We start from the raw sequence: 53,775 nt of genomic DNA, 5'->3' as shown, positions 1-53,775 counted from the left end.
TCGAGTCTCGTCCGTTCCGCCATTTACACATAAGCCTTAGCAGAAATGCTAAGGCTTTTTTGTGCTTGTTTGTTAGAAATTGTGCTGTGAAAACATCGTCGCAGTGTTAGTGAAAGTGGAGCGGCAGTTCAGTTGGTTAGCTTATTTGTTTAGAGAAAGCGACCTGTCACGCCGGGAACCGCTGCATTTTGCAAGATAAGGAGTCTCGTCCGTTCCGCCACGTACTTTACAATAGAGCACATAAGCCTTAGCAGAAATGCTAAGGCTTTTTTGTGTTTGTTAGAGATTGTGCTTGAAGCGTTGTGGCTGTGTTAGTGAAAGTAGAGCGGAAGTTCAGTTGGTTAGCTTATTTGTTTAGAGAACGCGACCTGCCACGCCGGGAACCGCTGCATCTTGCAACATAGGAACTCTCGTCCGTTCCGCCACGTACTTTACAATAGAGCACATAAGCCTTAGCAGAAATGCTAAGGCTTTTTTGTGTTTGTTAGAGATTGTGCTGGAAGCGTAGTGACTGTGTGAGTAAGCTTGGAGCGGCAGTTCAGCTGGTTAGTGGTTATGTGGGAAGCGCAACTCTTTGTCAAATAGAGTATCTTTGCTTTTTTGTGCTATGACTTTCTCTTTGGAGAATAACAAATCTAATATCGCCTGAATACTTATCAAATTTCTCCTATCTAATATCACTAGACCGAAGGTAATGTGTTCATGAAAATCTTTCATCTTTATTATGTTTTTCTTTAATAGAGTGACTTGTATATTTCATGTTAAAATGCCTAGTATGTGTGCTTTTTTAGACGTCTAGATTTCTAGTGTTGTTTGTTAGAAGTATAAAGAAAATTAATAGAACGAGGCTGTAACGTGGTAAAGAATGTAAAAGATCAGCTTGAATCGCAACTAAAAGAACGAATCCTGCTTATCGATGGCGGGATGGGAACGATGATCCAAAATTATAAGCTTCAAGAAGAAGATTATCGTGGAGAACGTTTCGCTGATTGGCATTGTGATCTTAAAGGTAATAATGATCTTTTAGTATTAAGCCAACCGAAAATAATTCGAGATATTCATAAAGAATACTTAGATGCCGGTGCTGATATTCTGGAAACGAATACTTTTAACGCGACTACGATTGCAATGGCAGATTATGAGATGGAATCTCTTTCTGCAGAAATAAACCTGGAAGCTGCACGTATTGCTCGAAAAGTTGCAGATGAAAAAACAGCGGAAACACCAGATCGTCCACGTTTTGTTGCTGGTGTTTTAGGCCCAACTAATAGAACTTGTTCTATCTCTCCTGATGTAAATGATCCCGGTTTTCGTAATGTGAGCTTTGATGAATTAGTTGAAGCTTACACAGAATCTACATTAGCCCTAATCGAAGGTGGCAGTGATTTAATTCTCGTTGAAACGGTTTTTGATACACTCAATGCTAAAGCTGCTGTTTTTGCGATTAGTGGTGTGTTTGAGCAAATAGGATATAAATTACCTGTAATGGTGTCAGGTACCATCACGGATGCTTCAGGGCGTACGTTATCCGGACAAACCACAGAAGCTTTTTACAACTCGCTACGTCATATTGAACCAATTTCATTTGGTTTGAACTGTGCATTGGGTCCTGATGAGTTGCGTCAATACGTTGCAGAAATGTCGCGTATCTCTGAAACATATGTTTCTGCTCACCCTAATGCGGGTTTGCCTAATGCATTTGGTGAATACGATTTAGAAGCTGATGAAATGTCTGGCCATATTAAAGAGTGGGCTGAAAGCGGCTTTTTAAATTTGGTGGGTGGCTGTTGTGGTACTACGCCAGCACATATCAAAGCAATGTATGAAGCCGTTGAAGGTGTTAAGCCTCGTGTGTTACCAGAGATCGAAGTTGCCTGTCGTTTAAGTGGTTTAGAAGCACTAACAATTAGTAAAGACTCGCTATTTCAAAATGTGGGTGAGCGTACCAATGTAACCGGATCAGCACGTTTCAAGCGTTTAATTAAAGAAGAACTGTACGATGAAGCATTAGACGTTGCGTTACATCAAGTGGAAGCAGGCGCTGATATTATTGATATCAATATGGATGAAGCGATGCTTGATTCATTATTTGCTATGAAGCGCTTCCTAAACTTATGCGCCTCAGAACCTGATATCTGTAAAGTGCCCATTATGGTCGACTCTTCTAAATGGGAAATTTTAGAAGAAGGACTTAAATGTGTTCAGGGTAAGGGTATTGTCAACTCTATCAGTATGAAAGAGGGAGTTGATAACTTTATCAAGCAAGCAACGCTAATTCGTCGCTATGGTTTTGCTGTTATTGTGATGGCCTTCGATGAGGTTGGTCAGGCGGATACCCGAGAACGCAAATTTGAAATCTGTCAAAAATCCTACGATATCTTAGTAAATCGAGTGGGTTTCCCGCCAGAAGATATTATCTTTGACCCGAATATTTTTGCCGTTGCAACGGGTATTGAAGAACATAATAACTACGCGGTAGATTTCATTGAATCAGTAAAGGATATTAAAGATAACCTTCCTCATGCGATGATTTCGGGTGGTGTTTCCAATGTCTCTTTTTCTTTCCGTGGTAATAACCCTGTGCGTGAAGCGATTCACGCTGTGTTCCTTTACTATTGTTTTAAAAATGGTATGGATATGGGCATTGTTAATGCGGCGCAACTCGCGATTTATGATGACATTCCAAAAGAGTTAAAAGACGCCGTTGAAGATGTTGTTCTCAATAGAAACCCTAATGCAACCGACGCATTGCTTGATATCGCGGATAAGTATCGAGATGCAGGGCAAGAAAAGGTTGATGATGGATCTGCATTATTGTGGCGCGAACTGCCTGTCAATGAGCGAATTGCACATGCATTAGTAAAAGGCATTACAGAGTTCATTGAAGAGGATACAGAAGCGGCTCGCCTAAATGCAGATATGCCAATCGAGGTGATCGAAGGGCCTTTGATGGATGGTATGAATATTGTTGGTGATCTGTTTGGTGCCGGGAAAATGTTTTTACCACAGGTTGTTAAATCAGCACGAGTAATGAAGCAAGCCGTCGCGTATTTAAATCCTTTCATTGAAGCGACCAAGCAGGCAGGTGAAACCAATGGTAAAATCGTGATGGCAACCGTAAAGGGTGATGTACACGATATTGGCAAAAACATCGTCGGAGTTATTTTACAATGTAATAACTATGAGATTGTTGATCTTGGGGTTATGGTTCCAACGGAAACGATCATTAAAACAGCGATTGCTGAAAATGCTGATATGATTGGCCTCTCCGGACTTATTACTCCATCATTAGATGAAATGGTTTATGTTGCCAAAGAGATGCAACGTCAAGGCTTGAAGCTGCCATTATTAATTGGCGGCGCTACCACATCCAAAGCACATACCGCTGTAAAAATTGAACAAAACTACGATGAACCTGTGGTTTATGTTTCAAATGCTTCTCGTGCCGTTGGTGTTTGTCAGTTATTGCTAAATGAAAAAACAAAACCTGACTTTGTTGCTAAGTTAAATACCGACTATGAACGTGTACGCGAACAACATGCGAATAAGCGTCCTCGTAGTAAACCTATTTCATTAGAACGTGCACGCGATAACGCTGCGCAAATTGATTGGACATCTTATCAGCCACCTAAACCGAATAAACTAGGTGTGCAGGTAATTAAAAATATGTCGATCACAACTTTACGAGAATATATTGATTGGACACCATTCTTTATGACATGGGGGTTAGCAGGTAAATATCCTCGTATACTAACGGATGAGGTTGTTGGCGAAGAAGCGACTCGCTTGTTTAACGATGCATTAAAAATGTTGGACACAGTGGAAGCTGAAGGTGAAATCTCTGCATCGGGTATTGTAGGTATTTTCCCTGCAAATAGTGTGGGCGATGATATTGAAATATACCGCGATGAGTCTCGTTCAGAAGTATTACAAGTGAGTAATCAATTACGTCAGCAGTCCGAGAAAAAGCCACCTTTCATCAATCATTGTCTTGCGGATTATGTTGCGCCCAAATCGTCGGGTGTTGCTGATTATATAGCTGCTTTTGCTGTTACAGGTGGAATCGGTGAGCGTGAAGTGGCGGATCGTTATAAAGCGAATAATGATGACTATAATGCCATTCTTGTTCAAGCCGTATGCGATCGCTTAGCTGAAGCCTTTGCCGAGTATCTACATCAACAAACCCGTAAAGATTACTGGGGCTTTGCTGCGGATGAGAGCTTAGGCAACGACGATTTGATTCGAGAGAAATATCAAGGTATTCGCCCAGCGCCTGGCTACCCTGCTTGTCCTGAGCATACAGAAAAGCAAATTATTTGGGATCTGATGAATGTTGAGCAAGAAATTGGTATGCAGTTAACAACCAGTTATGCAATGTATCCAGGTGCCGCAGTTTCTGGTTGGATATTTTCTCATCCAGAGAGTCGTTATTTTGCCATTGCTCAAATTCAACAAGATCAGGTTGAAGATTATGCTCAACGTAAAGGCTGGGATATGCTTGAAGCTGAGAAATGGTTGGGTCCAAATATCGGATAACAGCTTGTATTATCGGTATTCGTGAATAAAAAAGAGGTTAGCATTAAGCTAACCTCTTTTTTTTGAAACTAAATTGAGAGTCATTACTCCGATTCGAATAGATCCAAATGAAGTTTCTGAATTACCCCTTTTGCTTCGTCGGCGTCAACGAGGAAACATAAGTTGTGGTCACTCGCGCCATAACAAATCATACGCAGGTTATAATCACCAAGAGTGCCAAATACCTCTTTAGCATATCCTTTTGTTTCCATATGATTGCCGATAAGCGCAATCAAACTCAAGTTACGTTCTACTTCTACATTTGCCAGCTCTTCTAATTCAGCACGAACTGCAGGTGGCAGTTCTGGGGCTCCGCCTGACGTATCGGTTTTATCTAACGTAAGTGAGACACTGATTTCTGAAGTGGTGATCAAGTCGACAGATACCTTGTGTTTTGCCAGAATTTCAAAAACCTTAGCTAAGAAACCATACGCATGGAACATTTTTGCACTTCGGATCGTCACCATTGTCTGGTTAGCTCGGAGTGCTAATGCTCGGTACAAAGGTGCACTTTCTACACGCTTACGAATCCACGTGCCGCCTTTTTCTGGGTTTTTTGAGGAGCCTACGAAAACAGGAATACCGTGGCGTAATGCGGGTAACAATGTTGATGGGTGAAGAATTTTAGCACCAAAATTGGCCATCTCTGACGCTTCACTAAAACTGATTTCTGGAATGGCTCGCGCCTCGGGAGCAATGCGAGGATCGGTTGTATAGATACCAGGTACGTCTGTCCAAATCTCTAGCCCTGCGGCTTGAACGCCTTCAGCTATTAATGCTGCAGAGTAATCACTTCCACCCCGACCTAGTGTGGTCGTGTTACCTTCTACATCTGAACCAATAAAACCTTGAGTTACAACAATGTGCTTCTGACAAAGTAGTTCTAGTTTTTCTTTGGCTAGAGTTGAAATCTCCTGAACTTGAGGCTCTGCACAACCAAAGTTGTCGTCGGTGCGCAATACTTCGCGAATATCAAAGCGGACTGCATCCATTCCTTTATCTCGCATGACTTGAGCAAAAAGAAATGTAGACATTAGCTCACCACACGCGACTAAATGATCCGTTAGTTTTGCACTTGATTGGAATGATGCGGCTTCTGCTAAACTCGATATAGTATCTAATATTGCTTGAATCTCAGCTTTAATTTCTACTTGTTGATCATTGAGTTTCTCAATTATCGAGAAGTGAATCTCCGCCAGTTGAGACAGTAACTCTTGGCGTCGCTCTGTATCTTTTGTTCCATTGGCGAGTTCTACTAATAAATTCGTTACTCCAGAACAAGCACTACTAACAACCAGTTTAGTACTTTCGTTTGCAGCAACCACGTCGGCACTGCGGCTCATCGCTTCATGGTTTGCGACACTAGTTCCGCCAAATTTGGCTACATTGAATGCACTCACGGCATTTCTCCCACGACTTATGAAATGAAAAAATATGTTGGGTCACAACGATTAATATTTGTGAAGAGAGAATTTCTAGAGCGAGTTTAGAGGTGAATTTAACCAATACCTCAGAAGCCCCTCATCAGCTGAGAACTGATGACAGTTGATGGGATTCAGCCCAATCACCCGATAAGTCATACCCACAAATAAGACCTACCTCGGCACTGCTCCCCATTAATGTTTTGTATCGGAGTTGAGGCTCCACAAAACATCTACCTAGGCAGTGCTCCTCTTCTGCTTTATAGCGAGTGTATTGAACGTTTTTGTGTGACTTTTGTCAACGGTAAATTTATTACGACTGGTGTGTTTCATCAAAAAACGTTAAAAAATGTAGATGCACTAGACTTGAGTCGAATTGTCCTAAGCTCAATTTTTCGTTAGGCTCGAGAACTATAATAAATAAAGGAGCATTGCTATGTTGTTCGAAAGTTTTCAGCCACCACGACGTATTTTAATGGGACCAGGTCCATCGGACATTTCTCCACAGGTATTGCAAGCACTTAGTCGTCCGACTGTCGGGCATCTTGACCCATTGTTTATTGGAATGATGGATGAATTGAAAGAGTTACTAAAATACGCATTTCAAACGGAAAATAGTTTTACCATTGCGGTTTCAGCACCCGGTAGCGCCGGAATGGAGGCGTGTTTCGTCAATCTAATTGAGCCTGGTGATAAGGTTATCGTTTGTCGGAATGGCGTGTTTGGTGAGCGAATGCGTGAAAACATTCTTCGTTGCGGTGGTGAAGCCATTGTCGTTGATGATGAATGGGGAACGGAAGTTAGTCTAGATAAAGTCCAAGCTGCAATAAATGCTAACCAAGATGCAAAAATCGTCGCCTTTGTTCATGCAGAAACGTCTACTGGCGCATTAAGTGATGCACAAGCGATCTCTCGCATGGCAAAAGAGAAGGGCATGCTTACGATTGTCGATGCGGTAACTTCACTAGGTGGTGTGCCTCTATTGGTCGACGAATGGCAATTAGACGCCGTTTATTCTGGTAGCCAAAAATGTTTATCGTGCGTACCTGGATTATCACCACTCACTTTTTCGAGTGCAGCGATTGAAAAGATTCAGTCACGAACATCTCCAGTACAGAGTTGGTTTTTAGATCAAAGTCTTGTGCTTGGATATTGGAGTGGGGAAGGAAAACGCAGCTATCATCATACTGCTCCAGTTAATGCTTTATACGCGTTACATGAGGCGTTATTAAAACTTCATAAAGAAGGACTTGAAACAGCTTGGGCTAGACATCGTCATATGCACAATCAATTACGTGATGGCCTTGAGGCTCTTGGGTTAACATTTGTGGTTGAAGAAAGCGTTCGTTTGCCACAGCTTAACTCGGTTTATATTCCAGATGGTGTTGATGATGCTAAGGTGAGAAGTTACCTTCTCGAGCACTTCAACTTGGAGATCGGAGCAGGCCTAGGGGCATTAGCAGGTAAAGCGTGGCGAATAGGGTTAATGGGCTACAGCGCAAGTGAAGAAAATATAGCACTATGTTTAAGTGCTCTAGAGCAAGCCTTAGAAAAAGCCCGCTGATATTTAACGGTAACTAATTAAGTCGCGCGGTATCACTGTATTTTGATATAAAAGACTCTGTCGGAAACAAATAACGTGCTTCTGTTTGAGTTAGTTTAGCTCGGTTTTCATCACCAAGTTGATGGTACATATCGATTAATAATTGATAGTAATATGGACGAGGGTGTAATTTTATTTTATTGAGTAACCACTGAACATCCGTTTCAGTATGTGCGCTTTTCTTCGAATGTTCTAATGCATACACTAAAGAAAACTCTTTTAGCTCATCTTGCCAAAATGAAGGTAAGATGAGCTGGTTTAGTGTGAGGTTATCTAGCGTTTGTCGGTATTGAGTTAAGCGCTGTTGGTCGTGTAATATTCCAACGATGGTAAAAATAGTAATCATCGGAATTAATACGGTGACCAATGTTATGATTTTGTTTTGCCATTTCACTATTGGTATTGATTTATAGCGAGCTACGCGTTGATCAACCCAGAAAAAGAGAATCATCAACGTAATCCAATGAATACTTGAAACGTAGAATAGTGATGAGAATTGAGCTTGTATCGATATAGGTAAAAGCAAAGCAAAGCTCGCTAAACGGGTGCCATTCTTCGCCGATATAATTCGACCTGTTCCCATTATTGCCGCTAAAATCATCGATAATAATGTTAATACTCCTCCTTCGACAGCCCAATAGATAGGTTCATTTTGTGGATGAATATGATCGGTCAGTGCTGGTGGAAATGTTGGGTTTAACTGATGTTGTCGTGCACTATATAAGACGTATTCTTCGTCAAAACGCCCATAACCATATCCTGTAAATGGTTTCTCTATAAGCATATTTGAAGCTTGCTTGATGCTTGTTATATAGCTATTCACATGTTGGCGCTCTATCGAGATAACTTCTTCGCTAGATTGATAGAACATTCCAAGGCTAATTGTGACACCAATAAATAACGATACCGTCCACCCCTTTAGTCTTTTGAGGCTGGCAAACTTATATAGGTAAGGCAATATCATCATACAACCAATAATGGTGGTTGATGTCGCGATAATTGGCGAATGCATAAAAATCAGTGGCAGCATCAGTGCAGGGGTAAGGTAAAGTAAGGCTACAATGCTAAACTGACTGTATTGCTTAATTATTCGTGATAATAAGTATCCAGAAGCAACGACCGCAGTGGCTAAAAAAGCGGCTATGGAGTTAGAGTCACTAAATGTGGTAACGATTTGATTATTGCTGAGCCAAACGGAAACTTGCGCCAGCTGCGGCAAGTTGAGCTGAAGAATATCAAATAATAGGTAACCTCGAATAGCTTCAATCCATCCTGCTAATACAATAAACCAAATAATCCGCTGTTTGTGTTGATTACTGAAATGAAATTGCTGCAGTAAAACAAACAAGAGAAAACCAGCCCAAAAACCTATAAGGCGTGGACTTGATTCATCTATTTGAGGGTTGCTGTAAAGCAAAGGCAGTGTCATCAAAATACTGCAACCAAAGAAGCCAATAGTGAGCTTTGAGTAGCGTAAATAACGATGACGTATTACTTGAACTAAGCCAAGGCTAATAAGTAGGCTTATCGACATCCAAGTAATAAGGTTCGTTGGCATTGCGCTATTGGTAGGGCGCTCAACCAATGAAAATACAGGCCAAGGTAGGTGGATAGCAAACAGGTAAATGACCCCTAAAGCAAAGATGAACCGTTTATTAAGCGGTGCTTTTGCTGGGCTGTCTTGAAGTTGCGTTCCTCTAACCAGTAATTGTGCCATTGCGTCCGTCAGAATAATTTACTTGTTTCTATCATCAAGCAAATAGAAGTTTAATTCTAGTTTAACATAGTCTTTAGGAATCGGGCGGTATGAGAACATTCAACTTTTGATACTTGTTCTGGCGTACCTTGAGCAATAATATCACCGCCACCTTGTCCACCTTCTGGTCCGAGATCAATTATCCAATCTGCGGTCTTAACGACATCTAAGTTATGCTCAATGACTACAACTGTATTCCCATGATCGCGTAAGCGATGGAGTACAGAAAGCAGTTGTTCAATATCGTGAAAATGAAGGCCAGTTGTAGGCTCATCTAGGATGTATAAAGTTTTTCCGGTGTCGCGTTTGGATAATTCTTTAGCAAGCTTAACTCGTTGGGCTTCACCACCTGATAACGTTGTTGCGGCTTGCCCTAATCGAATGTAAGAAAGTCCAACATCCATCAAGGTTTGCAATTTTCGAGCAATTACAGGCACAGGTTGGAAGAAGGTATGCGCATCCTCAACCGTCATTCCAAGTACTTCATCGATCGTCTTACCTTTGTAGTGCACTTCTAATGTTTCGCGGTTGTAGCGCTTTCCTTTACAGATATCACATGGAACATACACATCAGGTAAAAAGTGCATTTCAACTTTAATTACACCATCGCCTTGGCATGCTTCACAACGACCACCACGGACATTGAAACTGAAACGTCCCGGCTTGTACCCTCGAGAGCGAGCTTCTTGAGTGCCAGCAAACAATTCTCGAATCGGGGTGAAAATGCCAGTATAAGTCGCTGGGTTTGAGCGAGGAGTTCGACCGATAGGGCTTTGGTCAATATCAATGACCTTGTCAAAATGTTCTAGCCCTTTTACTTTTTTATACGGAGCGGGTGTGGATGTGGTTGCACCATTTAATGCGGTATGAGCAATTTTGAAAAATGTATCGTTGATCAATGTTGATTTGCCTGAGCCAGATACGCCGGTGACACACGTGAACAAGCCTACAGGGATAGATAAATTGACATTGTTCAAGTTATTGCCTGATGCACCACGAACCTCAACAACTTTTTTGCTATCACGCTTGATCCGTTTTTTAGGAATCTCAATGGAGCGCTTTCCACTTAAAAACTGCCCTGTTACTGAATGCTCACTTGAGAGGATATCGTTGATGTCGCCTTGTGCTACGACCTGGCCACCATGAACTCCCGCTCCGGGGCCTATATCAATAACATGGTCAGCGGTACGAATGGCATCTTCATCGTGTTCGACCACAATTACGGTATTGCCAAGATCTCGCAAATGATTCAAAGTCTTTAATAAGCGTTCGTTGTCACGTTGATGCAAGCCAATTGAAGGTTCATCCAACACGTACATCACGCCAACTAATCCTGCACCAATCTGACTGGCAAGTCGAATTCGTTGCGCTTCTCCTCCAGATAAAGTTTCCGCACTTCGGGATAGATTTAAATAATTCAGACCAACGTTGACGAGAAAATTCAGTCTATCGTTGATTTCTTTCATGACTTTCTCAGCAATTTTTGCCTTTTGTCCTTCAAGTTGAAGAGATGCAAAGAACTGCAAAGCATCAGAAATACTTAGTTCGACAATTTCAGGTAGTGATGTATCTTGAATAAAAACATGACGCGCTTCGGTTTTTAATCTTGTGCCGTCACACGTTGAACATGGTTTATTCGAGATGTATTTATTCAGTTCTTCACGCACAGAATTAGATTCTGTTTCGCGATAACGGCGCTCAAAGTTATGCAAAATTCCTTCAAATGGGTGACGCTTAACTCGAATGTCTCCTCGGTCATTAACATACTTAAACTCAATAGATTCACTACCTGAGCCATTTAACACCATATTTTGAATTTGGCTACTTAACTTATTAAATGGCATTTGAAGATCAAATTGATAGTGCTCAGCCAAAGATGTCAGCATCTGGAAATAGTAAAAATTACGCTGATCCCATCCTTTTATTGCTCCTTGAGCCAGGCTTAATGACGGATCTTGGATTACTCGCTCAGCGTCGAAATATTGTTGAACACCGAGTCCATCACAGGTAGGGCAGGCCCCCGCTGGATTGTTGAATGAAAACAACCTAGGCTCTAATTCTCTCATGCTATAACCACAATGAGGGCACGCGAAGTTTGATGAGAATACGATTTCTTCTCCTTGCCCATCCATTGAAGTGACCACGACGATACCACCAGAAAGCTCCAATGCGGTCTCAAATGACTCTGCCAAACGTTGATCGAGACCAGTACGTACTTTGAATCGGTCAACAACCACTTCTATCGTATGTTTTTTATGTAACTCTAACGTTGGTGGATCGGTAAGATCACAGGTTTCACCATCAATACGAGCTCTGATAAAACCTTGTGCGGCGAGATTCTCAAGTGTTTTAACATGTTCGCCTTTACGTTCTTTAATGATAGGGGCAAGAAGCATCATGCGATCCCCTTCAGGTAACTCTAGAACCTTATCAACCATTTGGCTTATCGTTTGTGCAGCAAGAGGAACATTATGGGTTGGGCAACGAGGTTCCCCGACGCGTGCATAAAGCAGACGAAGATAATCGTATACCTCAGTAATGGTGCCTACTGTAGAACGAGGGTTATGCGATGTTGATTTTTGCTCGATTGAAATAGCAGGAGATAGTCCTTCGATATGATCAACGTCGGGCTTTTCCATCAAAGATAGAAATTGGCGAGCGTAAGTAGACAGTGATTCGACATAGCGTCGTTGCCCTTCAGCATAAAGAGTATCAAAAGCGAGAGAGGATTTGCCGGAGCCAGATAGCCCGGTGATGACAATTAACTTGTCTCGGGGCAAAGTGAGACTAATGTTTTTTAGGTTATGAGTGCGAGCACCCCTTAGTTCAATTTTATCCATCAACTTTGCTCTTATGCTTTACGAAATGATAAGTTAATCAAGTATTACATAGTGTGAAGTATCTGCAAAGACATACTGGATAAAAAAACAGTACTAGTAAATATTACCAGTACTGTTTTTTGATTGTGACTTTTTGCTAATTATTTTTGAGCTTTTTCAGTTGAATGTTTACCTAGTTCAACTTTCTTTTCGTCTTTCTTATAAAGATTTTCGAAGCAGTAATTTGTTGCTTCGATGTAACCTTCAACACTACCACAGTCAAAGCGTTTGCCTTTAAATTTATAAGCAAGAACACAACCCGCTTGAGCTTGTTTTAGTAGCGCATCGGTGATTTGAATTTCACCACCTTTACCAGGTTCGGTTTGCTCAATTAGATCGAAGATATCTGGAGTAAGGATGTAACGACCAATGATGGCTAAGTTACTTGGTGCTGTACCCGGTTCTGGTTTCTCGACCATATCATCGACTCTAAATAAGTCATCTTTAATCATCTCACCTGCGATAACACCGTACTTATGAGTTTCGTCTTCAGGTACTTCTTGAACCGCAACGATAGTGCAACGGAACTGTTTGAATAGAGCGACCATTTGAGCTAAAACGCCTTGCTCTTCATTTACACAAAGGTCATCCGCTAGGACAACAGCAAACGGTTCATCACCAACTAATTCGCGCCCCGTTAGGATTGCATGACCTAGTCCTTTCATTTCGCGCTGGCGAATAAAGGTGAAGTTAGACTTACCGATGATTTCGCGAATATCACCTAAAAGTTCTTCTTTGTTAGTGCCTTTAATTTGGTGTTCAAGCTCGTAGTTAAGATCGAAGTGATCCATGATGGAGTGTTTACCACGTCCAGTAACTATGCACATGCCATCCATTCCGGCAAGGATAGCCTCTTCCACGCCGTATTCGATTAGAGGTTTATTGACGACTGGCATCATTTCTTTTGGCATTGATTTTGTTGCAGGAAGGAAGCGAGTACCGTAGCCAGCAGCTGGGAAAAGACATTTTTTAATCATTGATAAAACCTTTGATCCGTTTTTTATAATAAATCTAGAGCGAAACTTAGTCATTTAACTCTAGCATGTTCTTGGGGGATTTCTAACTATCTTTATTTATATCTATATCTATTTTAAAACGAAAAAGCTAGCAGGCTCATTTATGAGACTAAGTTATTGTTTGCCCAACTGATTGCCTGTGTTCTGTTTTTAACGGCGAGTTTTTTGAATATTTGATATAGGTGCGATTTCACTGTGAATTCACTAATAAAGAGGGTTTCTGCCATCTGCATATTGCTTGCGCCTGTTTGAAGAGAACGTAAGATTTGAATTTCTCTGGAGGTTAAATCAATAGCGGCTTTTAGTGCTTGATTTCGAAATAGATGGCGATAGTAGTGAATTAATTGGCTCGTGACATGTCGCGGGAGCCAGTTTTGTCCCTTCTGTATTTCGGACAGTCCAAGCCGTATTTGTTCTGTGGAATCTTGACGATAGAAAACGCCTTTTAAGTTCCCGAGCTCCAGCAGTTTTTCGGTGTGTATGCGGTGAGGAACATTAATTACGATTGTTTCTACAGCCATATTAAATTGGTGAGATTGAGACATATAGGGAATAAGATGTTGCCGATCTTGATAGTCAAACATGACAATTTTATGTTTATCGTCAGATTTATGTTGGAAAAGTTGTTCTATATGGCAAGTCGTAATGTTGAGGTCAAAGTCTTGAGTGATATTAACCATATTATGTTGGCTTATTAAGTTGTCACAATAGGTAGCGTATAGTGTGCGAACGTAGTTAGACTTTTTCATGATCATCTCCTTTTGTGTGAATTGACGATCACGCTGCCTAATTTTTGACCTAAGTTCATTCTCTTTACCTATGGAATTCGAGAGAACTCAAAGAAAATTTTTGGGTGCTAAATTGTTTCTCTTTTTTAGTGAGAGCTTTCTCGTAATATCAGGGAAAGTTGGACATTATTGGTTTAGTTTTAGGATTGGATCAATCAAGGTGGTTGAGTGGAGAATAAAGCGTGGTATTCTATTGAGCTAAACGAAACTGTATAAGTTAAAGACGGAGCAATCTATGGCAAGCCGTGGAGTAAACAAAGTAATTTTAGTGGGAAATCTTGGTGGAGATCCTGAAGTTCGTTATATGCCTAATGGCAGTGCTGTGGCTAACATCACGATTGCAACGTCAGAATCATGGCGTGATAAAGCGACAGGTGAGCAACGTGAAAAAACAGAATGGCACCGAGTTGCGCTGTTTGGAAAGTTAGCTGAAGTCGCTGGTGAGTATCTTCGTAAAGGTTCTCAAGTCTATGTTGAAGGCCAATTGCAGACTCGTAAATGGCAAGACCAAAGTGGACAAGATCGTTATACAACAGAGGTTGTGGTTCAAGGTTACAACGGTATTATGCAAATGCTTGGTGGTCGTTCTGGTGGCCAAGGTGCATCAGATAACCAATCTGGTAACTGGGGTAAACCTCAACAACCAGCAGCTGCGCAGGAACGACCTCAATCTGCACCAGCACCAAAGCCCGCTCAACAATATAATGAGCCGCCAATGGATTTTGATGACGATATTCCGTTCTAGACTGGAATTTTTATAATTAGTGTAAGAATAAGCACTTTTAAATTGGAATATACCAATTAACCCAGCATTTCTGTTGGGTTTTTTATTTTTTATTTAGACTTATTAATGGTTAAGGGTACCATTAAAGAACATCATCACCTGCTGAATATGAAAGGATTGAATATTCATGCGCTACACCCCTTCGCTAAAGCTAAGTACTAGACTGGTTGCATTTGTAACGGTTATTGTGACTAGTGCAATGTTTATCCTCTTTATTGGGGGGACATTTTCTTTTCAGCGTCTCGGGCAGGAGTACCTTAATCACTATCTCCAAGGGGTTGTTGAGGTAGTAGATAAGGAGCTTGATCAACACGATACATCGAACTCGATGCAGCGCTGGATGCCTAACTTACTTCAGGCATCGAGTATTGTTGAGATGAGCTTGAGTTCTGACTCTGGTGTTATTTATCGCTTCCGAGATACCAATTCTAAAGTAGAAGCCTCTCGTTTATATAAAACTCATTTTCCACTTAAACGTAACCAAGGTTTGACGTTGTATTTTGAAGCCATTCCTCCTTATGTTGGTTTTACCTATTCTTTTAGTGCCATGTGGTCGATTACGTTTGCGATAATCTTGGTGATTTTTTGTCTTATGCGTGGGGTGAAATGGCTCAAGGCCCAACTCCTTGGCTCGGAGCTATTAGAAGAACGTGGTCGTATGATTTTAGCCGGACGCGTTGAAGGTTATGCGAAAGGGGACCATAGAGAGTGGCCTTATACCGCAAGTGAAGCATTAGATAAGTTAATCGATGAACTGAGAGATTCTCGTCAGGAGCGAAGTCGATTTGATACTTTTATTCGCTCACATGCTTTTCTGGACCAATTGACTGGTGCCGCCAATAGAGTGCTTTTTGATAGTAAATTAGAGTCATTTCTGTTGGAGAATGGCGTTCGTGGCGGCGTGATTTTTATTGCAATTGAAGATCTAGACCAAGTTGAAGAAGAAACTAAGCAGACCGCTGGGGATGAATTGATAGTACAACTTGGTGAGCTCATATCAAACGTGATTCAGCGTTACCCAGATGTTGTTCTTTCACGGTATTATGACAGCGTATTTGCTGTTCTCATTCCGCATCAAAGTGCGCGAGAATTGTCTAAAGTTTCTACGCAATGCCTCAGCATTATTGAACGTTTAACCCCACCTGAACCATTAGATAAAAACAATTGGTGTCATATTGGCTTTAGTATGTTCGAAGAAGGTGAATCTCATAGCCGAATTATCGGTGAGGTTGAAGAGGCATTGAAAGGTGCTCAGCGTGAGGGGGTTAACGCATGGGATAGTTTCAACAAGAGTAATCAAATCTCAGACGAGCGCGGAAATGTACGTTGGCGCACCTTGTTTGAACATGCTTTTACTCAAGAGCATTTACATTTGTATAAGCAAGATTGTTTTGAAAGTAAGGAAAATCATGCTCCACGGTTAATTCATTCAGAGTTATTCACCCGAATTGAAGAGCGCCCTCATCGTTTTCTTAAGGCGTCTCGCTTTAGTTCAGCGATTGAAACATTAGGGTATGAAACACTGCTTGATAAGGCGGTTGTAACCAAAGTCTTGGCTTATTGTCGTGCACAGGATGATCCTAAATCGCTTTCGATAAATTTGTATGTGACGCCATTTGAAAACCGTTCTTACTTTAAATGGTTTCGAGATGAATTAATGCAACTCCCATCTCGATATCGTGCCAAGCTATCTTTTGAGTTTGCAGAAGGGCATGTGGTTGAGCACTTGGACTATATTCGACCAGTAATTCGTATGATCTCTGCTTTTGGTTGTGAGGTAATTATAGGGCAAGCCGGTAGAACGATTGTTTCAACCCACTACATTAAAGATCTCAATATCGACTATTTGAAATTGCATCGTAGTTTGATAAAGAGAATTGAGAAGCGCCATGAAAATCAGTTGTTTATACGTAGTGTGATTGGGGTGTGTAGTGGGACGAAAACTCGAGTAATTGCGGTTGGCGTACAAAATAAGCAGGAACTAGCCACTTTACAGGAGTTGGGAATATTTGGAGCTCAAGGACGTCTTTTTGACAGCGAAGCGCTATTTTTACCAAAGCAGAAGTTGTTATCAAGTGTAAAAGCAGGCCCAAGAAAGCGTTGGAAAAAAAAGTAGTTTAAATTTAAGCGTTGAATACAAATGCATTTTAAGCGTCATTATTTTTACGTTATGATGTTTTTTTACCCATTAAGGTCTGTTTTTTTTTCCAATAGTTAGAAATGTGTAAGAAATTACATGTTTCCTATCATGTTTATGCTTCAATGCCTTGCTGTGTTGGCGTGGCATTGGTACATTTAAGGCAATTTTTGTCTTCTATTTCTTTTATTTATTTCAGGATGAACGAAGAATATGTTTAAAAAACTTCGTGGTATGTTTTCTAATGACCTTTCAATTGATTTAGGTACCGCTAACACTCTTATTTATGTTAAAGGTCAAGGGATTGTTCTTGATGAACCTTCTGTCGTCGCTATTCGTCGTGATAAAAGCCGCGGAGGACGCAGTGTCGCAGCTGTAGGTCATGCTGCTAAGCAAATGCTGGGTCGAACTCCAGGGAATATTTCAGCAATTCGTCCAATGAAAGATGGTGTTATTGCCGATTTTTATGTGACTGAGAAGATGCTGCAAACATTCATCAAACAAGTCCATGACAATAGTTTTCTTAAACCAAGCCCTCGAGTACTCGTTTGTGTGCCTTGTGGATCCACTCAGGTAGAGCGTCGAGCGATTAGAGAATCAGCGCTTGGAGCTGGAGCTCGTGAGGTTTACTTGATTGATGAGCCAATGGCCGCTGCGATTGGCGCTGGATTGCGAGTTTCCGAGCCAACAGGATCAATGGTCGTAGACATTGGTGGTGGTACAACCGAAGTTGCGGTTATTTCGTTAAATGGCGTGGTGTATTCGTCTTCAGTTAGAATTGGTGGTGACCGATTTGATGAAGCTATTATTAATTACGTTCGCCGTAATTATGGCAGTTTAATTGGTGAAGCAACCGCTGAAAAAATTAAGCATGAGATTGGTTCTGCTTATCCTGGTGACGATGTTAAGGAAATAGAAGTTCGCGGTCGCAACCTTGCAGAAGGTGTGCCACGCAGCTTTACGCTTAACTCCAACGAAATTCTCGAAGCATTGCAAGAGCCTTTATCTGGTATCGTATCTGCCGTCATGATTGCACTAGAGCAGTGTCCTCCAGAGTTGGCTGCTGATATTTCAGAGAATGGTATGGTTATGACAGGTGGTGGCGCATTACTAAGAGATATTGATCGATTATTAACGGAAGAAACTGGAATTCCGATGGTTATAGCGGATGAACCATTAACGTGTGTTGCTCGTGGTGGCGGAAAAGCCTTTGAAATGATTGACATACATGGTGGTGATCTATTCAGTGAAGAGTAATCCCACTCACGAGTGGAGGGAAGTCAGATGAAGCCTATTTTTGGAAAAGGCCCATCTCTTCCTTTGCGTCTCTTTTTAGCCCTCATAATATCAATTGGTTTGATACTGGCTGATACTCGCTTAAATGCATTTTCAAAAGTTCGATATTTGTTGAACAGCGTTGTCGCTCCGATTCAATATGCGGCTGATTTGCCGCGTATTATGTTTGATGATTTGTACACTCGCCTCAATTCTCATCAAAGTTTGATTTATACCAATCAACGAATGAAGCAAGAGTTACTTGAAATGAAAAGTGACTTAGTCTTGTTAAATCAGTACAAAGAAGAAAACCAACGGTTACGTAAATTATTGGGCTCTTCTTTTGTTAGAGATGAGAAAAAGGTCGTCACTGAAGTGATGGCGGTTGATACTTCTCCTTATACTCATCAAGTTGTCATCGATAAAGGTCACACAGATGGGGTCTATGAAGGTCAACCCGTTATCAATGAGAAGGGTATTGTCGGACAGGTGACTTTTGTCGCTGCACATAACAGCCGAGTCTTACTGCTCATCGACGATACGAGTGCTATTCCAGTCCAAAACCTCCGTAATGATATTCGAGTTATTGCATCGGGGAATGGCAAAGTTGACCATATTGAACTCGAACATATTCCGAGTAGTACAGATATTAAGGTTGGCGATTTTCTTGTATCTTCAGGCCTAGGTGGTATTTATCCTGAAGGTTATCCTGTAGGGACAATTTCAACGGTTGATCGTGATACTCGCCGCGAATTCGCCGTGATTGAAGTCGAGCCTGTCGTCGACTTTGACCGTTTACGCTATCTACTATTGATTTGGCCGAATGAAGACCGTCAGCAAAAAGCGGTGCTCTCAACTCCTGAATTACTTGGTAGTGAAGAGGTGATAAATGAAAAATAGCTTATTTCGAGGTCGGCTAGTTATTTGGTTTTCATTTATATGCGCTCTCATTTTGCAAACGACGCCTTGGCCGGGAACGTTGGATCTTCTTCGCCCTTCATGGTTATTACTGATCACTTGCTATTGGGTATTAGCATTACCCCATAGAGTTAATGTCGGATCTGCTTTGATCCTTGGGTTGATTTGGGATTTGATTCTCGGTTCTACGCTTGGCATTCGTGGCATGATGATGTCTATTGTTGTGTATGTTGTCGCGATGAATTTCCTAGTATTACGTAATATGGCGCTGTGGCAGCAAGCTGTTGTCATGGGGATCATGACGATTCTACTTGATCTGATGATTTTCTTTGGTGAATACATGTTAAGGGAAGTGGAATTCAATTCCATTTCGTTATGGGGTGGTGTGATTAGCTTCATTCTATGGCCTTGGATGTTTTTATTATTGCGGCGGGTTCGTCGTTATTGGAATATCCGGTGACGATGGTGAAAAACTTGGTTTTGGCTTCAGGATCTCCTCGACGTAGTGAACTGCTTAAACAACTTGGTTATCAGTTTGATATTTTGGTACCCAACGTTGAAGAGAAGAGGCTCTCGAGTGAAAGTGCGAAAGAGTATGTCGAGCGCTTATCAAAAGATAAAGCATTAGCCGCGCAAGCACTGCTTGAGAAAAGAGATGGTAACGCGAAAGATCTCATTTTTCTTGGCGCAGATACCATTGTCGTTTCCGGTCAGCATATACTAGAGAAACCAAAAGATTTGGCAGATGCTCAGCGGATATTAACATTAATGTCTGATGCATCTCACCAAGTGATGACCTCGGTTACGCTAGTTAAGAATGAGAAATTTAAGACAATCATAGTCGTAACTGATGTATGGTTTAAATCATTGAGTTCGGAAGAAATTATAGAGTATTGGAACTCCGGTGAACCACAAGATAAAGCAGGTAGCTATGCTATTCAAGGCATTGGGGGGAAGTTTGTTACCCGAATCGAAGGTAGTTATCATGCTGTTGTTGGGCTTCCACTGTTTGAAACAGAACAGCTGTTGCTTGAATTTTCATAGTCATTTTACCAAGGTGCGCGAATGAGTGCTGAGTTGCTGTTAAATGTGACCCCGAGTGAAACGCGGGTTGCAATGATTGAAGATGGAATACTTCAAGAAATACACATCGAACGCGAAGCAAAGCGTGGACTTGTCGGTAATATATATAAGGGCCGAGTCAGTCGCGTCCTTCCTGGAATGCAAGCCGCTTTTATTGATATTGGTTTAGAAAAAGCGGCTTTTTTGCATGCCTCCGATATTATCCCTCATACCGAGTGTGTGGCTGAAACTGAAAAACAGAAATTCAAAGTTCGTGATATATCTGAACTGGTGCGTCAGGGGCAAGATATTGTTGTCCAAGTCGTAAAGGATCCGCTCGGTACCAAAGGAGCGCGCCTGACCACTGATATCACCCTTCCATCACGTTATCTTGTTTTTATGCCTGGAGCGAACCATGTCGGTGTATCACAGCGAATAGAAAGTGAAGCGGAACGCGAGCGGCTAAAAGAAGCGGTCGCTGGTCATTGTGATGATCTTGGCGGCTTTATTATTAGAACGGCTTCTGAGGGTGCTGATGCTAAAGAACTATCACAAGACGCTGCATTTCTAAAACGTTTGTGGAGTAAGGTTGTTGAACGACGAGGGCGCTATAAAACTCGCTCAATGCTTTACGGCGAGTTGGGCCTATCACAGCGTATTTTACGAGATTTTGTTGGCACCGACCTTAACAAGATCTTGATTGATTCTCGCCTCGAATATGAGAACTTGAAAGAGTTTACTTCGGAATATGTTCCAGAGCTCACCGAAAAGCTAATGCTTTACGGCGGTGATAAACCTATGTTCGATATGCATGATATCGAAAATGAAATCCAACGCTGTTTAGAGCGAAAAGTCGAACTTAAATCAGGTGGTTACATCATTATTGATCAAACCGAAGCGATGACAACGATTGATATTAATACCGGAGCTTTTGTTGGACGACGTAACCTTGAAGAAACGATATTTAATACCAATATTGAAGCGACACAAGCTATTGCTCGACAACTACGCCTTCGAAATTTAGGTGGAATCATCATTATTGATTTTATCGATATGGCATCAGACCTCCATCGCAAAAGGGTTGTAACGTCATTAGAGCTAGCTTTAGACAATGATCGAGTGAAAACAAACATTAACGGCTTTACCCAACTCGGTTTGGTTGAAATGACTCGTAAACGCACTCGAGAAAGCATCGAACACGTTCTTTGTTCAACTTGTTCGGCTTGTGAAGGTCGTGGTCGAGTTAAAACTATCGAGACGGTTTGCTTTGAAATTTTACGTGAAATTACTCGTGTAAATAGAGCTTACGATTCAGATAAGTTTGTCGTTTATGCTTCTCCAGCCGTTGCTGATAGCCTACAAGGTGATGAATATCATGCTTTGGCAGAGCTTGAAGTGTTCATCGGAAAACAAGTTTGCATTCAATCGGAGCCGCTCTATGTTCAAGAGCAATTCGATGTTGTTATGATGTAGTTGGAATGGCGTTTATTTATGCTTAGTCGGTTGTGGCGAGTATCGCTTTGGACATTGACCCTTCTGTTACTATTGCTCGCTATTTTTGTAACGACTTTACGCATAACTCTTCCACATATTGATCGTTATCAATCTGAAATTATTCAATGGATTAACCAGCAAACTCAAGCCAACTTATCCATTCAGCATGTTGATGGGTTCTGGCGCAATGCGCATCCTTCAATCTCGTTAAGTGGTTTGAATGTTCTGAATCTAGATGGTGAGGAATTAAATTTAAACGCAAAACAGGTTGATATTGAATTCGACTTGCTCCGCTCGATAGTCAGAGGGCAGTTGGTTATTGCTGATCTGACTATTTATCAGCTAGGGTTGGATGCGAGCTCGATTGCTATTCCTTTATTTGAACAACCCAAAGATCGACCTCCTTCATATAATCAGTTCCTCATCGATACTTTAGACCGAATATTTCTGCGTCAGCTTGAATATTTTTCTGTTGTTGATTCAGCAATAAAATATCAATCGATAACAGGGGAAACTCACGTCTTAGCAGTCGAAAAACTCAGATGGAAAAATAAAGGTAAGAAACATTTTACTGAAGGGCGAGTTAGTATCGTTGGAACTGGGGTCAACTCTCTTCATGTCGGTGCAGAGTTTTATGATCATGGTAGCTTTACCGATCTCTCTGGGCAGTTTTATTTACAGGCGAATAAGATCGAGCTTGGCCCTTGGTTGGGGGACTATTTAAAACAAGATATGGGAATCAGAGGTGGTGAAGTCAGTTTTGATGCGTGGATTGACCTTCAACACAATGCTGCCTCTTCAACTTACTTTGACTTTCGTCCTTCCACTATACAATGGGGAGAAGGACATGAAGCGACTATCCAAAAAGGTATTATCGAGTCCTCTGTAATTGAAACCGATATGGAGCGCTCTTGGCAGCTAAGAAGTCATTCCTTTGCTTTAGTTACAGATGGCCACCAATGGCCTGGATTGGATATTAATGCTTCATTATCAAATAAAGGTTGGCGAGCCGAATTAGCTCAAGCGAACATTGCGAGCTTGACACCTTTCATTGATATTATTCCACAAGCTGAAATGCTTAAACGTTGGATGGCAGGACTAAGCCCTTCAGGGACAGTAAATCAGTTTCGTATAGCTCACACCAATAATGAATCATTTCGGTATTCTGCTCAGCTGGATAATATTTCGACTGACCAATGGGCATTGCTACCAGAAGTTCATAAACTCAAGGCGCGCGTGAGTGGAGACGAGAGTCATGCCATTATTCATGCGACATTAAACGATGACGAGTTGCCATATGGGGATGTCTTTCAGGCTCCGTTAGTCATTGAAAATGGAGCAATTACTTTTGTTTGGCAAAAAGATAACAGTGGTTGGCGCATTTGGTCTGATCATATTTCACTTAAGACTCCAGAACTTTCATTTATTGGTGAATTTCGTTTAGACTTTCCTCATGAATATAGCCATGAACAAAGTCCATTGCTTTCTATTTACGGTGAAGGGGATGTGTCTGATGTTGGTCAGACATGGCGTTATTTACCAACCCGAGCCTTAGGTGTACCGCTAACTAAATACCTTTCTTCTGCTCTACAGGGTGGCGAATCGAAGAGTGCTCAGATTCTTTGGTATGGCCGATTAAAGCAGTTTCCTTATTCGGATAACAGTGGTGTCTTCCAAGCTAAGGTTAACTTGGAGAATGGTCGATATCGGTTTGGTGAAAAGTGGCCTGATGTTAAGGAGATCCAGCTTCAAGCTTTGTTTGAAAATCTATCACTTAACTACGAAGCTTCTACTGCCAAACTAATGGATGTTAAAGCCTTAAATGTGATTGGGACCATTCCTAGTTTGGTGAGTAAAGGGCATCTGGATATCTCTGCAAACGCAAAGGGAGACGGCATTGCGATACGTGATTTAATGAACTCTTCACCGTTGGCTAATTCGCTAGGTACGGCATTAACAAGTGTTGAAATTCATGGAAATGTTGACTCTACTTTACAGCTACATATTCCGTTTGATTTACGTAAACAGAATGTTCGAGTGTCTGGAAAAGCGAAACTGAAGAACAATAACGTTAAGATTCAATCGCCATCAATGAACATCCAAAACGTGTCTGGGGATGTTTCTTTTAATGACGATGTTATCACGGCGAAAAAAATGTCCGGAGAACTATTGGGACAACCGATCTCATTTGGGTTTAATGGTAAAACAAAAAATAAAAGTTATAACGTTAATATCTCTTCAAAAGGGGTTTGGGATGTCGCAAAGCTTGAACCATATATTGGAAAGTTCTGGATAGATCCATTGCGTGGCGATGGTCCTTGGACGTTAGGTATTAATCTCGACCTCCATCAGCAAGGGCTGAACTATCAAGTTGATTTGGAAGGTGACTTGACTAGAGTGAGAAGCCGTTACCCTTATCCATTGAATAAACATGTCGGTGACTTAGGTAGTATCTCGGTGCAAGCATCGGGTAATCAGCAAACGATTTCCGCAAGAGCTCAATTGCCAAACGCGAAATACCAAGTTGAAATCGATATTTCTGAGAAAAGACCGATATTAACAGCCACAAACTTGGTTATCGGGGATGGTAGCTTTAAACCAAGTCCCATTTCTGGCCATCAAGTCGCAATTCGAACCGACAAATACAATATGGATGATTGGATTCCCATTGTTTTTTCTAAGCAGGCACAAGTTGCAAGTACCGACGGTGATACTGAAGCCTCTTTATTTCCAGTGATACCAGATCCGACATTGATACAAATCGAAGCCAATGAACTTACGGCTGGAACATTGGAGTGGCATGACGCCGATCTCGTTGTTAAAAAGCAAAATGTTGGCTGGTCGATCGATATCAATAGCCAAGAAGCTGAAGGGCAAGCTTCGTATATTGCACCTTATGATCTTTCTGTTGCGTTGAAGCGCTTACACATTTATAGCTCAGATCTCGAGAGTCTAGGCAACGAAAATAGTCAGACTACTAGTGCGGAACCATCTCTGGATAAACCATTGGTTTCTCAATTTGATCGTGATTTTCATGAGTTAATCCCCAATCTAACATTACATGTGGATGATTTTTGGTTGCAAGGGTATAAAGTTGGTGAGTTAAATATGGACTTCCAGCGCCAAGGTAACACGCTAGTCTGGAAAAATATTGATGTGATAAGTGGTTCGAATGAAATTCATGCGAGTGGAGATTGGACGCTAAATAGCGAGAGTTCGTTCACCAATGTAGATTTGCGTATGAGTGGTGACAACAGTACCGATCTTATGCGGAGATTTGGAATTACGTCAGGTATTCAAAAAGCGCCATTTTCCCTTTCGAGTAATTTACAGTGGCAAGGCTCTCCTTGGTCCATGAAAGTAAATACGCTGACCGGAAAAGTGAATACGGAGCTAGGAAAAGGTGTTGTTTCCCATGTAAGTGGTGCTGCTCGCTTAATTGGTTTATTTAGCTTAGATTCAATTATACGCAAGATGCAGCTAGATTTTAGTGATGTGTTTGATACAGGAATGGCATTTAATTCGATCGAGGGTAGCGGCAATTTAACTGACGGGGTTTTTGTCACCAACAATATCACGATGGATGCGGTTGCTGGTGAAATGACGATTAAAGGTTTGGTGGACCTTAATCAGCGAATGATTGATTCTGAAGTAAAATTTGTTCCTGATATAACGTCTGGCATTCCTGTTCTAAGTGCATTTGCAGTAACACCAATTACCGTCTTGTATGTGTTTGCTATTACGGCAGTTATTGCGCCGGTTGTTGAAGTCTTTACAGAGGTTAACTACTCTGTGACTGGTCCAATTGATTCTCCGAAAGTGAAAGAAATTTCACGTACTACAGGGGAGTTTACGTTACCGGAAAATATGCGTGAGCAAGTTAAGAGCCAAGGAGAGCGTAAATGAGTAAGGTTGGTTTGATTCAGATGACGTCAGGACCTGATGTTGACGTTAATATAAACTATATTGAACAACAAGTTACCACTCTAGCAAAGCAAGGTGTTGAGTGGGTACTTACGCCTGAAAACTCAATTGTACTTGGTACGAAGACGGACTATCACAATGTGGCTGAACCTCTTGAATCAAATCAATATATTTCTCGACTCGCGACCCTAGCACAAAGCCAAAATGTTTGGCTTATTATTGGCAGTATGCCGATTTTAACTGTTGATAATTTGGTGACCACAACAACGGTGGTCATTAATAATAAAGGCCAAATCGCTGAACACTATGACAAGATTCATATGTTTGATGTCGATGTGTCTGATGGCCATCAACGCTATCGTGAATCAGAAATATTTACCCCTGGAAATGAAGTGAAAACTGTGACAACCCCTTATGGGTGTATCGGTTTATCAATTTGTTACGATGTGCGCTTCCCTCATTTATACACAGAATTAAGACGCCAGCAGGCTGATATAATTTTGGTTCCAGCGGCTTTTACTGCTGTAACCGGAAAAGCCCATTGGGAAATACTACTGCGAGCTCGGGCGATTGAAACTCAATGTTGGATTGTTGCCGTGAATCAAGCGGGAACCCATCAAGGAGGACGTGAAACGTGGGGGCATTCAATGGTTATTTCACCTTGGGGAGAAGTGATAATTCAAGCTGGCTCGCAAGCTGAAAACGTTATTGCTGAACTCGACCTTAATACACTCGGCAGTATCCGAAGTGCCATGCCGGTAGAACAACATTGCCGATTTAGTAGCCAAATTATTGCAACAAGGAACCATTCTGGATCTTGTTAAGCTGCACTTGTCTGTGCGTATTCATCACTTTTCTTTTCCTGCCAAAAGTCCCATCTTGAGATCGAGACGATTTGATCATACTTAGTTCTTGGTCACATAGTGATACATTGATTTATATCACTATGCGGAAACCTTGAGTTGGTCACATTAAAGCCAATGACATCTTATATTGATCAAGACGTTGATGTGCTAGATTCGTTAAGGTGTTTTAATTTAGTCGATATACAGCAATCTGTTTTTCGTTTAGCACTTCAGTTCACTTTTGTATCGCAAGTTTGGAGTATTTTCACGAGCATAAAAAAACAGCTGTAATAACTAGAATATTGTCTCATTGGAGAAATCATATGGTTCAAACTACAGATCGTTTTATTAGTAACCTCACCAAAGAAACGTACGCATTGGTATTGGCCGGTGGTCGAGGTAGTCGCTTACATGAATTGACAGATTGGCGTGCAAAACCCGCTGTTTATTTTGGCGGTAAATACCGTATTGTTGACTTCCCACTTTCGAATTGTATTAACTCTGGCATTCGCCGTATTGGTGTTGCTACACAATACAAATCTCACTCATTAATTCGTCATATTCAGCGTGGTTGGGGACACTTTAAAGCTGATACTTCAGAGTTTGTTGATGTTTTGCCTGCGTCTCAGCGTATGGGGGATGATTGGTATGTTGGGACGGCTGATGCTGTCCGTCAGAATCTTGATATTCTTCGCGCAGAAAATCCGAAATACGTACTTATTCTATCTGGCGATCATGTGTATCGAATGGACTATGGTTTGATGATTGCTGAGCACGTTTCAAATGGTGCTGATATGACCGTATGTTGTTTGGAGTGTGATATTGAGGAAGCGGCTGGCGCATTTGGTGTCATGACAGCCAATGAAAGTGGACAGGTGGTTGCGTTTGATGAGAAGCCTGCTGAGCCGAATCCAATTCCAGGTAACCCTGATAAATGTTTAGCATCGATGGGGAACTATGTATTTACGACAGAATTCTTATTTGAACAGCTAGAAAGAGATGGGGATAATTCGAATTCCAGCCATGATTTTGGCAATGATATCATTCCTTCAATTATCGAACAGCACAACGTGTACGCTCATGCATTCAAAGATCCTGAGACTGGTGAACAGCCGTACTGGCGTGATGTCGGAACATTGGACTCTTTTTGGGAAGCCAATATGGAACTTGTTTCGCCTACTCCAGCTTTAAACTTGTACGATAGGGATTGGCCAATCTGGACCTTCCAAGAAATGGTTCCATCTGCCAAATTTATCTTTAACGATGATGATCGTCGCGGTATGGCTGTAGACTCTACAGTTTCTGGTGGTTGTATTGTTTCGGGCTCCCACATTAGTAATTCTTTGTTGTACTCTCGTGTTCATACCCATTCTCGCAGTATTATTGAGCAATCAGTTTTGTTACCTGGCTGTGATGTTGGTGAAGGCGCTAAACTGAAGAAAGTGATTGTTGATAGTGATTGTACTATTCCAGAAGGGATGGAAATTGGTTACGATCATGCTAAAGATAAAGATCTCGGCTTCCGTGTTACGGAGAAGGGCGTTACTCTGGTCACTAAAGAGATGCTTAAGGCACTGAACACCTGACCTTTTAGCTAAAATGTAATTAAATGAAGAAGAACAAATTATGACCGTTACACGTATAGAGCAAGCCTTATTGAATCCAACTGGGTTAACTGAACAAGATATTGCTGGGACACTATCAAGTATTGTTAGTCGAGACGTTGACTACGCGGATATCTATTTTCAATCGAGCTGGCATGAATCTCTCGTACTTGAAGACGGTATTATTAAAGATGGTTCGTTTAATATCGACAAAGGCGTCGGTATTCGAGCGGTTACTGGTGAGAAAACAGGCTTTGCCTATTCAGATCAGATTACGCTTGATTCACTAAAACAAAGCGCTATTGCGGCTCGCGGGATCGCTCAGCAGGGGAAAAACGCACAAGTTAAGGCATTTGTAAAACATGATAATCAGGCTTATTACCAAGCAACTAATCCTCTAGAGTCATGGGAGAAAGAGCAAAAAAGCCGATTACTTCAAGAATTAGACGCCTACATTCGGGCGAAAGAGCCTTTGATTCAAGAAGTCTCTGTTAGCCTATCTGGAGTATATGAACAAGTCTTAGTGGCTGCAACGGATGGCACCTATGCGGGCGATATTCGCCCACTTGTTCGCTTGTCTATTAGCGTACTAGCACAGCGAGGCGATCGTCGTGAACGAGGTAGTGCTGGTGGTGGTGGTCGTTTTTCTTACGACTACTTCCTGAGTGATGAACAAGGACAAAAAATTGCTTTTCAATTTGCTGATGAGGCGGTTCGCCAAGCACTGGTTAATCTAGAAGCTATTGCGGCTCCTGCAGGTACAATGCCAGTAGTTTTAGGGGCTGGCTGGCCTGGCGTTCTGCTTCATGAAGCGGTAGGGCATGGATTGGAAGGGGACTTTAATCGAAAAGAGACGTCGGTTTTCTCTGGAAAAGTAGGCCAACAAGTGACATCTAAGCTTTGTACTATCGTGGATGATGGCACTCTAAAAGATTTACGTGGCTCTTTAAATATCGATGATGAAGGAGTCAATGGTCAATATAACACCTTGATCGAAAATGGTGTTTTGAAAGGTTATATTCAAGATAAGTTGAATGCTCGCTTAATGGGAGTGGCACCGACTGGAAATGGTCGACGTGAGTCCTATGCGCATTTACCAATGCCACGAATGACCAATACTTATATGTTACCAGGAGAACACTCGCCAGAGGAGATTATCTCTACTGTGAAGAAAGGTGTTTATGCGCCAAACTTTGGTGGTGGGCAAGTTGATATTACTTCAGGTAAATTTGTATTTTCAGCATCGGAAGCGTATTTAATCGAAGATGGTAAAATCACAGCCCCAATTAAGGGAGCGACATTAATTGGTTCAGGAATTGAAGCGATGCAGCAAGTTTCCATGGTAGGGAATGATTTGGCGATCGATAGAGGTGTTGGTGTGTGTGGGAAAGCCGGACAGAGCGTTCCAGTTGGGGTTGGGCAACCGACACTAAAACTTGATGCGCTTACTGTTGGTGGAACAGAGTAGTATTTTCAAGTATTCCGTGCGATAGTTGCGCCACAAAAATTGCACCTTGTCATTTAGCTTAGTCTGGAGCCTGAAGAATGTCTCAAAACGATGAATATGTATCAGTACACGATCTGATTGAAATCCATAAAGAAGAAACTCGCGAAATTATTCAAGCGTTGCTTGAGGATGGTAGCGAAGCTGATTCACTCTATGATATTGAGCATCACCTTTTCGCAGAAAGCTTCGAAAAACTTGAAAAAGCAGCAATAGAAGCTTTTAAAATGGGATTTGAGGTTCAAGAAGCAGAAGAGACTGAAGACGAAGATGGAAATCAATTGTTTTGTTTTGATGCGACTGTTGAATCAACACTTGATCCAGAAGCAATCGATGAACAAGTTTCTAAATTGATCGACTTAGCGGAAAAATTCGACATTATCTATGACGGATGGGGAACGTATTATGAAGGCGAAGATGCACTCTATCCTGAAGAAGACGATGATGAAGAGTAAATAAACCCGAATTGATGTTTACTAAAACCAACTGTCGCAGTTGGTTTTTTTATTTTCCTTTTTTATATAGATCTGTCGGGTATTTTATTTCCTCTTCATTAAAGGCTGGTATTGCTGCTAAATTAATGTGGAGTAGGGGTATGAGAAACCCCCCAGAGAATGTTAGGCCACGTGCGATGAAAGTAGTCATCCCTCCAAGTAGCGAGCTTAACTATTTCATCACCTAGCATTGCAGACATCACTGGAGGTAAAACAAGAGTGTTTATACAATACATGGCAACTTCATGAGGATCGATTTCACGAATCACATTTTCGGATTGGAGTTCTTTTACGAGTTCAATAAGGTAATCGGTTAAAGAATTTGGCGCTTCTTGTACTGCTTTGCCGATAATGCTTGCTTCAGTAAAAGCAATACGCTTATAAGCAATTAAATTAGGTTCAAGATTTATGTCAAGTAACCACCTTAGAAATCTTTCTAATTTGTCAAATGATGAACCTTCATCTTCCTTGATAAATTCATCAAAACGCATTTCTACCATGTGACGCTCACGCATCGTCACCGCTTCGAACAGAGCTAGCTTAGAGTTGAATCGACGATAGAATGTGTCTTTACCTATACCGCATTGAGCGATTATTTGTTCAATAGATGTAGCAGCATATCCGCGCTCGGCAAAAAAGCCTGATGCTGAATCGAGAATTTTATCCCATATTTTGTCGTTTGGCTTTGGTGAATAAGTGTATTGTTGATTTTTATGCATTTTTAGTCCTAGTTATCTTTAGCTCATATCTATAAATTGTCAGTTCTTACTTGCACATGATAATAATTATCATTAGTATTAATAGGGACGGGACGGTCCCGTATGGTTTTATTGGTTGTAATCATCACCAATATTAACTGAATTAGGAGGATATTATGAGAAAATTTAACTCAAGGGTACTTAGCTTTTCAATAATGAGTGGGTTAACGATATTGATCCCTTTCGCTAAAGCACAAGAAGACGTTGAAAACGACAATACTGCAATTGAAACTATTGTAATAACAGAAGGTAGATATTTTGAAAATATATCTACTAGTGGCACGAAAGCAGCGACTTCTTCTCTTGAAGTTCCTCAGTCCCTTATAACCGTTACACGCGGGCAAATGAATAATCAAAACTCGCAAACAGTTAGTCAAGCTTTACGCTATTCTGCAGGCGTCTTATCTGATGTGGAATCTACATCCCGTAACGACAGTACATTTATGCGTGGTTTTGGGGGATTTGGTACGAGTACAGTTGTTGCCAGTTACATGGATGGGCTGAAATTACCTCGTGGTTCGGCATTTGCCCAATTTTCGATAGATCCTTTTTTACTTGAACGGATAGAGGTATTAAAAGGCCCATCGTCAGTACTCTATGGTCAAGTTAATCCCGGTGGTCTTGTCAATCAAATCAGTCGTCAACCCACTAATGAAAGCTATAATGAATTCCGAGCTGAGTATGGGAGTCATAATAGAACTCAGATTGGTATTGCAAGTCGAGGATCGATAGATGATCAAGGTGATTTTCAGTATTCAATATCGATGCTTGGACGTTCGTCAGATACGCGCTTCGAGAATGTAGAGGAAGACCGTTTAGCGATCGCTCCATCTCTTACATGGTCTCCTGATACTGATACCAGCCTCACAATTAATAGCTTTTATATTAATGATCCAGAAGGAGGATACTTTAACTCAACACTTGCACAGGATGTAACACTTGATGAATATAAAAGCGCCTTTGATTCGGAACTAAATGTGGGAGATCCCTATGTTGATGATTTTGAGCGAGAACAAATAGGCATTGGTTACCAATTTTCCAAGCAACTAGATAACTTATCAGTTTATTCGACACTGCGTTATGCAAAAGTAAAAGTTGATTTTACCGGAGTGCAACTTACAGGAGCAGTAACATCAGAAGGTTTATTACCACGAGCAGCAGTTCAGTCTGATGAAATAGCTCATGGTGTTTCTACTGACAATTATCTATTGACTGACTTTACAACAGGTAAGCTGTGGCACAATTTATTGGTAGGAGTTGATTATCAGAGAAATGTTGCTGATTGGAAGTATTCTTATGCGGCAATGCCGTCATTAAATGTCTTAGACCCAATCTATAATCAATCCAGTAGTCCATTCGTTACATATATTGATAGTCGTCAAACTTTAGAGCAACTAGGTCTGTATTTACAAGATCAGATAGAGATTGATAGATTCAGATTAACGTTAGGTTTACGTCATGATTGGGCAAGTCTTAAGACCGAAAACAATCTTAATAAAACAACTAGTAAACAGGAAGATGAAGAATTTAGCTATCGAGCTGGACTAGTATATCTATTTGATAATGGCATTGCTCCTTATGTTAGCTATTCAACTTCTTTTGAATCAACAATTGGTGTTGGGGAAGATGGAAGTTCATTTATCCCAACTACTGCACGTCAATATGAATTTGGAGTCAAATATCAGCCAAATGACGTTCCTTTGTTAATCACTGCTTCGGCATTTGATATCGAACAAAATAATACTCTAACACCTAGTGATAACCCAAGCTTCTACGTGCAAGATGGGCAAATTACTTCACAAGGTGTTGAATTGGAAGCTCGCGGAAGCGTATCTGATAACTTTGAGCTTATTTCCTCTATTACTTGGCTTGATACGAAGGTAAGTGAGTCATCTGACCCAGCTATTATCGGAAAACAGCCTCAAGCAGTCCCTGAAAAATTCGCATCAATTTGGGCTAGTTACCATGTTTCTTCAGGTTTATTCTCAGGTTTGAATATCGGGGGTGGTATTCGATACGTGTCAAAAAGTTATGGTGATGACCTGAATACAATTATCTCTCCATCCTATAAAGTTTCTGATCTTGCCCTTCGTTATGATCTTGTTGAGTTTAATTCTTCTTTAAAAAATACAGAATTAACTTTCAATGTGTCAAACTTGTTTGATGAGGAATATTATACAAGTTGTAGTTATGATATATATTGTCAATATGGTGACCGTCGAGAATTTTTATTTGGTTTGAAATATAGTTATTAGTAAATAATATATTGTTAATTGTTCTTTGTTTACATTTAGTGAAAAATAAAATATGTATGATAATAAAAAAATATTGCTTTTTGGGTTGTATATTACTCAATTTTTAGGCCTTAGTTTTATAACTCAGGGTATACCTACAATTATGCGAGAGAATGGTTCCGATCTGACTGATATTAGCATGATTCATTTAATAGGTGTTTTTTGGTCTTTAAAATTATTATGGTCACCAATAATTGATCGGTTTAGTATATTAGGAATGAGTCATTACAAAGGTTGGATAATAACAATGCAAATATTAATGATATCATCTTTGTTTTTATCTTCATCTCTAAACTTGAACTCAAAATTTAGCATCCTTTTAATTGTTTTTTGTTTTTTTTCACTTTTCTCTGCTACTCAAGATATTGCTTCTGATGCTTTAGCTATAAATATATTGAAACCTGAAGAAAGAGGAATAGGAAATAGTATACAAATTTCGGGTGGAAGTATCGGTATATTACTTGGTGGTGGTGGGTTATTAATAGCATATGACTGGTTAGGATGGGAAATAAGTCTCTATATACTCGCTCTAGCAACATTTATACCTCTAGTTTTCATATCGAGATACAATGAACCATTTCATCCACAAAATAAAATACATCTCAATGTGAGATATAAAGATATATTCCTTTTTTTTAAACGAGTAAATTCACTTAGTTGGGTTGGAGTACTGTTAACGTTTCAAGTTGGTACATCAATAACGAGTGCAATCGTCTCGCCACTCTTAGTTGATATTGGGTGGTCATTAAAACATATTGGATTTGTTATCGGGATATTAGGCTCTTTATTAGCGATGATAGGAGCATTAAGTGCAGGTCTTTTAGTTGGATGGGTTGGTCGAAAGCAGACAATGCTTTTCTGCAAAATATCAACACTGATTTCTAGTATAAGCTTAATACCGATTTCTGCGGGTATAGAGAATAATCTATTTGTTTATTTTGGTATTTGCTTGATGTTTTTATCTTTCGGTGCAGGAGCCACGGTACTTTCAACTGTTATGATGGATAAATCAGAATCTACAAAGGCAGGTACTGATTACACTTTACAATATACCATTACATCTACATTAGGGCTAATTAGCTCGAGTTTAGCGCTAATGATAGCTGAAAAAATTGGTTATTCAGGAGTTTTGTTTATAAGTATTTTGGCAACAATAGGTGCTTTATTTGTTGTTTATAAAAATAATAATATTGACTCATTTTAATCTTAAATAAGAAACCAAAATCATGAACACACACACATCTATCATTGACGTTGATCATAAGTTGGATATTATTGATCATATTAACCAAGATCATCTCGATGAAATATTAATTATTGCCATTAATTATTTTGAAAATGTATATATTGAATATGCAATAGTATCTGATATATTTGAAGAAGGTATACAAATTTCATTTAAATTAAATAATGAAAAAAAAATAGGATTTATACCTTTTGAAATTGATGGGCATTTAGAAGATAGAATACTTTATCTGGCATACGTTAGCTTTGTAAATTTAGGAAAAGAATTTTCAGGGACGAGAAAGCAATTTTTTGAAATATTAGAAAGTAGACGTATCACTAAAAATATAGTTCGTCTAACAGTAGCTAGTGAGATGCCATTACCAGAGTACTACCCAGGTTATACTTATGGTTTTGCTTTGAAGATAATGAAAAAAAAAGTCTCATACAATGAGATTGAAAGGGAAAAAAAACATTGGTTTAAGAATTTTTCTGATAAAATTTTTGTTTGGTTAATTAAACGCCTTTCTAGAGAAAACCGAGAAAAACTTATCTATAGTACATATAAAAATGTGCGACTTTATACTTTAAGAAAATCGTGGAAGAGTGATAGCGCTGTACTGTTTTGTGATAGAGGTGAGATAGATGTGTATACGCACGGTGAATCACTTGGTAGCTTGTGGGTAGATAGGTTATGTGTTGGTGATGTGATTTTTAGTCGTTCTAAAACACCTGACAACCACCCTCACCTAATAAGTGGTCAAGCGTTTATGATTGTTGATGAAGCTGGCTACTCTTCACTAGCAGGTATTCTTGAACAGTGGGTAAATCCAATCCCACCAATGATCATTTTGGTCAGTGCTAACAAAGAAGAGCAGGGTTACTTTGTTAAAGAGAGCTTTCCTCCTGGATCTCTAGTTTATCGAGTTATTTGTCATCCAAGTCAACAAGGCGATAAAGCTCTTGAAATACTAAAAACTTTAGGGAGTATTGATGTTGTTTGGGGGGCTTTAGAGTCCTCGTCAGCCAAACAAGTCCGTCATTACCTTCGTAATGAACGTTTAATTAATGGAAAGAATAACCATATAAAAGCGTACTGGGATCTGAAATCTAGAAAATCATAGCTTTATATAGATTAGTGTCTCTTTTATAGTCAATTTAGTTATGGTTATAAGAGAAGTAACATTTAGTATTTAAACATCCTTTCTTTAGTAGAAACCAACTGTCACAGTTGGTTTTTTATTTTCCTTTTCTATCGATCCTGTGCATATAATGTGAAAAATTGATCTAAGACAATAAATGCATGAAATTCTCTCTCTCAGGCTATTGGCAATTATCTCCATTAACTGATCTATCATTACCTCAGGATGACATTGTATTTCCTGCGCCTTTTAGTCAGGTTTTACCTCAAGAGTTAACAGAATCAGAAATTACAGAGCAAGAATGGCACTTGATGCACGATATTGAAGTGGACGAGGCATTTCTGCGATACCCTGGTATTGATTTGGTTATTGAGGGTGTTGATTATTACGCCGAGGTTCGTCTCAATGGTGTTGCTATTTTTGATTGTGATAATTCAAAAGATAGCTATCGAAAGGATATTCGCTCTTTGCTTCAGCTAGGCCGAAATCGATTTGAGATTCTCTTTCTTGAGGAAGAAGAAAGCTTATTACTTGAAGAAGATATCGATGAGCTATGCTTACTTACTTCAACGAAAAAAACAATTCACGATCAACGGATGGGGATTTGGAAAGAACCTTACTTACAGTTGATCAATCATGTACGACTCAATCATATTTCAACTGAACAAGTTTGGCATCATGGTGGCGGCTGTGAAGTGATCGTTAATCTTTATTTTGATCTTTTATCTCCAGGGCTAGTGGCTGCAAACATAAAGTTTAACGGTTTAACCTATACATTACCGATCGACGTGCGGCAGAACTCTGTTCGCGCTATTTTTCAGGTTGATGCTCCTAGGTACTATGATGTTAATGATCCACACCAAGATGATCTTTATCTTCTGGCAATTGAACTCGATGAACAAAATTATGAATGCCTAATTGGGTTAAGCCATGGCTTATGCGTGAGCCATTTCTCGATAGAGCGATAAGAACAACATACTGAAATGTTTTTCATGATGTGACTTACCGCGTTCATATCGTTGTTACTTCATTATCCCAATCTCACGATAATACCGCACGGCTCCAGAATGAAGAGGTGCGGATAAGCTATCTTTAATCATATGCTGTTTTTCTAATGTTGCGAGAGCAGGGTGACTGTTTTTGAATTGCTCAAAATTTTCGAAAATGGCTTTCACCAGTTTATAAACAACCTCTTCGGAAATATTACTTCTTGTGATCAATGTTGCGGCAACACCAAAGCTTTGGATTGGCGTAGTTTGCCCTCGATATGTATTGGGAGCAATAGTGGTGGTTGTGTAATAAGGGTGTTCGGCAACAATGCGTTCAATTTCTTGTCCTGTTGCTGGCACTATTTTAGCGTCACAGGATGTGATTGCTTCTTGAATCGAAGAGCTAGGGTGTCCAACCATATAAATGTATGCATCTAATTTATCTTCACATAAGGCTTGTGAGCGTTTTGCTCCTGTTAGCTCGGAAGCAAGTTGAAAACTCTCTTTATTCCAACCAAAAGCATCCATTACGAATTCCATTGTGGCTCTATCACCAGAGCCTGAATTACCAATGTTGACACGCTTTTGGAACAGGTCTTGTACGCTTTGAATGTCATTATCTGGATGCGCGATAATATTAAATGGTTCAGTGTAGAGTGAAAAAACACTTCGCATTTCTTTGAAAGCACCACGTTGTGTAAACGGTCCACTTCCTTGAATACCATGATATTGCCAGTCAGATTGCACAATAGCGAAGTCAAACTGCTCCCTTCTTAGTGTGTTCACGTTGTAGATGGAACCACCAGTAGCTTCGATGGAGCAGAGAAGGTTGTGTTGACCTCTTTCTTGATTAACTATTTGACACAAGGCACTACCGCTAGGGTAATAAACGCCCGTTTCAGACCCTGTTCCAATCGTGATAAAACGTGTATCACTCCAGGCTGAATGGGAGAGAATAAGAGACAATGTTGCAATTGCATACAACCCAATTAATCGTGCCATAACTCAGCACTCCTCTATGGTACGTCTTATATGAGAAGAATAGTCAGGCTAACCTGCATATTCAAATAAATCACAAATTGCATTAAAAAGGGTTTCTGTTGATATGCCTGATGTTGGAGTAATAAACACCGTATCATCTCCCGCAACAACACCAAGAATGCCTTCTGATTTTCCTAAAGAATCAAGAAGGCGAGCGATAAGTTGTGCTGCCGCTGGGCTGGTATGAATAACGACCAATGCTTCATTAAAATCTATGTCTAAAACTAGCTCACGCAATGAACTGGAAACAGTTGGCATACCCAGTTCTGCTGGTAAGCAATACACCATTTCCATTTTTGCATTGCGAGTTCGAACCGCTCCGAACTTAGTTAACATTCGCGACACTTTAGATTGGTTTATATTTTCAAAACCTTCGACGCGCAGAGCTTCAACGATATCGCTTTGTGAACCGAAACGTTCTTCCTTTAAAAGCGCCTTAAACGCACGGACTAGATTGTCTTGTTTATCCATATTTTTCATCACTTAGGGCTATCTTTATTGAGAATGACTATTCTAGTGCATATTTTCGCATAATTATGCAGTAGACACCAAGCTATTGTCGTTCTATAGACTATTCCTTTAAAAATCTATGTATTTTTAATGATAACTTGCTATGTACAACGCTCTGTTTTCAATAGGAATTTATAATGACTTGTGAGTGGAAAAGTAGATGGAGATTTACTTATGAGAGATGTCTCAAACATGAAGTTAATTTATTGTAATCAGTTTGTAATTAATATAACGTCTTTGGGTTGCACTTTGAGTGTTCTGTACCACATTATAATAAAATCTCATGGAGAAATGCCCTATGAAAGTTGCTGTTATTGGCGCCGCTGGTGGTATCGGCCAAGCCCTTGCATTATTACTCAAGAATAATTTACCAGCAGGATCAGATCTTGCTTTATATGATATTGCACCAGTTACTCCTGGTGTTGCCTGCGATCTTAGTCACATCCCAACACCTGTATCAATTAAAGGTTATTGTGGCGAAGACCCAACTCCTGCGCTAGAAGGTGCCGAAGTTGTTCTTATTTCGGCAGGTGTTGCTCGTAAGCCAGGAATGGATCGTGCGGATCTATTTAATGTTAACGCTGGAATCGTACGCAGCTTAGCTGAAAAAATTGCGGCAGTTTGTCCTACTGCTTGTGTTGGGATTATCACAAACCCAGTTAACACGACAGTTCCTATTGCTGCGGAAGTTCTAAAAAAAGCGGGTGTTTACAATAAGAACAAACTTTTTGGTATCACGACACTTGATGTTATTCGTTCAGAAACTTTTGTCGCAGAACTAAAAGGCAAAGATCCATTATCGTTGAATGTCCCTGTTATTGGTGGTCACTCAGGAGTAACGATCCTACCTTTACTATCTCAAGTTGAAGGTGTTGAATTTAGTGATGAAGAAGTTGCCGCATTGACGCATCGTATTCAGAATGCTGGTACAGAAGTTGTTGAAGCTAAAGCGGGTGGCGGTAGTGCGACTCTTTCAATGGGACAAGCGGCATGCCGGTTTGGTTTATCTCTCGTGAAAGCTCTTTCTGGTGAAGAGAACATCGTTGAATGTGCTTATGTGGAAAGCGATGGTGGATTAGCCCCATTCTTTGCTCAGCCAATTAAATTGGGTAAAAATGGCATTGAAGAAGTGTTGAGTTATGGTGAGCTAAGTGCATTTGAACAAAATGCATTGGAGAGCATGCTAGATACTTTACGCGGTGATATTCAGATCGGTGTCGATTTCGTAAAATAAACACAGCGTTAAATGAAAAAGCTGGCTTAAAGCCAGCTTTTTTGTTTGTATCACTTTAGATTACTTATTCCGATTAACCGCGAGATGCGAGAGTGATATCAAGGCTTGTTTGTATTCACTGTCTGGAATGATAGATAGAGACGCAATGGCTTTATCGGCTTCTTCCATCGCTTTCTGACGGGTATATTCTAATGCCCCGGTTTCTTCCATCGCTTGAAGAATCTCGGTTAAGCGTTCCATACCGTTCGCTTTTTCTATTGCTTCTCGAATCATTTCGCATTGTTGCTCGTTACCATTATGCATCGCATAAAGTAATGGAAGAGTAGGTTTTCCTTCGGCTAAGTCATCACCAACATTCTTACCCATCTCATCACCGTCTGAGGTGTAGTCCATAACATCGTCAATAAGCTGAAAAGCAGTACCCAAATAGCGACCATAATCTTGCAGAGCACTTTCCACTTCAGCAGGGGCATCGCAAAGGATCGCTCCAACCTGTGTTGCGGCTTCAAACAGTCGAGCTGTTTTAGAGTAGATAACCTGCATATAGCTTTCTTCAGTGGTGTCAGGATCATTACAATTCATCAATTGTAATACTTCACCTTCTGCTATCACATTGACGGCATTGCTCATTAGCTCGAGGATCTTTAATGATCCAATCTGAGTCATCATTTGAAATGAACGAGTATAGATAAAATCTCCGACTAATACGCTTGCTGCATTTCCAAACGCTGCGTTTGCCGTTGCTTTACCGCGACGCATATCGGATTCATCGACAACATCATCATGTAAAAGTGTGGCCGTATGAATAAATTCAATAAAGGCAGATGCCGTCGTATGATCATTTCCCTCATATCCTAGAGAGCGAGCCGACAAAATCGCAATTAGTGGCCGAATTCGTTTCCCACCACCACTTACAATATAAAATCCTAATTGGTTTATTAAAGAGACATCGGAATTGAGTTGCTTAAGAATCGTTTCATTCACTTTTGCCATATCATCGGCAGTTAGTGCTTGGATAGCTTTAAAATCCATGGTAAATCCGGCTAGTATCAATGCTTATAAGGACTTCTAATCCTAAGAATTGTTCAATAATACACTATAAAACGTTGATAAACATATGACTTAAGGGCATGATCCGAGCACTTTTATAGGGCGATAATATTTTCGCCATTTTTTTTCAAATATGGCTTGTCATAAGGTACTCATTCACGTAGAATCTGCGCCCTATTATGATTAGTTTAGCGTACACCCTATATGCCATAAACAGGCTAACGGCTGTGCGGAAAAAGCGGAGTAAAATATGTACGCTGTTTTCCAATCTGGTGGTAAACAACACCGAGTTAGCGAAGGTCAAACCCTTCGTTTAGAGAAATTAGACGTAGAAACTGGTGCAACTGTAGAATTCGATTCTGTTTTACTTGTTGCTAACGGTGAAGACATCCAAGTTGGCGCTCCTCTAGTAGAGGGCGGCAAAGTTACTGCAGAAGTAGTACAACACGGACGTGGCGATAAAATTAAAATCGTTAAATTCCGTCGTCGTAAGCATTCTCGCAAGCAACAAGGTCATCGTCAGTGGTTCACAGAAGTGAAAATTACTGGTATCAACGCGTAATTATTAGGAGAGTCCAACAATGGCACACAAAAAAGCTGGTGGTTCTACTCGTAACGGCCGCGATTCAGAAAGCAAACGCCTAGGCGTTAAGCGTTTTGGTGGTGAATCTGTATTATCAGGTAACATCATTGTTCGTCAACGTGGAACTAAATTCCATGCAGGCAATAACGTAGGTATTGGTAAAGACCATACACTTTTCGCATTATCTGACGGTAAAGTGAAATTTGAAGTTAAAGGTCCTAAGAACCGTAAATTCGTTAGTATCGAAGCTGAATAATTTAGCTTCAATCTGAATTTAAAAGCCCTGCCGTTTCGGTGGGGTTTTTTATTTGTATATTAAAAATAAAAGTAGGAACTTAGGTGTGTTACCTAAGGCGGATCATTTGATCTATAGATAGCAGCAAACAGCCAATATGGTAAGATCTGCTAGACTAGGAACTTAAGTGATGGTTTTGGCAACGCACTTATTGCGGAGTAAAAAATGAAATTCGTTGATGAAGCGGTAATCAAAGTCGAAGCAGGCGATGGTGGTAATGGAATCGTTAGCTTTTGGCGTGAGAAATTTGTTACCAAAGGTGGCCCCGACGGTGGTGATGGTGGTGATGGTGGTGATGTATATATCGAAGCCGATGAGAACCTTAATACACTGATTGATTATCGGTTTCAGCGTTTTTATACCGCTGAGCGTGGAAAAAATGGTAGCGGTGGCAACTGTACAGGAAAACGTGGTAAAGACATTACGTTAAAGGTTCCTGTTGGTACGAGAGCTATCGATATTCACACCAATGAGGTTGTGAGTGAAGTTACCGAGCATGGTAAGAAAATGATGGTTGCAAAAGGCGGCTGGCATGGACTTGGAAATACTCGATTTAAATCCTCAGTAAACCGCGCTCCTCGTCAAAAAACTATGGGAACGAAAGGTGAAGTGCGAGAGCTGCGCCTTGAGCTTCTTCTATTAGCTGATGTTGGAATGCTTGGTTTGCCTAATGCGGGTAAATCCACTTTCATTCGCGCGGTTTCTGCGGCCAAGCCGAAAGTCGCCGATTATCCGTTTACGACTCTGATCCCTAGTTTGGGGGTTGTCAGTGTTGTTCCTGGTAAGAGTTTTGTTGTTGCCGATATTCCTGGTTTGATCGAAGGTGCTTCTGATGGAGTTGGTTTAGGTGTTCGCTTCCTTAAACACTTAGAGCGTTGTCGAGTTCTGTTACATATGATCGATATTATGCCAGCGGATCAAAGTGATCCAGTTGAGAATGCAAAAGTGATCATTGAAGAGCTTGAACAATATAGCGAGAAAGTTTCGGAGAAACCTCGTTGGCTCGTCTTTAATAAAGTTGATCTGATGTTGGAAGATGAGGCTGAAGAGATCATTCAATCTATTCTCACAGCACTGGATTGGAAAGGCGAGTACTTCAAAGTCTCTGCAGTTAATAAACAAGGCACGAGTGATCTTTGTCGGGAACTTGCTGACTTTATGGAGTCATTACCAAAAGAAATGGCGGCCCCTGAGGAAAGTGAAAAAGTTGAATTTATGTGGGACGATTACCATAAAGATGCGATGACGGGCCAAAATGTCATTACCGAAGAAGGCTGGGATGATCTTGATGATGATTGGGATGACGATGATGAAGATGACGGTCATGTTATCTATGTTCGCGAATAGTTAGCCATAAAATAATTGGGCCGCAATATTAATTGCGGCTTTTTTCATCGAGGTCATTTTTTCCGTTGGTGACTTCAGGCACACTGAAGCACGAAATTACCTCAATTTACCTTTTATTAAGCTTTCGTTAGGAATGAAATAATGACCACCAAACAACGAGAAGTTTCTCGTTTGATTGCTCAGTCGGGCCAAATGTTATTAGCACATGGTGCAGAAAGTACTTTAGTTGCTGGAATTATGCAGCGCATAGGATTGGCACTGCATATGGATGAAGTCGAAGTTGCGCTTACTGCAAACTCCCTCGTGGTTACAACCGTAACCGATGAACACTGCATTACAACCGCTCGCCGTTGCCAAGATCGTGGAATTAATATGACCGTAGTGATCAATATTCAACGGATTTGTATCATGTTGGAAAAAGGCATTCTTGATCTTTCAATGGCTCAAGCAAAACTCGATAGTATTAGCCCTAAGCGTTATGATCGCTGGATCGTGATATTAATGATCGGTCTTTCTTGTGGTTCATTTGCGCACTTGGCTGGAGGCGATTGGATCATCTTTCTTGCGACATTTGTCGCATCTGCTGCAGGTATGTGTGTGCGTTTGGAAATAGGTCACCGTCATTTCAATCCACTCCTCAACTTCTGCGCGACTGCTTTTGTTACTTCTCTGATTTCTGCTCAGGCGGTTATTTATCAATTGGGGAATAAACCATCACTCGTTATGGCTTGTTCTGTTTTAATGCTTGTTCCCGGTTTTCCTCTGATTAATTCGGTTGCTGATATGTTGAAGGGATATCTGAATACTGGGATTGCTCGCTTTATGATGGCAACACTGCTGACGTGGGCTACATGTTTAGGCATTGTCGCAGCGATGTTTGTGACGGGGGTATGGAGATGGTAGAAGTGAGTTTTATCGAATTATTGCTTGGTTTGATTGATGACATGTTCTTTGCATCAATTCCTGCAGTAGGATTTGCCTTGGTATTTAATGTTCCCCCTCATGCGTTAAAGTACTGTGCATTAGGTGGGGCTATTGGGCATGGCACTCGTTACCTTCTCATGCACTATGGAATGCCAATTGAATGGGCAACCTTTTTTGCGGCGACAACTGTTGGAACGATTGGTGTTCATTGGTCTCATAAAGTATTAGCTCATCCGAAGGTGTTTACGGTTGCGGCGTTGATTCCAATGGTGCCTGGTGTTTACACCTATAAAGCGATGATTGCGATGGTGGAAATTAACCATGTAGGGTTCTCTCCTGAATTAATGTCGGTATTAATGGAAAACTTTCTCAAAGCGATGTTTATTGTTGCTGGGTTAGCAATCGGCCTTGCGGTACCAGGCTTGCTGTATTATCGTCGTAAGCCAATTGTTTAACCTATGTTGTAAAGCAAGTGAGTCAATTTTATTATGATTATTAGTATGATAGCCGCAATGGCGAAACAACGCGTTATTGGTAAAGACAACTCGATGCCATGGCATCTTCCCGCCGATTTCGCTTGGTTTAAACGTTGCACCATGGGAAAGCCGATTGTGATGGGGCGTAAAACCTTCGATTCAATTGGGCGACCTTTACCTGGTAGAAAAAATATCGTTATTAGTCGTAATTCGACGTTGGATATTGAAGGGGTGAGTGTCGTTGCATCGATTGATGAAGCGTTAACCTTACTTGCCGATGAACCGGAAGTTATGATTATCGGTGGTGGGAGTATTTACGCCTCTTGCCTTCCTCTTGCATCGAAACTGTACCTTACATTTATCGATGCCGATATTTCTGGTGATACTCAATTTCCAGAGTGGGGGAGTGAGTGGAAAGAGTTGTCTCGTGAGTATTACTCTGTTGACGAGAAAAACAGTTACGCCATGGATTTCGTTATACTCGAAAAGTGATGCAAAGAAGGCTAATTTAAGGTTTACCTAGCAACGCTATTGAGTTAACGCAGGTTGAGTTATATAGCGTTGGGTTTCCCATTCAAGCATCGTGAGTTCACCTCCCCAGACGCAGCCTGTGTCGAGCCCGATGACATCGGTCCCTTGATAACCCTCTAATGCAGCCCAATGACCAAATAGCAGAGTTTTTGGTAGCTGAATTCGCTTTTCCCATGTGAACCAAGGTACTAAAGTACTTTTCTCCAAATCCTTTGGTGGTAGTTTACAATCCATATCGAGTGAGCCATTTGGGAAACAGTACCGCATCCGGGTAAAGGCATTAATTATGTAGCGATAGCGTTCAATACCCTCTAAATCTTCTCGCCATAAGGAAGGTTCATCGGCATACATCCCCTCTATCAACCACGCCCATCGCTCACTTTGTAAAATCGATTCCACTTCTTTTGCGGCCGTTTTTGCTGTCGGTATATCCCATTGTGGCGATATTCCCGCATGAGTGAGAATAAAATTAGGGTGCTCAAGTAACAGCGGCTGAAAGCGAATCCATTCCGCAAACTTGTCTCGCTTTGGAGAGTGAATAATAGAGGCTGTTTTATCTTTCTTACGTGCTTTATAGAGCCCAAGAATGAGTGCAAGTAGATGAAGATCGTGATTCCCTAACACCGTTTTAGCTGAGGAACCAAGAGACATAACTAATTCTAGGGTTTCTAGTGATTTTGGTCCTCTAGCGACTAAGTCACCGGCAAGCCATAACGTATCTGAACTGGGGGAGAAGTCGACGCGATCAAGTAGGCGTTCCAATTCATCAAAGCAACCTTGAATATCGCCAACAATGTAATTAGCCAATGACTTGCTCCATTAATTCAGGATATTAGGAATAGAAAGTCGAAAAGGTTCGATAGCAACGGTAAACTCATCCCCAGCTTCATCGATCATAATGTAGTGACCTTGCATCGCACCTACAGGAGTTTCAATCACTGTTCCACTGGTATAGCTATAGTCATCGTGAGCGCTAATAATGGGCTTCTCTCCAACAACACCTTCACCTTCAACACTGATTTGCTTTCCATCTGCATCGGTAATTAACCAACGACGACTCAGGAGTTGTACTTCTTGTGAGCTTAGATTTCTAATTGTGATCATATACGCAAAGACATATCGGCTTTTCTCGGGTTGAGATTGCTCTTCAATATATTTAGTGCGTACTTGAATCTTTATGCATGGGATTGAGTTAGGCATCATATCCTCAAAACGAAAAGGGAGGTGTTTACCTCCACTTAATTAATGTTTGTGATTGGCATCTAACCAGTTTGCCATGGCAACGAACTGTTGCAAAGTGAGGTTTTCTGGTCGAAGTGATGTATTGACACCGAGTTCCTCTAGTGTTTCAGCAGAAATTAACCCTTTAAAGCAGTTCCTTACAGTTTTACGGCGTTGGTTAAACCCTTCACGGCATACTCTTTCAAGCCAGTTAAGGTTTGTTGCAGGGTAAGGCAGAGTTTCATAAGGAACTAAGCGAACCACTGCTGAATCGACCTTAGGCGGTGGCACAAATGCACTCGGTGGTACCTCTAGCACAGGAACGACTTTACAGTAGTACTGGGCCATGACGGTTAAACGTCCATAAGCTTTTGTTCCTGGTCCTGCACAAAGACGATTGACGACTTCTTTTTGCAACATAAAGTGCATATCTTGCACATCTTTATGGAACTCAAATAAATGGAACATCAAGGGCGTTGAAATGTTATAAGGCAAGTTACCAAAAATTCTTAGCCTGTTATTTGGCTTCACCAAAAGGTTGAAGTCAAACTTCATCGCATCACCTTCGTTGATAATCAATTTATCTTTGAGGTCTGGGTGCTGGCGTAGGCGCTCAGCAAGATCTCTATCCAATTCAACGACGGTTAACTTATCGACTTGTTTTGCAACGGGTTCAGTCAATGCACCTAATCCAGGGCCTATTTCAACAATATTTTCCCCTGGTTGTGGATTAATTGCTGAAACGATTCCATCGATAATATAGGGATCGTTTAAAAAGTTTTGACCAAAGCGTTTACGTGCTTTGTGCCCTTGGTGGACATCATTTCTCATTTTAGTTCCAAATTATTGTGCTTTGCTATCGACTAAATCAATAGCATATTGTAATGCGGTTTTAAAGCTTCCGGTATCCGCTTTCCCGCTGCCTGCAAGGTCGAGAGCTGTCCCATGATCCACCGATGTTCGAATAAAGGGCAGGCCAAGTGTGATGTTCACCGATTGACCAAACCCTTTGTATTTGAGTACGGGTAATACTTGGTCATGATACATACCCAGCACGGCATCGGCTTGTTCCAAGTACTTAGGATTAAAAATAGTATCAGCTGGCAAGGGACCAATTAACTGGTAACCGTGTTGTTGACGCAGTGTATTTAGGACCGGTTGAATTGTATCGATCTCTTCGCTTCCTAAAACACCATCTTCACCTGCATGTGGGTTTAGTCCACACACATAAATATTGGGCTGTTTGATACCAAATTTATTAACGAGATCAGCGTGTAAAATATGAATAATCTCTTCTAATAACTTTGGTGTTATAGCTTGGGATACTTTGTTTAAGGGTAAATGAGTGGTGGCTAATGCAACTCGTAATCCTTCCGTTGCAAGCATCATAACCACAAGTGGTGTATTAGACTGCTCAGCAAAAAATTCAGTATGCCCACTAAATTGAACACCTGCTCGATTGATGACACCTTTATGTACCGGTCCTGTGACTACAGCATCAAATTCGCCTTGTAGACAGCCTTGTGCTGCCCGCTCTAGAGTGCGCAAAACATACTGACCATTGGTTTCATCTAGTAACCCAACAGAACAAGGGGTTGCAAGCGGAATGTGTTCAATCAACAAAGTCCCGGCAGTTTGTTGCGTAACAGGTATTGAAGCATGATAGTCAACTAGATCTACAGTGATCCCAAGTACAGCCGCCCGCTGGGCAAGCATATCGCGATCAGCGCAAACGACGATTTGGTGTGCCCAGTTTTCCTGAGATAACGCGAGAACCAAGTCAGGACCAATCCCAGCAGGTTCTCCCGCGGTAACAATGATTCTTTTAACTGTCATCTTCTTGGCCTTCAACCACTTCAATAAACGCACTTGCCTTCAGCTCTTGTATCCAAGCTTCTGACTCTTCGTTAAATTTGCGATTAAATAAAATCTGATACGCTTTATTTTTAAGTGCGGAATCGGTTCGATCTACTTGGCGATGTCCTAAGACTTCAACGATATGCCAACCGTGAACAGTCTTAAAGGGCTCGCTAATTTTGCCAACGGCTAATGTTTCGATCTTATGTTTGAATTCAGGTACAAAAATACTTGATGTTTGATACCCCAACTCACCTTGTTTTGCTGCTGAACCTGGATCTTGGCTATATTGAGCAGCCATTTGAGCGAAGGTACTTTTGCCAGACATGATATCACCACGAATACGGTGGAGCTCTTGCTGGGCACCCTCATCGCTTAGAATGATTGATGGCTTGATTAAAATATGTCGGCTATTAATTTCAGTCACTGCGACTGTTTCAAGTCCTTGTACATCTTTAACCTTAAGGATATGAACACCAACACCACTGCGGAATGGGCCAATGATAGCGTTTTTTCCTTGAACCTTAATCTGGTCAGCAAAAATCGTCGGCATCTCTTCTTTTCTCATCCAATCCCATTCGCCGCCATTGAGTGCTTTTGGGCCTTTTGAATAAGTGAGTGCAAGAGTTTCAAAGCTCGTGCCAGAGTCTAATTGCTTGAGGATATTTTTTGCCAATGCTTCGGCATCGCTAAAATCTTGCTCGCTCTCTGGGCGTAATAAGATATGGCTTATTTTGTATTGAGTTGTTGCTGAAGTTTTTTGTGACAACATATCAGAAAGAGAGTCAACCTCGGCGGGAAGAATATTGATTCTTCGACGAACTAAGGCATTACGCGCTTCTGATGCGGCAACTTCATTGCGAATACCATCTCGATACGCTTCGTAGGAAACACCAGCATCATTAATGGAAGCGATGAGTTGATCGATAGACTGATTATTGTTCTTGGCAATATTTTCAAGTGCTAGATTGAGGCGCGAATCATCAATTTTGACTCCGATTCTATCGGCTTCTTGCTTTTGTAACGAGTCACTAATTAACTTGTCGATTACTTGTTGTTCGAGCACGCTGTCAGCTGGCAAGGATTGAGCTTCTGATTGTGCGTTCACTTTAACCAGTTTGATAGCATTGTCGATGTCGCTCTTGAGTATCGACTGATTATTAACAATGACCGAAATTCGATCTAATTCAATCGGCGCCGCAACGGTGGCTGCATGATTGAATGCCAATAGCGAAACGATGAGGTATTTACAGAATTTCATTGAGATTCCTAATTATATCGAGCAAGTAAGTGATCAATTATTCAAAAAGAATGGTCTAGTGTAACCAATTGAACTAGAACCCGTAGAGTATGATGAACCTGTCACTCCATTGGTGCCAAATCCAACAATACCAAAATTAATGCCGTAGTTATTTTCGTATTCAGCATCGGCATCTGGGTAAGACTGAAAATTCGGAGACCAACCCGTTAGTTCTCGACTAAAAGTAAAACCGATGTACCAGCAATCTGAATGGTAAGTTAATGTCGATTGCCATTCTAATGTCTTATCTGTCGTCAAATCATAATAATATTGAGATTTTGTATTCCATCGGTCTGATAGTTTATAAGTCAGATAGAGTCCTGCTTGAGAAATACCTTCTTCGGTTAATTCATCAACTGTGAGGGTTTCTCCAACGGTATCTTCAATATAGTCTAGAGAGACATAGCGATAGTTTCCTTGAATGGTTCCTTTATTAAATTGATATTCAATTGAGGTATTTCCAAGCTGGATGTTACTCGATGTCACATCGTATTGAAGAGAACCATGGAAAAACAGATTATCGGCATAGTTAAAGTCAGATTCGAGTGCCCACGCAGAATAGCTATTATTGTTACCATCGTTAGATGCACCATCGAGGTATAATATTTGACCAAAAGAAATATTCATTCTTTCTTTATTATTCTCGTCATAAAAGCGATTACTCGCCCCGAAACTGATTTGATTAGCTTCTGCTATATAATCAACGCTGCTATAGCGGCGAGAGCGGAATAAGCCATAATAATCGGTTTGCAGTAAGGTCGTATCGTATTCAGAATAAATGGCTGATTGATCGCGATGCGGTATATAGAGATATTGGAATTGCGGCTCCAACGTTTGTGTGTAACCGTCGAGTAAGGTGGTTTCACGCTCTAGCACTAAACCTAAATGAGAGCGAAACTGTGGCAATGTCCTCACAACCGTTTCTTCATAGTCGTCAGAAGACACACCATCGAGATCTTGATCATAATAACTTGAAAGTAAGCGAGCTTCTGTTGTTAGCGTGCCCCAAGGGGTGCTTAGCGGTACGGTTAAGCCAGGTTCGACATGCACTCTGATTGCGGAAGGTTTTCCACTTTCATCGGTCTTGAAATTGGTAATATGGCTTATGGTGTCAAAATTAACGTACGGTAATATATCAGGTTTATAATAGTTAAACGCCAGCTGTGGCATCATTCTATATGGTTGAGTATCGCTGTCATCATCAAGAAGAAGTTGAAAATCACGTACCAATAGCGTGGCATCCCAGTTGGTATCACGATAGCTTAGAGAGGCTTCTTGAACTAATTGCCCATCGGAGCGAGTTCCTAAATCTGAGTCGAAATCAGAAAAGTAGCTAATGTCACTAACTTCTGAATAGTCCGCGGAGAGTTTCCAATTGTTATTGAATATACCTGAGTGGGTATATTGGAAGCCCCAGCGTTCACCATATTCGGTATTTAGAGCATCTTCATTTAGATACTCATATTCTAATGCTCCTTTACCGAATGCTGATGTTAAATAACGGAATTTCCCATTAAATTGGGTACCTCGATTTTCCATATATTTAAATTCAGTCTCCAAGTCGTAATTTGGAGCTAGATTCCAATACACCGGGATGGTTATTTCAACACCATTGATCGTATCGTACGAAATCAATGGATACAAAAAGCCAGTTTTTCGAGTATCTCCAATAGGAACCGTTAAATAAGGTAGATAGAAAACAGGCACATCGAGTACTTGTAAAACAGGATTGTAGAAGGTTGCTTCATCTTCGTTTTGATCAATGTCGATACTCGAAGCTGTTAGCCGCCAAGCGTTGTCACCTTCAGGGCATGAAGTAATAGACCCGTCTTCAATCCTATATAATGCTTGTCCTGTTTTTTTGATGTAGGCTGCTTCACCACGTCCTGATTCACATAGAAAAGAGTACTGAGTTTGCTCAATGACTATCTCTTCACTATTTAAATCATTGGTTGCTTTGTCGGAAATCGTTTTAATTTCACCATTGGAGAAGTTAACATTGCCTTCAGCGGTGACGATATTGCTAGATTGGTCGACAGTAACTGAGTCGGCCACAATGCTATTTAATCCTTGAGTGACAACTACATCGCCAGTGTATTTAGCATTTTTACCTTCCACGACCTCTAGATTATCGGCTTCCACATTGATAGTCTGTGAGTCTGAATTCTCGGTATCTTGCTCGTTGATTTTACATTGGTCGAATTGGACTTGAGGTTTTTTATCATTTATTACCTCATCAGCAGCAACGCCTTGCGAAAATACAAGTGCTAAGCCGGTGTACAATGAAAAAGAAAATCGAGATTGACGAGCCATTAAATGTAAAGGTCCTGTTTTATATCTGATTGGAATGATAAGACGTCGCTATAAGCGAAAAGGTTCCTAATGATAATGGAAATTTAGCTCGTCGGCACTAATTGACTGCTTAACTCCTAAAAAATTCATATATTGAGATTAAATAATGCAAGTTGTAGGGAAAATTTTAGGCACTTTGTTTGGTTCTTTGCTCGGAACCTTTGGTGCTATTGTTGGCTTTTATATTGGTCATCAGTTCGATAAAGCGAAAGCGAGAGGCAATTTTAGCTTTTCTTCTGGTTCATTTGGTGGTTCAAGAAGCCAAGTAGAGCGTCAGGAAGAGTTCTTTAAAGCTGCTTTTTCGGTTATGGGACATGTTGCTAAGGCGAAAGGGCAAGTGACTCAGCAAGAAATTAAACTTGCTAGCGTGATGATGGAGCGGATGAAGCTCAACGAAGAGCAACGTCAAATGGCTCAAGATGCATTTCGCGATGGGAAATCCAGTAGCTTTCCGTTAGATGAAGTACTTCAGGGGTTGCGCCAGTCTACTGGTGGACGTCATGATTTAATTCAATTCTTCCTTGAATTGCAAATATCCTCTGCCTTTGCTGATGGCAGCCTACACCCGAATGAGCGAGAGGTATTGCACCGTATAGCAAGAGGGTTAGGGTTTTCCGCTGAGCAACTTGAACGACGATTACGAATGCAAGAAGCGGCGTTTCGATTTCAACATCAAGGTGGTTTTGCTGGTGGCCAAGGTGGGCAAGGCTCTTCTGGACAATGGAGTGGCCCAGCTTCGAGTGCTGATCAACTCAAAGATGCCTATAGTATTCTTGGCGTTGATGCTGAAGCCGATGGTAAAGCAGTCAAACGCGCTTACCGAAAGCTTATGAATGAACACCACCCAGATAAGTTGATGGCTAAAGGCTTACCACCTGAAATGATGACTGTCGCGAAGGAAAAGTCTCAAGAAATTCAAAAAGCGTACGACTTGATTAAGCAAGAGAAAGGCTTTAAATAGTTCCGTTGCTGCACTGTTCGTTTTTGTAAAAAAAAGCCCAATCTGTTGATTGGGCTTTTTTAATGTGGCTCCCCCTGCAAGACTTGAACTTGCGACATACGGATTAACAGTCCGCCGTTCTACCAACTGAACTAAGGGGGAATAAATTGTGCTCTTCTAATGAAGAGATGGTGCCGACTACCGGAATCGAACTGGTGACCTACTGATTACAAGTCAGTTGCTCTGCCTACTGAGCTAAGTCGGCACATACCAAAGCCAAATGGCTCTGAAAAATGGCTCCCCCTGCAAGACTTGAACTTGCGACATACGGATTAACAGTCCGCCGTTCTACCAACTGAACTAAGGGGGAATAAACTGTGCTCTTCCAATGAAGAGATGGTGCCGACTACCGGAGTCGAACTGGTGACCTACTGATTACAAGTCAGTTGCTCTACCTACTGAGCTAAGTCGGCACACTAAATTAGTGGTGCCCGGAGGCGGAATCGAACCACCGACACGAGGATTTTCAATCCTCTGCTCTACCGACTGAGCTATCCGGGCAACGGCGTGTATTTAAAAGTTTTTCTTGGTTTACGTCAACAGTAAAAATAAAAAAAAGTACTGTTTGGTGAATTTATGAACGCAGCGACTATATTTAAAGAGTGTATCGGGTTAAATCTGCGGTTTATTTTTTGGTAAAAGAGCCTAAAAGATGAAAGCCGCAATGATGAAGGGTGTATTTTTTAGTGCCATTTGCGCTATAGAGTTGGGAGAGCAAACTATGTTCGATCAAAATGTAAGTCATGTGAAGCTCAGTAGCACCAAAGAAAAAGAAATTATCGAAAAGCTAGTAAAGTACTTTGGAACGACGGAAATCACCAAAGACGGAGGTTACATCTTAAAAGATGGTCGATTATTGGATTTACAGCGTTCGATCCCTCAGAAAAAACAGTATCATCGAAAAATAGCCGATTTATTACCTCCTGAATTGAAAGGAACTTGTGACGATGTTTCGATCAGTAATTTACTGGTGACAACAGGGGTACTTCGATATGAGGCTAGAGGGCGTGTTCATGTTGCTTCTCCACCAACAATAGAGCAACGCCGTCGTTTGTACAACATGATGAAATATAGTGTTGATGAATACCGTGTAATAGTGACGGATGTGAATGGGGCTACGATTGCAGATGAAATGCTTCACTCTCCAGCGGCTCATGAATTGAAAGACTTTTTTGATCGAAGCTTTTCTATTGAACATCGTCATTACCTTGAAGATGAATTTGCCGTTGAGCCTGATGGCCCTGATTGCAGGTTGGTGTTTAGGTTAGACCATCGTGTGATTGGTAAATATGAGTCGAAGTCGGGAGAGTTTTATTTATTGGATGATTTCTTTGGCGCCATGCCTGTTTTTGAAACGTTGATAGATAAAATGAAACTGACTCAAGCTCGATTATAGTAAGAGTTGGGATGGATTATTGAAGCTATTCGCTGAAATTAATATATTGCTTTAGATGGCAAAAAGCCCAATCTGTTGATTGGGCTTTTTTAATGTGGCTCCCCCTGCAAGACTTGAACTTGCGACATACGGATTAACAGTCCGCCGTTCTACCAACTGAACTAAGGGGGAA

42 protein-coding genes, 6 tRNA genes and 1 riboswitch are annotated in these 53,775 nt (G+C 40.9%); of the genes, 27 read left to right on the top strand and 21 right to left on the bottom strand.

What is annotated here, in order from left to right:
• Nucleotides 1–855: 855 nt before the first annotated feature.
• A complete protein-coding gene (metH, locus tag ACWU4D_RS19155) occupies nt 856–4,536 on the top strand; it encodes a methionine synthase (protein WP_456053046.1) in 3,681 nt (1,226 codons plus the stop codon).
• An 83-nt stretch (nt 4,537–4,619) separates the two neighbouring features.
• Here the strand turns inward: metH and lysC are convergent, their stop codons facing one another.
• Complete coding sequence (lysC, locus tag ACWU4D_RS19150; protein WP_456053045.1) at nt 4,620–5,975, bottom strand: lysine-sensitive aspartokinase 3; 1,356 nt, start codon at nt 5,973–5,975, stop codon at nt 4,620–4,622.
• A gap of 106 nt (nt 5,976–6,081) precedes the next feature.
• A riboswitch (Lysine riboswitch) is annotated at nt 6,082–6,259 on the bottom strand.
• 173 nt (nt 6,260–6,432) lie between these two features.
• On the opposite strand from lysC, the gene ACWU4D_RS19145 reads away from it, so the two are divergent.
• Nucleotides 6,433–7,560, top strand: coding sequence for a pyridoxal-phosphate-dependent aminotransferase family protein (locus ACWU4D_RS19145; protein WP_456053044.1), 1,128 nt, complete (start codon nt 6,433–6,435; stop codon nt 7,558–7,560).
• A gap of 13 nt (nt 7,561–7,573) precedes the next feature.
• Here ACWU4D_RS19145 and ACWU4D_RS19140 read toward each other — a convergent pair whose 3' ends face one another.
• The 4 genes from ACWU4D_RS19140 to ACWU4D_RS19125 form a co-directional block, all read right to left on the bottom strand.
• Entirely contained in the window at nt 7,574–9,316 is a 1,743-nt protein-coding gene (locus ACWU4D_RS19140) for a Wzy polymerase domain-containing protein (protein ID WP_456053043.1), read from the bottom strand.
• Nucleotides 9,317–9,372: 56 nt separating this feature from the next.
• Nucleotides 9,373–12,195, bottom strand: a complete 2,823-nt coding sequence (gene uvrA, locus ACWU4D_RS19135; RefSeq protein WP_456053042.1) for an excinuclease ABC subunit UvrA — start codon at nt 12,193–12,195, stop codon at nt 9,373–9,375.
• 140 nt (nt 12,196–12,335) lie between these two features.
• Nucleotides 12,336–13,211 carry a UTP--glucose-1-phosphate uridylyltransferase GalU gene (gene galU, locus ACWU4D_RS19130; RefSeq protein ID WP_456053041.1) on the bottom strand — a complete coding sequence of 292 codons (876 nt, stop codon included), beginning with the start codon at nt 13,209–13,211 and terminating at the stop codon, nt 12,336–12,338.
• Between the two features lie 140 nt (nt 13,212–13,351).
• Entirely contained in the window at nt 13,352–13,999 is a 648-nt protein-coding gene (locus tag ACWU4D_RS19125) for a LuxR C-terminal-related transcriptional regulator (protein ID WP_456053040.1), read from the bottom strand.
• Nucleotides 14,000–14,273: 274 nt separating this feature from the next.
• On the opposite strand from ACWU4D_RS19125, the gene ACWU4D_RS19120 reads away from it, so the two are divergent.
• The 12 genes from ACWU4D_RS19120 to rraB all read left to right on the top strand — a co-directional run bounded on the left by ACWU4D_RS19120 (nt 14,274) and on the right by rraB (nt 30,040).
• Entirely contained in the window at nt 14,274–14,783 is a 510-nt protein-coding gene (locus ACWU4D_RS19120) for a single-stranded DNA-binding protein (protein ID WP_456053039.1), read from the top strand.
• Nucleotides 14,784–14,949: 166 nt separating this feature from the next.
• Entirely contained in the window at nt 14,950–16,938 is a 1,989-nt protein-coding gene (csrD, locus tag ACWU4D_RS19115; RefSeq protein WP_456053038.1) for an RNase E specificity factor CsrD, read from the top strand.
• Nucleotides 16,939–17,172: 234 nt separating this feature from the next.
• Entirely contained in the window at nt 17,173–18,216 is a 1,044-nt protein-coding gene (locus tag ACWU4D_RS19110; protein ID WP_456053037.1) for a rod shape-determining protein, read from the top strand.
• A 27-nt stretch (nt 18,217–18,243) separates the two neighbouring features.
• Complete coding sequence (gene mreC, locus ACWU4D_RS19105; protein ID WP_456053036.1) at nt 18,244–19,134, top strand: rod shape-determining protein MreC; 891 nt, start codon at nt 18,244–18,246, stop codon at nt 19,132–19,134.
• A complete protein-coding gene (mreD, locus tag ACWU4D_RS19100) occupies nt 19,124–19,612 on the top strand; it encodes a rod shape-determining protein MreD (protein ID WP_456053035.1) in 489 nt (162 codons plus the stop codon). Before mreC ends, mreD begins: the two co-directional genes overlap by 11 nt.
• Before the next feature lie 2 nt (nt 19,613–19,614).
• Nucleotides 19,615–20,196 carry a Maf family protein gene (locus tag ACWU4D_RS19095; RefSeq protein ID WP_456053048.1) on the top strand — a complete coding sequence of 194 codons (582 nt, stop codon included), beginning with the start codon at nt 19,615–19,617 and terminating at the stop codon, nt 20,194–20,196.
• Between the two features lie 21 nt (nt 20,197–20,217).
• Entirely contained in the window at nt 20,218–21,687 is a 1,470-nt protein-coding gene (gene rng, locus ACWU4D_RS19090; RefSeq protein WP_456053034.1) for a ribonuclease G, read from the top strand.
• A gap of 18 nt (nt 21,688–21,705) precedes the next feature.
• On the top strand, nt 21,706–25,614 hold the full coding sequence (locus ACWU4D_RS19085; protein WP_456053033.1) for a YhdP family protein: 3,909 nt from the start codon (nt 21,706–21,708) through the stop codon (nt 25,612–25,614).
• Nucleotides 25,611–26,456, top strand: a complete 846-nt coding sequence (locus ACWU4D_RS19080) for a carbon-nitrogen hydrolase family protein (protein ID WP_456053032.1) — start codon at nt 25,611–25,613, stop codon at nt 26,454–26,456. The genes ACWU4D_RS19085 and ACWU4D_RS19080 overlap by 4 nt, the downstream gene beginning before the upstream one ends.
• A gap of 344 nt (nt 26,457–26,800) precedes the next feature.
• On the top strand, nt 26,801–28,063 hold the full coding sequence (gene glgC / locus ACWU4D_RS19075) for a glucose-1-phosphate adenylyltransferase (protein WP_456053031.1): 1,263 nt from the start codon (nt 26,801–26,803) through the stop codon (nt 28,061–28,063).
• A gap of 40 nt (nt 28,064–28,103) precedes the next feature.
• The gene (gene tldD, locus ACWU4D_RS19070; protein ID WP_456053030.1) at nt 28,104–29,549 is read left to right on the top strand and encodes a metalloprotease TldD; all 1,446 of its coding nucleotides are present in this window, start codon (nt 28,104–28,106) and stop codon (nt 29,547–29,549) included.
• Between the two features lie 77 nt (nt 29,550–29,626).
• On the top strand, nt 29,627–30,040 hold the full coding sequence (gene rraB, locus ACWU4D_RS19065) for a ribonuclease E inhibitor RraB (RefSeq protein ID WP_456053029.1): 414 nt from the start codon (nt 29,627–29,629) through the stop codon (nt 30,038–30,040).
• Nucleotides 30,041–30,162: 122 nt separating this feature from the next.
• Here the strand turns inward: rraB and ACWU4D_RS19060 are convergent, their stop codons facing one another.
• Complete coding sequence (locus tag ACWU4D_RS19060; protein ID WP_456053028.1) at nt 30,163–30,798, bottom strand: TetR/AcrR family transcriptional regulator; 636 nt, start codon at nt 30,796–30,798, stop codon at nt 30,163–30,165.
• A gap of 155 nt (nt 30,799–30,953) precedes the next feature.
• On the opposite strand from ACWU4D_RS19060, the gene ACWU4D_RS19055 reads away from it, so the two are divergent.
• From ACWU4D_RS19055 to ACWU4D_RS19040, 4 genes are all read left to right on the top strand, one after another.
• The gene (locus ACWU4D_RS19055) at nt 30,954–33,092 is read left to right on the top strand and encodes a TonB-dependent siderophore receptor (RefSeq protein WP_456053027.1); all 2,139 of its coding nucleotides are present in this window, start codon (nt 30,954–30,956) and stop codon (nt 33,090–33,092) included.
• A gap of 52 nt (nt 33,093–33,144) precedes the next feature.
• A complete protein-coding gene (locus ACWU4D_RS19050; protein WP_456053026.1) occupies nt 33,145–34,335 on the top strand; it encodes an MFS transporter in 1,191 nt (396 codons plus the stop codon).
• A gap of 22 nt (nt 34,336–34,357) precedes the next feature.
• Nucleotides 34,358–35,479: a siderophore-interacting protein gene (locus tag ACWU4D_RS19045; RefSeq protein ID WP_456053025.1), complete on the top strand. Its 1,122-nt coding sequence runs from the start codon at nt 34,358–34,360 to the stop codon at nt 35,477–35,479.
• Nucleotides 35,480–35,658: 179 nt separating this feature from the next.
• A complete protein-coding gene (locus ACWU4D_RS19040) occupies nt 35,659–36,465 on the top strand; it encodes a glycosyl hydrolase 2 galactose-binding domain-containing protein (RefSeq protein WP_456053024.1) in 807 nt (268 codons plus the stop codon).
• A gap of 54 nt (nt 36,466–36,519) precedes the next feature.
• Here ACWU4D_RS19040 and ACWU4D_RS19035 read toward each other — a convergent pair whose 3' ends face one another.
• Both ACWU4D_RS19035 and argR read right to left on the bottom strand, forming a co-directional pair.
• Nucleotides 36,520–37,488, bottom strand: coding sequence for a TAXI family TRAP transporter solute-binding subunit (locus tag ACWU4D_RS19035; protein ID WP_456053023.1), 969 nt, complete (start codon nt 37,486–37,488; stop codon nt 36,520–36,522).
• Between the two features lie 48 nt (nt 37,489–37,536).
• Nucleotides 37,537–38,007, bottom strand: coding sequence for a transcriptional regulator ArgR (gene argR, locus ACWU4D_RS19030; protein WP_456053047.1), 471 nt, complete (start codon nt 38,005–38,007; stop codon nt 37,537–37,539).
• A 328-nt stretch (nt 38,008–38,335) separates the two neighbouring features.
• Here argR and mdh point away from each other — a divergent pair, with 328 nt between their 5' ends.
• A complete protein-coding gene (mdh, locus tag ACWU4D_RS19025; protein WP_456053022.1) occupies nt 38,336–39,271 on the top strand; it encodes a malate dehydrogenase in 936 nt (311 codons plus the stop codon).
• 60 nt (nt 39,272–39,331) lie between these two features.
• Here the strand turns inward: mdh and ispB are convergent, their stop codons facing one another.
• Nucleotides 39,332–40,303 carry an octaprenyl diphosphate synthase gene (ispB, locus tag ACWU4D_RS19020; protein ID WP_456053021.1) on the bottom strand — a complete coding sequence of 324 codons (972 nt, stop codon included), beginning with the start codon at nt 40,301–40,303 and terminating at the stop codon, nt 39,332–39,334.
• 268 nt (nt 40,304–40,571) lie between these two features.
• Between ispB and rplU the strand changes: the two genes are divergently transcribed.
• The 6 genes from rplU (at nt 40,572) to folA (ending at nt 44,438) form a co-directional block, all read left to right on the top strand.
• Nucleotides 40,572–40,883, top strand: a complete 312-nt coding sequence (rplU, locus tag ACWU4D_RS19015; RefSeq protein ID WP_456053020.1) for a 50S ribosomal protein L21 — start codon at nt 40,572–40,574, stop codon at nt 40,881–40,883.
• Between the two features lie 19 nt (nt 40,884–40,902).
• Entirely contained in the window at nt 40,903–41,160 is a 258-nt protein-coding gene (gene rpmA, locus ACWU4D_RS19010; RefSeq protein WP_456053019.1) for a 50S ribosomal protein L27, read from the top strand.
• 204 nt (nt 41,161–41,364) lie between these two features.
• The gene (gene cgtA / locus ACWU4D_RS19005) at nt 41,365–42,546 is read left to right on the top strand and encodes an Obg family GTPase CgtA (protein ID WP_456053018.1); all 1,182 of its coding nucleotides are present in this window, start codon (nt 41,365–41,367) and stop codon (nt 42,544–42,546) included.
• 141 nt (nt 42,547–42,687) lie between these two features.
• Nucleotides 42,688–43,449 carry a threonine/serine ThrE exporter family protein gene (locus ACWU4D_RS19000; protein WP_456053017.1) on the top strand — a complete coding sequence of 254 codons (762 nt, stop codon included), beginning with the start codon at nt 42,688–42,690 and terminating at the stop codon, nt 43,447–43,449.
• A gap of 2 nt (nt 43,450–43,451) precedes the next feature.
• Nucleotides 43,452–43,925, top strand: coding sequence for a threonine/serine exporter family protein (locus ACWU4D_RS18995; protein WP_456053016.1), 474 nt, complete (start codon nt 43,452–43,454; stop codon nt 43,923–43,925).
• Nucleotides 43,926–43,958: 33 nt separating this feature from the next.
• Nucleotides 43,959–44,438, top strand: a complete 480-nt coding sequence (folA, locus tag ACWU4D_RS18990; RefSeq protein ID WP_456053015.1) for a type 3 dihydrofolate reductase — start codon at nt 43,959–43,961, stop codon at nt 44,436–44,438.
• Between the two features lie 36 nt (nt 44,439–44,474).
• Here the strand turns inward: folA and ACWU4D_RS18985 are convergent, their stop codons facing one another.
• Genes ACWU4D_RS18985 through lptD form a run of 6 tightly spaced genes read right to left on the bottom strand, consistent with a single transcriptional unit; the run spans nt 44,475 to nt 51,168 of the window.
• Nucleotides 44,475–45,284: a symmetrical bis(5'-nucleosyl)-tetraphosphatase gene (locus ACWU4D_RS18985; protein WP_456053014.1), complete on the bottom strand. Its 810-nt coding sequence runs from the start codon at nt 45,282–45,284 to the stop codon at nt 44,475–44,477.
• A 12-nt stretch (nt 45,285–45,296) separates the two neighbouring features.
• Nucleotides 45,297–45,677: a Co2+/Mg2+ efflux protein ApaG gene (apaG, locus tag ACWU4D_RS18980; RefSeq protein ID WP_456053013.1), complete on the bottom strand. Its 381-nt coding sequence runs from the start codon at nt 45,675–45,677 to the stop codon at nt 45,297–45,299.
• A gap of 42 nt (nt 45,678–45,719) precedes the next feature.
• Nucleotides 45,720–46,529 carry a 16S rRNA (adenine(1518)-N(6)/adenine(1519)-N(6))-dimethyltransferase RsmA gene (gene rsmA / locus ACWU4D_RS18975; RefSeq protein WP_456053012.1) on the bottom strand — a complete coding sequence of 270 codons (810 nt, stop codon included), beginning with the start codon at nt 46,527–46,529 and terminating at the stop codon, nt 45,720–45,722.
• A gap of 12 nt (nt 46,530–46,541) precedes the next feature.
• Nucleotides 46,542–47,534 (bottom strand): 4-hydroxythreonine-4-phosphate dehydrogenase PdxA, encoded by a 993-nt coding sequence (gene pdxA, locus ACWU4D_RS18970; RefSeq protein WP_456053011.1) that lies wholly within the window; start codon nt 47,532–47,534, stop codon nt 46,542–46,544.
• A complete protein-coding gene (gene surA / locus ACWU4D_RS18965) occupies nt 47,524–48,816 on the bottom strand; it encodes a peptidylprolyl isomerase SurA (RefSeq protein ID WP_456053010.1) in 1,293 nt (430 codons plus the stop codon). The genes pdxA and surA overlap by 11 nt, the downstream gene beginning before the upstream one ends.
• 33 nt (nt 48,817–48,849) lie before the next feature.
• On the bottom strand, nt 48,850–51,168 hold the full coding sequence (gene lptD, locus ACWU4D_RS18960; RefSeq protein WP_456053009.1) for an LPS assembly protein LptD: 2,319 nt from the start codon (nt 51,166–51,168) through the stop codon (nt 48,850–48,852).
• 145 nt (nt 51,169–51,313) lie between these two features.
• Between lptD and djlA the strand changes: the two genes are divergently transcribed.
• Complete coding sequence (gene djlA / locus ACWU4D_RS18955; RefSeq protein ID WP_456053008.1) at nt 51,314–52,168, top strand: co-chaperone DjlA; 855 nt, start codon at nt 51,314–51,316, stop codon at nt 52,166–52,168.
• 65 nt (nt 52,169–52,233) lie between these two features.
• Here the strand turns inward: djlA and ACWU4D_RS18950 are convergent.
• The 5 genes from ACWU4D_RS18950 to ACWU4D_RS18930 form a co-directional block, all read right to left on the bottom strand.
• A tRNA-Asn gene (locus tag ACWU4D_RS18950) sits at nt 52,234–52,309 on the bottom strand.
• Between the two features lie 27 nt (nt 52,310–52,336).
• Nucleotides 52,337–52,412, bottom strand: a tRNA-Thr gene (locus tag ACWU4D_RS18945).
• Between the two features lie 29 nt (nt 52,413–52,441).
• Nucleotides 52,442–52,517, bottom strand: a tRNA-Asn gene (locus ACWU4D_RS18940).
• A gap of 27 nt (nt 52,518–52,544) precedes the next feature.
• Nucleotides 52,545–52,620 (bottom strand) — tRNA-Thr (locus ACWU4D_RS18935).
• A gap of 12 nt (nt 52,621–52,632) precedes the next feature.
• Nucleotides 52,633–52,708: transfer RNA gene (locus ACWU4D_RS18930), tRNA-Phe, on the bottom strand.
• A gap of 151 nt (nt 52,709–52,859) precedes the next feature.
• Between ACWU4D_RS18930 and ACWU4D_RS18925 the strand changes: the two genes are divergently transcribed.
• Complete coding sequence (locus tag ACWU4D_RS18925) at nt 52,860–53,603, top strand: hypothetical protein (RefSeq protein WP_456053007.1); 744 nt, start codon at nt 52,860–52,862, stop codon at nt 53,601–53,603.
• Nucleotides 53,604–53,698: 95 nt separating this feature from the next.
• On the opposite strand, the gene ACWU4D_RS18920 is transcribed toward ACWU4D_RS18925, so the two are convergent.
• Nucleotides 53,699–53,774 (bottom strand) — tRNA-Asn (locus tag ACWU4D_RS18920).
• Between the last annotated feature and the right edge of the window lies 1 nt (nt 53,775).

It is taken from the genome of Vibrio phycocola (assembly GCF_053850235.1).
The sequence above is the reverse complement of the archived record's forward strand: the minus strand, read 5'-3'. Positions and strand labels throughout refer to the sequence as shown.

Bases quoted from the DNA above. Each gene is read 5' to 3' on its own strand.
- uvrA (WP_456053042.1), bottom strand. From the start codon at position 12,195: ATGGATAAAATTGAACTAAGGGGTGCTCGCACTCATAACCTAAAAAAC.
- ACWU4D_RS19080 (WP_456053032.1), top strand. From the start codon at position 25,611: ATGAGTAAGGTTGGTTTGATTCAGATGACGTCAGGACCTGATGTTGAC.
- ACWU4D_RS19050 (WP_456053026.1), top strand. From the start codon at position 33,145: ATGTATGATAATAAAAAAATATTGCTTTTTGGGTTGTATATTACTCAA.
- csrD (WP_456053038.1), top strand. From the start codon at position 14,950: ATGCGCTACACCCCTTCGCTAAAGCTAAGTACTAGACTGGTTGCATTT.
- tldD (WP_456053030.1), top strand. From the start codon at position 28,104: ATGACCGTTACACGTATAGAGCAAGCCTTATTGAATCCAACTGGGTTA.
- mreC (WP_456053036.1), top strand. From the start codon at position 18,244: ATGAAGCCTATTTTTGGAAAAGGCCCATCTCTTCCTTTGCGTCTCTTT.
- apaG (WP_456053013.1), bottom strand. From the start codon at position 45,677: ATGCCTAACTCAATCCCATGCATAAAGATTCAAGTACGCACTAAATAT.
- ACWU4D_RS19055 (WP_456053027.1), top strand. From the start codon at position 30,954: ATGAGAAAATTTAACTCAAGGGTACTTAGCTTTTCAATAATGAGTGGG.
- folA (WP_456053015.1), top strand. From the start codon at position 43,959: ATGATTATTAGTATGATAGCCGCAATGGCGAAACAACGCGTTATTGGT.
- ACWU4D_RS19085 (WP_456053033.1), top strand. From the start codon at position 21,706: ATGCTTAGTCGGTTGTGGCGAGTATCGCTTTGGACATTGACCCTTCTG.
- ACWU4D_RS19040 (WP_456053024.1), top strand. From the start codon at position 35,659: ATGAAATTCTCTCTCTCAGGCTATTGGCAATTATCTCCATTAACTGAT.
- pdxA (WP_456053011.1), bottom strand. From the start codon at position 47,534: ATGACAGTTAAAAGAATCATTGTTACCGCGGGAGAACCTGCTGGGATT.
- ACWU4D_RS19060 (WP_456053028.1), bottom strand. From the start codon at position 30,798: ATGCATAAAAATCAACAATACACTTATTCACCAAAGCCAAACGACAAA.
- ACWU4D_RS19045 (WP_456053025.1), top strand. From the start codon at position 34,358: ATGAACACACACACATCTATCATTGACGTTGATCATAAGTTGGATATT.
- glgC (WP_456053031.1), top strand. From the start codon at position 26,801: ATGGTTCAAACTACAGATCGTTTTATTAGTAACCTCACCAAAGAAACG.
- ACWU4D_RS19110 (WP_456053037.1), top strand. From the start codon at position 17,173: ATGTTTAAAAAACTTCGTGGTATGTTTTCTAATGACCTTTCAATTGAT.
- lptD (WP_456053009.1), bottom strand. From the start codon at position 51,168: ATGGCTCGTCAATCTCGATTTTCTTTTTCATTGTACACCGGCTTAGCA.
- rsmA (WP_456053012.1), bottom strand. From the start codon at position 46,529: ATGAGAAATGATGTCCACCAAGGGCACAAAGCACGTAAACGCTTTGGT.
- rraB (WP_456053029.1), top strand. From the start codon at position 29,627: ATGTCTCAAAACGATGAATATGTATCAGTACACGATCTGATTGAAATC.
- rng (WP_456053034.1), top strand. From the start codon at position 20,218: ATGAGTGCTGAGTTGCTGTTAAATGTGACCCCGAGTGAAACGCGGGTT.
- rplU (WP_456053020.1), top strand. From the start codon at position 40,572: ATGTACGCTGTTTTCCAATCTGGTGGTAAACAACACCGAGTTAGCGAA.
- ACWU4D_RS19145 (WP_456053044.1), top strand. From the start codon at position 6,433: ATGTTGTTCGAAAGTTTTCAGCCACCACGACGTATTTTAATGGGACCA.
- argR (WP_456053047.1), bottom strand. From the start codon at position 38,007: ATGAAAAATATGGATAAACAAGACAATCTAGTCCGTGCGTTTAAGGCG.
- rpmA (WP_456053019.1), top strand. From the start codon at position 40,903: ATGGCACACAAAAAAGCTGGTGGTTCTACTCGTAACGGCCGCGATTCA.
- ACWU4D_RS19140 (WP_456053043.1), bottom strand. From the start codon at position 9,316: ATGGCACAATTACTGGTTAGAGGAACGCAACTTCAAGACAGCCCAGCA.
- mdh (WP_456053022.1), top strand. From the start codon at position 38,336: ATGAAAGTTGCTGTTATTGGCGCCGCTGGTGGTATCGGCCAAGCCCTT.
- ACWU4D_RS19095 (WP_456053048.1), top strand. From the start codon at position 19,615: ATGGTGAAAAACTTGGTTTTGGCTTCAGGATCTCCTCGACGTAGTGAA.
- surA (WP_456053010.1), bottom strand. From the start codon at position 48,816: ATGAAATTCTGTAAATACCTCATCGTTTCGCTATTGGCATTCAATCAT.
- ACWU4D_RS18925 (WP_456053007.1), top strand. From the start codon at position 52,860: ATGAAAGCCGCAATGATGAAGGGTGTATTTTTTAGTGCCATTTGCGCT.
- ACWU4D_RS19120 (WP_456053039.1), top strand. From the start codon at position 14,274: ATGGCAAGCCGTGGAGTAAACAAAGTAATTTTAGTGGGAAATCTTGGT.
- mreD (WP_456053035.1), top strand. From the start codon at position 19,124: ATGAAAAATAGCTTATTTCGAGGTCGGCTAGTTATTTGGTTTTCATTT.
- djlA (WP_456053008.1), top strand. From the start codon at position 51,314: ATGCAAGTTGTAGGGAAAATTTTAGGCACTTTGTTTGGTTCTTTGCTC.
- galU (WP_456053041.1), bottom strand. From the start codon at position 13,211: ATGATTAAAAAATGTCTTTTCCCAGCTGCTGGCTACGGTACTCGCTTC.
- ACWU4D_RS19000 (WP_456053017.1), top strand. From the start codon at position 42,688: ATGACCACCAAACAACGAGAAGTTTCTCGTTTGATTGCTCAGTCGGGC.
- cgtA (WP_456053018.1), top strand. From the start codon at position 41,365: ATGAAATTCGTTGATGAAGCGGTAATCAAAGTCGAAGCAGGCGATGGT.
- ispB (WP_456053021.1), bottom strand. From the start codon at position 40,303: ATGGATTTTAAAGCTATCCAAGCACTAACTGCCGATGATATGGCAAAA.
- ACWU4D_RS19035 (WP_456053023.1), bottom strand. From the start codon at position 37,488: ATGGCACGATTAATTGGGTTGTATGCAATTGCAACATTGTCTCTTATT.
- ACWU4D_RS19125 (WP_456053040.1), bottom strand. From the start codon at position 13,999: ATGAAAAAGTCTAACTACGTTCGCACACTATACGCTACCTATTGTGAC.